Origin of the sequence: Tritonibacter horizontis, assembly GCF_001518015.1 — a bacterium.
In the GTDB taxonomy this organism is placed as follows: domain Bacteria; phylum Pseudomonadota; class Alphaproteobacteria; order Rhodobacterales; family Rhodobacteraceae; genus Epibacterium; species Epibacterium horizontis.
Map to the genome: position 1 here is coordinate 1 of NZ_LPUY01000138.1, position 57,144 is coordinate 57,144.

General features: G+C 61.5%; 53 protein-coding genes, 1 tRNA gene and 1 pseudogene (1 of these 55 only partly in view). 36 read left to right on the forward strand and 19 right to left on the reverse strand.

Features of this window, described 5'->3' with window-relative positions:
* Positions 1-42: 42 nt before the first annotated feature.
* Positions 43-846, reverse strand: a complete 804-nt coding sequence (locus tag TRIHO_RS21965; RefSeq protein ID WP_082705279.1) for a DeoR/GlpR family DNA-binding transcription regulator — start codon at positions 844-846, stop codon at positions 43-45.
* Between the two features lie 108 nt (positions 847-954).
* On the opposite strand from TRIHO_RS21965, the gene TRIHO_RS21970 reads away from it, so the two are divergent.
* The 7 genes from TRIHO_RS21970 to TRIHO_RS22000 all read left to right on the forward strand — a co-directional run bounded on the left by TRIHO_RS21970 (position 955) and on the right by TRIHO_RS22000 (position 9,927).
* Positions 955-2,490 (forward strand): sulfatase-like hydrolase/transferase, encoded by a 1,536-nt coding sequence (locus TRIHO_RS21970; protein ID WP_068248829.1) that lies wholly within the window; start codon positions 955-957, stop codon positions 2,488-2,490.
* Positions 2,491-2,711: 221 nt separating this feature from the next.
* Positions 2,712-3,515, forward strand: a complete 804-nt coding sequence (locus TRIHO_RS21975) for a DeoR/GlpR family DNA-binding transcription regulator (RefSeq protein WP_068248831.1) — start codon at positions 2,712-2,714, stop codon at positions 3,513-3,515.
* Positions 3,516-3,584: 69 nt separating this feature from the next.
* Positions 3,585-5,624, forward strand: a complete 2,040-nt coding sequence (locus tag TRIHO_RS21980; protein ID WP_068248833.1) for an ABC transporter substrate-binding protein — start codon at positions 3,585-3,587, stop codon at positions 5,622-5,624.
* 107 nt (positions 5,625-5,731) lie between these two features.
* Entirely contained in the window at positions 5,732-6,736 is a 1,005-nt protein-coding gene (locus TRIHO_RS21985; protein WP_068248835.1) for an ABC transporter permease, read from the forward strand.
* Positions 6,737-6,743: 7 nt separating this feature from the next.
* Entirely contained in the window at positions 6,744-7,904 is a 1,161-nt protein-coding gene (locus tag TRIHO_RS21990; protein ID WP_068248837.1) for an ABC transporter permease, read from the forward strand.
* Complete coding sequence (locus tag TRIHO_RS21995) at positions 7,901-8,896, forward strand: ABC transporter ATP-binding protein (protein ID WP_068248839.1); 996 nt, start codon at positions 7,901-7,903, stop codon at positions 8,894-8,896. Before TRIHO_RS21990 ends, TRIHO_RS21995 begins: the two co-directional genes overlap by 4 nt.
* A complete protein-coding gene (locus TRIHO_RS22000) occupies positions 8,893-9,927 on the forward strand; it encodes an ABC transporter ATP-binding protein (protein ID WP_068248841.1) in 1,035 nt (344 codons plus the stop codon). Before TRIHO_RS21995 ends, TRIHO_RS22000 begins: the two co-directional genes overlap by 4 nt.
* A gap of 91 nt (positions 9,928-10,018) precedes the next feature.
* Here TRIHO_RS22000 and TRIHO_RS22005 read toward each other — a convergent pair whose 3' ends face one another.
* From TRIHO_RS22005 to uxuA, 4 genes are all read right to left on the reverse strand, one after another.
* Positions 10,019-10,966, reverse strand: coding sequence for an aminotransferase class IV (locus TRIHO_RS22005; RefSeq protein WP_068248843.1), 948 nt, complete (start codon positions 10,964-10,966; stop codon positions 10,019-10,021).
* 123 nt (positions 10,967-11,089) lie between these two features.
* Positions 11,090-11,992 (reverse strand): sugar kinase, encoded by a 903-nt coding sequence (locus TRIHO_RS22010; protein WP_068248845.1) that lies wholly within the window; start codon positions 11,990-11,992, stop codon positions 11,090-11,092.
* Positions 11,989-13,443 carry a mannitol dehydrogenase family protein gene (locus TRIHO_RS22015; RefSeq protein WP_068248847.1) on the reverse strand — a complete coding sequence of 485 codons (1,455 nt, stop codon included), beginning with the start codon at positions 13,441-13,443 and terminating at the stop codon, positions 11,989-11,991. Before TRIHO_RS22015 ends, TRIHO_RS22010 begins: the two co-directional genes overlap by 4 nt.
* The gene (gene uxuA / locus TRIHO_RS22020) at positions 13,440-14,657 is read right to left on the reverse strand and encodes a mannonate dehydratase (RefSeq protein ID WP_068248848.1); all 1,218 of its coding nucleotides are present in this window, start codon (positions 14,655-14,657) and stop codon (positions 13,440-13,442) included. Before uxuA ends, TRIHO_RS22015 begins: the two co-directional genes overlap by 4 nt.
* A gap of 122 nt (positions 14,658-14,779) precedes the next feature.
* On the opposite strand from uxuA, the gene TRIHO_RS22025 reads away from it, so the two are divergent.
* The 11 genes from TRIHO_RS22025 (at position 14,780) to TRIHO_RS22075 (ending at position 25,738) form a co-directional block, all read left to right on the forward strand.
* A complete protein-coding gene (locus TRIHO_RS22025) occupies positions 14,780-15,484 on the forward strand; it encodes a GntR family transcriptional regulator (protein ID WP_068248849.1) in 705 nt (234 codons plus the stop codon).
* Between the two features lie 21 nt (positions 15,485-15,505).
* A complete protein-coding gene (locus TRIHO_RS22030) occupies positions 15,506-16,504 on the forward strand; it encodes a C4-dicarboxylate TRAP transporter substrate-binding protein (RefSeq protein ID WP_068248852.1) in 999 nt (332 codons plus the stop codon).
* A gap of 63 nt (positions 16,505-16,567) precedes the next feature.
* Positions 16,568-17,089, forward strand: coding sequence for a TRAP transporter small permease (locus TRIHO_RS22035; protein ID WP_068248854.1), 522 nt, complete (start codon positions 16,568-16,570; stop codon positions 17,087-17,089).
* 2 nt (positions 17,090-17,091) lie between these two features.
* On the forward strand, positions 17,092-18,372 hold the full coding sequence (locus TRIHO_RS22040) for a TRAP transporter large permease (RefSeq protein WP_068248856.1): 1,281 nt from the start codon (positions 17,092-17,094) through the stop codon (positions 18,370-18,372).
* Positions 18,373-18,381: 9 nt separating this feature from the next.
* The gene (gene uxaC / locus TRIHO_RS22045) at positions 18,382-19,788 is read left to right on the forward strand and encodes a glucuronate isomerase (RefSeq protein ID WP_068248858.1); all 1,407 of its coding nucleotides are present in this window, start codon (positions 18,382-18,384) and stop codon (positions 19,786-19,788) included.
* A 164-nt stretch (positions 19,789-19,952) separates the two neighbouring features.
* Positions 19,953-20,462 (forward strand): methanogen output domain 1-containing protein, encoded by a 510-nt coding sequence (locus tag TRIHO_RS22050; RefSeq protein ID WP_068248859.1) that lies wholly within the window; start codon positions 19,953-19,955, stop codon positions 20,460-20,462.
* A complete protein-coding gene (locus tag TRIHO_RS22055; protein WP_131811242.1) occupies positions 20,446-21,678 on the forward strand; it encodes a sensor histidine kinase in 1,233 nt (410 codons plus the stop codon). The genes TRIHO_RS22050 and TRIHO_RS22055 overlap by 17 nt, the downstream gene beginning before the upstream one ends.
* A 148-nt stretch (positions 21,679-21,826) precedes the next feature.
* Entirely contained in the window at positions 21,827-22,723 is an 897-nt protein-coding gene (locus TRIHO_RS22060) for a response regulator (protein WP_068248862.1), read from the forward strand.
* Positions 22,720-23,019 (forward strand): circadian clock KaiB family protein, encoded by a 300-nt coding sequence (locus TRIHO_RS22065; RefSeq protein ID WP_068248866.1) that lies wholly within the window; start codon positions 22,720-22,722, stop codon positions 23,017-23,019. Before TRIHO_RS22060 ends, TRIHO_RS22065 begins: the two co-directional genes overlap by 4 nt.
* Complete coding sequence (gene kaiC / locus TRIHO_RS22070; protein WP_068248868.1) at positions 23,016-24,539, forward strand: circadian clock protein KaiC; 1,524 nt, start codon at positions 23,016-23,018, stop codon at positions 24,537-24,539. Before TRIHO_RS22065 ends, kaiC begins: the two co-directional genes overlap by 4 nt.
* Before the next feature lie 20 nt (positions 24,540-24,559).
* Positions 24,560-25,738: a sensor histidine kinase gene (locus tag TRIHO_RS22075; RefSeq protein WP_068248870.1), complete on the forward strand. Its 1,179-nt coding sequence runs from the start codon at positions 24,560-24,562 to the stop codon at positions 25,736-25,738.
* A gap of 157 nt (positions 25,739-25,895) precedes the next feature.
* Here the strand turns inward: TRIHO_RS22075 and TRIHO_RS22080 are convergent, their stop codons facing one another.
* The gene (locus TRIHO_RS22080; RefSeq protein ID WP_068248873.1) at positions 25,896-26,240 is read right to left on the reverse strand and encodes a hypothetical protein; all 345 of its coding nucleotides are present in this window, start codon (positions 26,238-26,240) and stop codon (positions 25,896-25,898) included.
* Between the two features lie 171 nt (positions 26,241-26,411).
* On the opposite strand from TRIHO_RS22080, the gene TRIHO_RS22085 reads away from it, so the two are divergent.
* Positions 26,412-26,936, forward strand: coding sequence for a hypothetical protein (locus tag TRIHO_RS22085; RefSeq protein ID WP_068248874.1), 525 nt, complete (start codon positions 26,412-26,414; stop codon positions 26,934-26,936).
* Entirely contained in the window at positions 26,926-27,156 is a 231-nt protein-coding gene (locus TRIHO_RS22090) for a helix-turn-helix domain-containing protein (RefSeq protein ID WP_068248875.1), read from the forward strand. Before TRIHO_RS22085 ends, TRIHO_RS22090 begins: the two co-directional genes overlap by 11 nt.
* 234 nt (positions 27,157-27,390) lie before the next feature.
* On the opposite strand, the gene TRIHO_RS22095 is transcribed toward TRIHO_RS22090, so the two are convergent.
* Positions 27,391-30,420 carry a calcium-binding protein gene (locus TRIHO_RS22095; protein ID WP_068248876.1) on the reverse strand — a complete coding sequence of 1,010 codons (3,030 nt, stop codon included), beginning with the start codon at positions 30,418-30,420 and terminating at the stop codon, positions 27,391-27,393.
* A 1,316-nt stretch (positions 30,421-31,736) separates the two neighbouring features.
* On the opposite strand from TRIHO_RS22095, the gene TRIHO_RS22100 reads away from it, so the two are divergent.
* The 3 genes from TRIHO_RS22100 (at position 31,737) to TRIHO_RS24340 (ending at position 34,126) form a co-directional block, all read left to right on the forward strand.
* Entirely contained in the window at positions 31,737-31,937 is a 201-nt protein-coding gene (locus TRIHO_RS22100; RefSeq protein ID WP_068248877.1) for a helix-turn-helix transcriptional regulator, read from the forward strand.
* Between the two features lie 196 nt (positions 31,938-32,133).
* Positions 32,134-33,351 carry a DNA phosphorothioation-associated putative methyltransferase gene (locus TRIHO_RS24335; protein WP_131811243.1) on the forward strand — a complete coding sequence of 406 codons (1,218 nt, stop codon included), beginning with the start codon at positions 32,134-32,136 and terminating at the stop codon, positions 33,349-33,351.
* A complete protein-coding gene (locus TRIHO_RS24340; RefSeq protein WP_269745373.1) occupies positions 33,323-34,126 on the forward strand; it encodes a DNA phosphorothioation-associated putative methyltransferase in 804 nt (267 codons plus the stop codon). Before TRIHO_RS24335 ends, TRIHO_RS24340 begins: the two co-directional genes overlap by 29 nt.
* 248 nt (positions 34,127-34,374) lie before the next feature.
* On the opposite strand, the gene TRIHO_RS24265 is transcribed toward TRIHO_RS24340, so the two are convergent.
* From TRIHO_RS24265 to TRIHO_RS22135, 5 genes and pseudogenes are all read right to left on the reverse strand, one after another.
* Entirely contained in the window at positions 34,375-34,989 is a 615-nt protein-coding gene (locus TRIHO_RS24265) for a DUF2793 domain-containing protein (RefSeq protein ID WP_232367861.1), read from the reverse strand.
* Positions 34,990-34,999: 10 nt separating this feature from the next.
* A pseudogene (locus tag TRIHO_RS22120) lies at positions 35,000-38,299 on the reverse strand (baseplate multidomain protein megatron); the annotation flags it as partial.
* A 179-nt stretch (positions 38,300-38,478) separates the two neighbouring features.
* A complete protein-coding gene (locus TRIHO_RS22125) occupies positions 38,479-38,835 on the reverse strand; it encodes a hypothetical protein (protein ID WP_068248882.1) in 357 nt (118 codons plus the stop codon).
* Positions 38,835-39,044, reverse strand: coding sequence for a helix-turn-helix transcriptional regulator (locus tag TRIHO_RS22130; protein WP_068248884.1), 210 nt, complete (start codon positions 39,042-39,044; stop codon positions 38,835-38,837). Before TRIHO_RS22130 ends, TRIHO_RS22125 begins: the two co-directional genes overlap by 1 nt.
* 149 nt (positions 39,045-39,193) lie before the next feature.
* Positions 39,194-39,943: a hypothetical protein gene (locus tag TRIHO_RS22135; protein ID WP_131811244.1), complete on the reverse strand. Its 750-nt coding sequence runs from the start codon at positions 39,941-39,943 to the stop codon at positions 39,194-39,196.
* A 108-nt stretch (positions 39,944-40,051) separates the two neighbouring features.
* On the opposite strand from TRIHO_RS22135, the gene TRIHO_RS22140 reads away from it, so the two are divergent.
* Both TRIHO_RS22140 and TRIHO_RS22145 read left to right on the forward strand, forming a co-directional pair.
* Positions 40,052-40,729 carry a LexA family transcriptional regulator gene (locus tag TRIHO_RS22140; protein WP_068248887.1) on the forward strand — a complete coding sequence of 226 codons (678 nt, stop codon included), beginning with the start codon at positions 40,052-40,054 and terminating at the stop codon, positions 40,727-40,729.
* 1 nt (position 40,730) lies between these two features.
* On the forward strand, positions 40,731-41,456 hold the full coding sequence (locus TRIHO_RS22145; protein WP_068248889.1) for a hypothetical protein: 726 nt from the start codon (positions 40,731-40,733) through the stop codon (positions 41,454-41,456).
* A gap of 56 nt (positions 41,457-41,512) precedes the next feature.
* Here TRIHO_RS22145 and TRIHO_RS22150 read toward each other — a convergent pair whose 3' ends face one another.
* Positions 41,513-42,565 (reverse strand): AbiV family abortive infection protein, encoded by a 1,053-nt coding sequence (locus tag TRIHO_RS22150; protein ID WP_082705281.1) that lies wholly within the window; start codon positions 42,563-42,565, stop codon positions 41,513-41,515.
* A gap of 190 nt (positions 42,566-42,755) precedes the next feature.
* On the opposite strand from TRIHO_RS22150, the gene TRIHO_RS22155 reads away from it, so the two are divergent.
* The 4 genes from TRIHO_RS22155 to TRIHO_RS22170 are packed head-to-tail and all read left to right on the forward strand — an operon-like array spanning position 42,756 to position 45,176.
* Positions 42,756-42,977 (forward strand): hypothetical protein, encoded by a 222-nt coding sequence (locus tag TRIHO_RS22155; protein ID WP_068248892.1) that lies wholly within the window; start codon positions 42,756-42,758, stop codon positions 42,975-42,977.
* On the forward strand, positions 42,974-43,474 hold the full coding sequence (locus TRIHO_RS22160) for a DUF2924 domain-containing protein (protein ID WP_082705282.1): 501 nt from the start codon (positions 42,974-42,976) through the stop codon (positions 43,472-43,474). The genes TRIHO_RS22155 and TRIHO_RS22160 overlap by 4 nt, the downstream gene beginning before the upstream one ends.
* The gene (locus TRIHO_RS22165; RefSeq protein WP_068248894.1) at positions 43,471-44,796 is read left to right on the forward strand and encodes a recombinase family protein; all 1,326 of its coding nucleotides are present in this window, start codon (positions 43,471-43,473) and stop codon (positions 44,794-44,796) included. The genes TRIHO_RS22160 and TRIHO_RS22165 overlap by 4 nt, the downstream gene beginning before the upstream one ends.
* On the forward strand, positions 44,796-45,176 hold the full coding sequence (locus tag TRIHO_RS22170) for a hypothetical protein (protein ID WP_068248895.1): 381 nt from the start codon (positions 44,796-44,798) through the stop codon (positions 45,174-45,176). Before TRIHO_RS22165 ends, TRIHO_RS22170 begins: the two co-directional genes overlap by 1 nt.
* Positions 45,177-45,179: 3 nt before the next feature.
* Here TRIHO_RS22170 and TRIHO_RS22175 read toward each other — a convergent pair whose 3' ends face one another.
* Both TRIHO_RS22175 and TRIHO_RS22180 read right to left on the reverse strand, forming a co-directional pair.
* Positions 45,180-46,010, reverse strand: a complete 831-nt coding sequence (locus tag TRIHO_RS22175) for a DUF3883 domain-containing protein (RefSeq protein ID WP_068248896.1) — start codon at positions 46,008-46,010, stop codon at positions 45,180-45,182.
* A gap of 390 nt (positions 46,011-46,400) precedes the next feature.
* Positions 46,401-46,490, reverse strand: a tRNA-Ser gene (locus TRIHO_RS22180).
* 340 nt (positions 46,491-46,830) lie between these two features.
* Here TRIHO_RS22180 and TRIHO_RS22185 point away from each other — a divergent pair.
* From TRIHO_RS22185 to TRIHO_RS22215, 7 genes are all read left to right on the forward strand, one after another.
* Positions 46,831-47,769, forward strand: a complete 939-nt coding sequence (locus tag TRIHO_RS22185; RefSeq protein ID WP_068248900.1) for an SPOR domain-containing protein — start codon at positions 46,831-46,833, stop codon at positions 47,767-47,769.
* 97 nt (positions 47,770-47,866) lie between these two features.
* A complete protein-coding gene (locus tag TRIHO_RS22190; protein ID WP_068248901.1) occupies positions 47,867-49,018 on the forward strand; it encodes a D-alanyl-D-alanine carboxypeptidase family protein in 1,152 nt (383 codons plus the stop codon).
* Positions 49,015-49,689, forward strand: coding sequence for a dTMP kinase (tmk, locus tag TRIHO_RS22195; protein ID WP_068248902.1), 675 nt, complete (start codon positions 49,015-49,017; stop codon positions 49,687-49,689). The genes TRIHO_RS22190 and tmk overlap by 4 nt, the downstream gene beginning before the upstream one ends.
* Positions 49,686-50,807 carry a DNA polymerase III subunit delta' gene (locus TRIHO_RS22200; RefSeq protein WP_068248903.1) on the forward strand — a complete coding sequence of 374 codons (1,122 nt, stop codon included), beginning with the start codon at positions 49,686-49,688 and terminating at the stop codon, positions 50,805-50,807. Before tmk ends, TRIHO_RS22200 begins: the two co-directional genes overlap by 4 nt.
* A 94-nt stretch (positions 50,808-50,901) precedes the next feature.
* The gene (locus TRIHO_RS22205) at positions 50,902-51,705 is read left to right on the forward strand and encodes a TatD family hydrolase (RefSeq protein WP_068248905.1); all 804 of its coding nucleotides are present in this window, start codon (positions 50,902-50,904) and stop codon (positions 51,703-51,705) included.
* Positions 51,705-52,502, forward strand: a complete 798-nt coding sequence (locus TRIHO_RS22210; protein WP_068248907.1) for an MBL fold metallo-hydrolase — start codon at positions 51,705-51,707, stop codon at positions 52,500-52,502. Before TRIHO_RS22205 ends, TRIHO_RS22210 begins: the two co-directional genes overlap by 1 nt.
* 53 nt (positions 52,503-52,555) lie before the next feature.
* Positions 52,556-53,488 carry an AEC family transporter gene (locus TRIHO_RS22215; protein WP_068248908.1) on the forward strand — a complete coding sequence of 311 codons (933 nt, stop codon included), beginning with the start codon at positions 52,556-52,558 and terminating at the stop codon, positions 53,486-53,488.
* A gap of 87 nt (positions 53,489-53,575) precedes the next feature.
* On the opposite strand, the gene TRIHO_RS22220 is transcribed toward TRIHO_RS22215, so the two are convergent.
* From TRIHO_RS22220 to TRIHO_RS22235, 4 genes are all read right to left on the reverse strand, one after another.
* Positions 53,576-54,502 carry an MYG1 family protein gene (locus tag TRIHO_RS22220; protein ID WP_068248909.1) on the reverse strand — a complete coding sequence of 309 codons (927 nt, stop codon included), beginning with the start codon at positions 54,500-54,502 and terminating at the stop codon, positions 53,576-53,578.
* A 281-nt stretch (positions 54,503-54,783) separates the two neighbouring features.
* Complete coding sequence (gene cobA, locus TRIHO_RS22225; protein WP_082705284.1) at positions 54,784-55,671, reverse strand: uroporphyrinogen-III C-methyltransferase; 888 nt, start codon at positions 55,669-55,671, stop codon at positions 54,784-54,786.
* Positions 55,672-55,682: 11 nt separating this feature from the next.
* Complete coding sequence (locus tag TRIHO_RS22230; protein WP_068248911.1) at positions 55,683-56,633, reverse strand: glycosyl transferase family protein; 951 nt, start codon at positions 56,631-56,633, stop codon at positions 55,683-55,685.
* Positions 56,630-57,144, reverse strand: the 3' end of a protein-coding gene (locus tag TRIHO_RS22235; protein WP_068248913.1) for a nitrate reductase. Its footprint extends 2,119 nt past the window's final position; 515 of the gene's 2,634 nt are visible here — the last part of the coding sequence; its start codon lies off the right edge, out of view; its stop codon occupies positions 56,630-56,632. Before TRIHO_RS22235 ends, TRIHO_RS22230 begins: the two co-directional genes overlap by 4 nt.

The following is a 57,144-nucleotide window of genomic DNA, read 5'->3' on the forward strand; positions in this document are numbered from 1 at the left end:
CCGTCCATGTCTGTCATGGGCGGCGCGCGCCGTCTTGAGCGGTCACGTCGCCGGTTGCGGCTCTGGCGCGGGATCAACCACCACCAGCCGGGTCCCCGCCGCCGCAAGCGCCGTTGCCAGATCCGGAGGCAGCGTACTATCGCAAACCAGCATGTCGACCTGCCCGGGCAGCAACCCCTTGTGCGGCGCGGTAGAGTGGAGTTTTTCACCGGTCGCGCCGACCACGATGCGCGCCGCACCGCGCGCCACCACCCCAGCAAGCGCCGCCTCGGGCGGACTGTGGTAGAGATAGCCCTGCGAGACCGAAATCGCATCGACGCCAAAAATCGCCAGGTCATAGGCGAACCGCGCGGCCTGCGTTTCGGTCAATGTGCCAAACGTGCCATTGTCGCGATTTGACATTTCACCGCCCAGCAGATGGAGGCTGGTCCGGTTGCGATCAGACAGCGCCTGTCCAACGCTGACCCCATTGGTGACAATCGTCAAACCGCTGCGCCGGGTCAGACATTCCGCCACAAAACTCGTGGTGGTGGAGACATCGAGAAAGACGGTCATGCCATCGGTGATCTCTGTCGCAATACGTCGGGCAATCGCGCGCTTTTCCCGCGCGCGTTGCCCCATCCGGGCGACAAAATCGCTGCCACCGGTGTCCTGTCCTGACAGCAAGACGCCACCATGCACCCGCTGGACATGCCCTGCCTCTGCGAGGCCGGCTATGGTGCGGCGCACGGTCTCGCCGGAGACATCCAGCGCCTCTGCCAGATCTGCCGAGCGGGCCGAGCCGCCGAACCGCTCCAGCGCCTGCAAGAGCTCGACCCCACGATGGTTGAGCTTTTCCGCACTCACGGGGCGATCACCTTGGGTGAAAATTCCACAAAACTACCCATCGTCGCTTTCATTCCTGTGTTATGGATCCGCGAGATGACGCGCTTGCCCGGACAATGAGGATACCGAATGCCCCGCCCACGCAACATCCTGTTTGTGATCTTTGACCAACTCCGCGCAGATTGTGTTTCAGGTGCACTGGCGGCAAGTGTCGATCTGCCCAACATCCGCCAGTTCCGCCAGGACTCGGTGTCGTTTGATCGCCATGTTTCGGTAGTGAACCCCTGCGGGCCGTCCCGGACCTCGATTCTGACTGGCCAATACGCCATGAACCACCGCAGCGTGCGCAATGGTACGCCGCTGCGCCATGACACGCCGAACCTGGCGCGGGAGCTGCGCAAGGGCGGCCGGACGCCGCTGCTGTTCGGCTATACCGACACCACGCAGGATCCCCGCCAGTTTCCGCCGGGCGACCCGGCGATGCACAGCTATGAACAACCCATGGATGGATTTTCCGAAGCTCTGGAAATGCGGTTCGAGGAATCCTTTCCCTGGCGGGCACATCTGAAATCCAAAGGCTATTCCTTCGCCAGCTACGCAGATCTGTATCGACCTCTGGCGCCGCAGGGACGCACCGCAGGTCCCCGCGATCCGGCGCTGTACCGGGCCGAGGACAGCGACACCGCGTTTCTGACCGACCGGGTTCTGGCGCATCTGCCCGGGCTCGAGGATCAGGGCTGGTGCGCCCATGTCACTTACATTCGTCCGCATCCGCCGCTGGTTGCCCCGGCCCCCTACAACACCATGTATGACCCCGCGCAGCTGCCGCTTCCGGTCGCCCATTCGGCACCTTCGGATGAGGCGGCGATCCACCCGTTCTGCGGCCCGGCGATGGCCGCGACCAAGGCCGGCGATATGGTGGTCGGTCAGCCAGGGCTGCACCCCGACACCAAGACGATCCAGCAGCTGCGCGCTGTCTACCTTGGCCTTGCGACGGAGGTCGACCATCATTTCGGACGCTTGATCGGGTATCTGAAGCAAAGCGGTCAATACGAGGATACGCTGGTGGTGATGACTGCCGATCATGGCGAGATGCTCGGCGATCACCACATGTGGGGCAAACAGAGCTTTTACGACGCGGCCTATCACACGCCGCTGAGCATCCGCCTGCCGGGAAACCAGTCCCAGGCCGGTGTGGTGCGTCACGAACGGACGGAATCGGTCGACCTGATGCCGACCATACTGGAATTTTGCGAGCAAACGGTCCCCAATGCGGTCGACGGACGGTCGTTGATGCCGCTGCTGCACGGCACCTGCCCCGCGGATTGGCGGCGCTACAGCTTCTCTGAACTCGACTATGGCGATCCGATCACCCCCACCGCCTGGCAAACGGCGCTGGGCAGCGGCGCCAGCGACAGCAATCTGGCGATCCTGCGCGACGACAGGTTTACGCTGGTGGTCTTTGCCGCGGATCTGCCACCGGTGCTGTTTGATCATCACGGTGCAGGCGAAATGGTCAATGTCGCGGCGGCGGCGGAACACGCCGAGGACCTGAGCCGGATGATGCAGGCCATGCTGCGCCACCGGATGCGCAACATGAATCACCTGCTGTCCCTGGACGCGATCACGCCAGAGGGCGCCAAACAGGCCCGCCGCTTTGCCTAGCGGGCCGAGGGTCGCCAAAGTTTTGTGCTGTTCTGTGGGTTTGACGCGGAATTTATTTTTTCAATCATAGCAGCAAGTTACGCCCCGACACCGGGGCGCAACAGGTCGCTCCGCAACCAAAATCGGTCGAAAACGGTCAACTTACGCAAATTAATACACAAATCTGTCACGTCCTCGTGCACTTTTGTGGAGCAAGTCGAATCGCGAAAAGGCCGCGCCCCATGGAAGACAGCGACAAGATCCCGCATCGCGGACATGAGGTCCTTGAGGTGCTGGCGCGCTTTGGCGGGTCGGCACGCAATGTTCAGATCGCCCATGCACTCGGCGTTTCCGAAGAAACCGTGCGGCGGCTTGTGCGCAACCTGGCCCAGGCAGGCAAGGTCGAGCGGGTGCACGGCGGCACCTACCTCAGCCATCCGCAGGATGCGCCGATCTACTCCAGCGCGCTGGAAAAGAACGCCGGAGCCAAATCCGACATTGCCCGCAAGGCGGCAGAGCTGATTTCGGACGAGATGACCATCTTTCTGAATGTCGGCTCCACCACCACCTATGTTGCCGAACACCTGCGTCGCCACAGCGGTCTGACGGTGGTGACCAACTCGATCTCCGCGATTGCATCGCTGGCCGGCAACAACGGCAGCCGGGTCTTTTTGACCGGCGGCGAAGTCATGCGCGCCGAACGGGGCAGTTTTGGCCGCGCCGCCGAGGCGCTGGCGCAGCAGTTTTCCTATGACGCGCTGATCCTTGGCGCCGACGGTGTTTCACCACGGCATGGATTTGTCACAGGCAACGCGCTGGAGGCCGATATCACCCGCGCTATCGCAGGTCAGGCCGACCGCATCATCGTGGTTGCGGATCTGTCGAAACGCGAAAAGCGGGCGCCTTTTGTCGCCTGCCCACCCGAACAGGTGACCGATTTTGTCACGGAAAAGAAACCCGATCCCGCACTGGCCGAAGCTTTGGCCCGCTGGGGGATCACAACCCATACAGCCCCTCCGTCAGAAAAAATGACCAAAGCAAAATAGCGGGACGGGCCTGTGAAGCCGGGCGACATCGCCCAAATCAGTCTGATAGGTTCTGGAGGAACGGAAACTATGAAAAAACTACTTTTGACGACAGCCGCAGCGATGGTCCTGCCCAGTCTTGCACTTGCGGCCTGCCCGGCCGTGACCGTGGCCGATGCACAGGGCGTTGCTGCAGGGGCCTACCCACAGCAATACGACCTGAGCGAATTTCAGACCGCAGCGTCCTGCGAATTGGGTTTTGCGGAAAACCCCGCCCTCGCGGAGTTGAACGCCCGCATCAAGGGCAACCCTGACCTGCCGCCACTGGCAGAGCGCCTGCCGGCGGAACCGCTGGTCGTCGCCCCCTATGAGGCGGTCGGCAGCTATGGCGGCACGTTTGAGGCGCTGTCAAATGCGACCGAAAGCGGCACCTCCGATTTCCTGTCGGTGCGTCACGTGAACCTGGTGCGCTATTCGGATGACCTGCAGACCATCGTGCCCAACGTCGCCAAATCCTGGGAATGGAACGCGGATTTCACCCAGCTCACTGTGCATCTGCGCAAGGGTCACAAATGGTCCGACGGCGCCCCCTTTACCGCCGAAGATGTGGTGTTCTGGTACGACAACCTGATGATGGATACCAATGTCATCGCCGAAGCCAAGGGCTATGCGCTGGCCGGGGACGAACCGATGGAGGTCGTGGCCCTGGACGACACCACGGTTCAGTTCAACCTGAAAGCGCCAAAACCGGGTCTGCTGGAAACCTTCGCAGCCACCTATGTGCAGCCCTTCCTGCCCAAGCATTTCTTTGGCCAGTTCCACCCGGCGATCACCGCTGACGCGGATCAAAAAGCCAAGGATCTGGGCTATGAAGGCGGCTATGACCTGATCAAGGCCTATTACGGCAACTCCGACTGGATGGACACGCCCTCGCCAATGCTGACTGCCGGCGACAAGCTGGCGGGCCTGCCCAAGAACACCACCCCGACGCTGGAAAGCCATATCCTCGTCGAGGAAACCGCCGAAGGCCGCCAGTATGTGGCGAACCCCTACTTCTTCATGGTGGACACCGCCGGCAACCAGCTGCCCTATATCAACGAGCTGAACGAGAACTACATCGGCGATGCCGAAGTCCGGAACCTGAAGCTGATCAACGGTGAGGTGACCTATAAATCACAGGCCGTCTCTCTCGACAGTGCACCGCTGTTGCTGGAAAATCAGGAAAAGGGCGGCTACAAGATTGATATCAAGCCGACCATCGCGATGACCACATTGGCCTTCAACGTCACCCATGAGGACGAAGCCCAGCGCGCGGTTTTCAACGACCTGAAGTTCCGCACCGCCATGTCCGTCGCCATCGACCGCAACGAGCTGAACGAGACCGTCTATTTCGGCATGGGCCAGCCCCAGCAACACGTCGGGTTTTCACCGCTGCCGGAGTTCATCGACGGCAAGTGGAAGGGCCACGAGATCGGATTTGACCCCGAGCGCGCAAAGGCGTTGCTGGACGAGATCGGTCTGGTTGATCAGGACGGCGACGGCATGCGCGATCTGCCCGGCGGCGGTCGTTTCCTGCTGAACTGGCAGTTCGCGACCCAGGCCACCCCGGCAGCAGCGGCAGAGCTGATCGCGCGCAACTGGTCGGACGTGGGTGTCGAGACCCAGATCAAGGAAGTCACCTCGGACGAGTATCGCTCGGCACAATCCGCCAACCAGCTGCAGGTTCTGTCCTGGGTTGCGGGCCAGCCGGCGGGCACCTCGCTCGGCGACAACCAGCTGTGGGTGCCGCCCTACTCCGACTATTTCGGCATCCGTCCCGCGATGGGCTGGGCTGAATATCTGTCCTCGGACGGCGCGGCCGGCATTGAACCCCCGGTCTGGGCCAAGGATCTGATGGCGGATCTGGCCACCTATCAATCCTCGGTTCCGGGTTCGGATGCCTCCAAGGCCGCCGCGGCAAGCATGGTCGAGACAATGACCGGCAACCTGCTGATCCTCGGCACCGTGCTGGCACCGGCCCCGATCTACCGCGATGCGGCGCTGAAGAACGTACCGGAGTTCAAGACCTCCTCCTACGAGTACTACCGCACCTACCCCTACCGTCCGCAGCAATGGTTCCTGGCGGAGTAATCCGCCCCGGTAGACAGAACGACAATGACGGCGGGCACTTCGGTGCCCGCATGTCGCGCTGCACTCGCCAGACCTGCGCCCGCCCGTGACAGAGAGACCCAGACCCGATGCTTCAGTTTGCCCGATTTGCCGTCACACGCGCCATTATGGCGTTTGTCACGCTGTTGATCGTCTCATTTGTCGTGTTCTCGCTGATGGAGCTGGTGCCCGGCGATTGTGCCGAACGCTATATGGCCTACAAAAACACCCAAGGCGAAGCGATCACGCTGGAGGCAATTGACGCCGAGCGTACGCGGTTGGGTCTGGACCGTCCCTATATCACCCGTTGGGCCAGCTGGCTTGGCGGGGCCTTTCGCGGCGATTTTGGCGACAGCTGCATTCTGCGGGTCAATATCGCGGACCTTCTGGGCGACAAGTTCTGGTTCTCGCTGGCGATCTGTTTCGGCTCGCTCCTGCTGGCCTATGCAATCGCGGTGCCGGTTGGCATTCTCTCAGCGGCCTCCAACAACGCCTTTGCCAACAACAGCCTGCGCATCGTCAGCTATCTGGGTCTGGCGCTGCCGAATTTTCTGCTCGCACTCATCATCATGCTGGTCTCCACCGTCTATTTTGGCGAAACACTGACCGGGTTGCTGTCGCCCGAATACAAGAACGCCGACTGGAGCTGGACCAAGCTGCTGGATCTGCTGAGCCACATCTGGTTGCCGATTTTCATCCTCGGCTGGTCTGCGACCGCCTTTGCCTTGCAAACGGTACGGGCGCTGATGTCCGACGAGCTGGGCAAATTGTATGTCACCGCCGCCGCCGCGCGTGGGGTGACGGGCCGCCGTCTGCTCTGGCGCTATCCGGCGCGCCATGCGCTGGGGCCGATCGTCAATTCGGTGGGCTTTGACCTCAACCGGATCTTTAACGAGCTGCCGATTGTGGCGGTCATTCTGACACTGACCGATGCCGGGTCTTTGCTGCTCGATGCGCTTGCGCGCTCGAACGATCAGCAGTTGGCCGGCGCCATCATCTTTTTGCTGACGGCCACCATTGTCGCCCTGAATTTCGTCACCGATATCCTGCTCGCGGTGCTTGACCCGCGGGTCCGCAAGTCGATCCTGAAGTGAGCCCCCAATGACCGATCTGTCCCAGGACCCGCAGACCGCCGCCGAGGAAACCGCGCTGGATGCCCGAAAACAGGCCTATTTCACCGCCTCACAGGGCCAGCTGATCTGGGCCCGCTTTAGGAAGCAACGCGCTGCGATGATCGCTGCTTGTGTGCTTTTGGTGCTGATCCTGTCGGGCCTTTTTGCGCCCTTCCTGTCGCCCTATGACCCAACGGCAAAGGGGCGCAATGCGGACTATCTGAACGGCGCGCCGCAGGTGCCGCAGTTCTGTGACAAATCCGGCTGCAGCCTGCGCCCCTTCCTGCACCCGGTGACCCGCGAACGCTCGCTTGCGACCAATTTTCGTTGGGTCGAAAAGGTCAACGAGGACGAGCGGATCTATATGCAGTTCTTTGTGACCGGCGACGACTACAGGCTTTTCGGCGTTGTCCCCTCCCGCCTGCACCTCTTTGGCATGGAAGAGGGCTACATCCATATTTTCGGAACCGATGCGGCGGGCAAGGATATTTTCTCGCGCACCTTGCACGCGGTCTGGACCTCGTTGCAGGTCGGCGCGATGGGGGTGGTGATTTCCTTTGTGCTGGCGCTGATTATCGGCGGTGTTTCCGGCTATTACGGCGGCTGGCTGGACAGTGTGATCCAGATGATCACGGATGCCATCCGCACCGTGCCGGCGATCCCGCTGTTCATGGCCATCGCCGCCTTCATCCCCGCCGAATGGTCGGCAGAGATGCGGTTTTTCTTCATCTCGATGATCCTCGGTCTGATCGGCTGGCCGACCCTGGCGCGGCGCATTCGCACCCATCTTCTGACCGAACGCAATCAAGACTACGTGCTGGCGGCACAACTTTCGGGGGCCTCGCCCTCCCATGTGATCCGCCGCCATCTGCTGCCCAGTTTCACCAGCTACATCATCGTCGATCTGGTGATCTCCTTTCCCTATATGGTGCTGTCGGAAACCGCGTTGAGCTTTATCGGGCTGGGGCTGAAGGACCCGGTGAATTCGCTCGGTGTGATGTTGCAGAACGTCACCAAGTCGGACGTCTTGCTGAACTATCAGTGGTATTTCATCCCGGTGATCTTTTTCATCACGCTGGTGATGGCCTTTGTCTTTGTCGGCGACGGGCTGCGCGATGCGGCCGATCCCTATTCGGAAGTGAAGAAATGAGCCTGTTGACCGTCGAAAACCTCACCCTGCAGTTTCGCACCGACGAAGGGCTGATCACCGCCGTCGACGATATCTCCTTCACCCTCGACCGGGGCGAGGTGATGGGGTTGGTGGGCGAAAGCGGTTCTGGCAAGTCGGTGACCGCCAAGGCGCTGATGATGCTGAACGCGGGCAATGCCATCTACGGCCCCGAAAGCCGGATCACCCTGCACCTGGAAGACGGTGATGTGGATGTGCTGGCCTGCAAACGCCCGCGCGAGATGCGGGTGGTTCGCGGCGGCGCCATTTCGATGATCTTTCAGGAACCGATGGCGAGCTTTGCGCCCGCCATGACCATCGGCAGCCAGATGGTCGAACAGCTCCTGATCCACACCGATCTGTCCAGGGCACAGGCTAAGGCGCTGTCGGTCGAGATGCTGGACCGGGTCGGCATTTCCGATGCCTCTGCGCGGTTCAACCAATATGCGTTCGAACTGTCCGGCGGCATGCGCCAGCGGGCGATGATCGCCATGGCGCTGTCGACCAAGCCGCGCCTGCTGATCGCGGACGAGCCGACCACCGCGCTGGATGTGACCATTCAGGCGCAGGTGATCCAGCTGATGCAGGAACTGGTCAAGGATTTCGGCATGGGGATCATCTTCATCACCCATGACCTCGGCGTGGTGGCGCAGACCGCAGACAAGGTCGCGGTCATGTATCTTGGGCGCATGGTCGAAAAAGGCCCGGTGCGGGCGGTGCTGCGGGGCCCTGCGCATCCCTATACCCAAGGGTTGATCGACGCCTTGCCCAAGCTCGATGACCTTGACGCGCCATTGCGACCGGTGCCCGGCGACATTCCCTCGCCGCTGGAACGTCCGTCGGGCTGCGTCTTTCATACCCGCTGCGCCCGGGCCCTGGTTGACACTTGCCGCACGGCGGTGCCGCAATGGTCAAACGCGGGTCCAGACCATCGCGTTGCCTGCCATCTGAACACGGGAGAGACCTGCGCATGACCTCGCCCCCAAACACATTGATCTCTACCCGCGATCTGCAGGTGGGGTTTGCCATTCGCAAAGGTCCCTTTAGCAAGGGGCTGCTGAAGGCCGTCGACGGGATCTCTATCGACATTCCCAAGGGCGCGTTTTTGGGCGTCGTCGGCGAGAGCGGTTCGGGCAAGACCACACTGGGCCGCGCCCTGTTGCAGGCGGTGCCGGTGACAGGCGGCAGCGCCACCTATGACGATGGCGAGGTACGCTACGACCTGGGCCAGCTGAAGGGGGCGGCGCTCAAGGAATACCGCAGCCGCGCCCAGCTTATTTTCCAGGATCCCTATGCGGCACTGTCCCCGCGCATGACCGTGCGCGACATTATCGCCGAACCGCTGGAGGTCATGGGGCTGACCAAATCACGCGCCGAAACCGACGCCCGCGTGCGCGAGGTGGCGGCAACCTGTCGTCTGAACCTCGAACACCTGCGCCGCTTTCCACATGCGTTTTCCGGTGGACAACGCCAGCGGATCTCTATCGCGCGGGCGCTGGTCTGTGGTCCGCGCTTTGTCATCGCGGATGAGGCGGTCGCGGCGCTGGATGTGTCGATCCAGGCGGATATCCTGAACCTGCTGAAACAGCTCCAGCGCGACCTTGGCATCACCTTCCTGTTCATCTCCCACGATCTGAGCGTGGTGGCCCATACCTGCGACCATGTGGCGGTGATGTATCTGGGCCGCATTGTCGAAAGCGCGCCGACGCGGGCGCTGTTTCGCGCGCCCCGGCACCCCTACACACGGGCGCTGTTCTCGGCCATTCCCTCGCTCGACCCGGATGACAGGGGCCGCGCGCAGGTGCTGTCGGGCGAAATCCCCTCCCCTACCAACCAGCCTTCGGGCTGTACCTTCCACCCCCGTTGCCCCTTTGCCACCGAGCGGTGCAAACGCGAGGCGCCACAGGCGGAAAAGGGCGCGGACGGCCATATGGTGAGCTGCCATCACTGGCGGGAATTGGCGGCGGCGCCTGACGCCATAAGGCAGGCAGAACCGGCAGAGTGATCCACGACGCCCAGCGCCCGACCGAGGGGACGGCGCAGCCCACGCCCGGGACGCCGGCGGGGCTGCCCCGCCTCACGGCCGGAGGAAGCCCCTAGCCCCGCGCGGTTTTCTGCTCTGCCACGGTCCGTGCCACCAACTCCTTGTAAAGCGCGCGGATACGGGTGGTGACCGGACGCTCCCCTGTGCCGATCTCCTTGCCGTCGATCGAGGCCACCGGGGTCTGCGCGCCAAAGGTGCCGGTCAGAAAGGCCTCGTCGGCGCCATAGGCCTCGTAGAGCGAGAAGTTCTTTTCAAACACCGGAATATCATTGGCACGGCAGAGGTCGATCACGTTCTGTCGCGTCACCCCGTTCATGCAATAATCCCCGGTCGACGTCCAAACCTCGCCCCGCCGCACGATGAAAAAATTGCAGGCGTTGGTGGTGTTCACAAACCCATGTGGGTCCAGCATCAACCCTTCGTCGGCCCCGGCCTGTTCGGCCTGCAGGCAGGCAATGACGCAGTTCAGCTTGGAATGGCTGTTGTATTTGGCGTCCTGGCTCATCGGCAGGCCCCGGACCTGCGGCACGGTGGCCAGGCGGATCCCCTTGGCAGACAGGCTTTGGGCCGGTTTCGAGTGTTCGACGATGGCCACGATTGTCGGCCCCCAGCGCGACAGGCTGGGATGCTGAAACGGTTTGGCCTTGCGACCGCGTGTGATCATCAACCGGCAATGGGCATCGCCGGTCATCCCGTTGGCGGCGGCCGTATCGTCGAGGATCTTGCGAATGTCGTCCGGTCCCAGACCAATTTCCAGCGAGACCGATTTCAGCGAATTGAACAGCCGGTCCATATGGGCATCGAAAAAGGCCCACTCGCCATCGTACAGCCGCATCCCTTCCCACATGCCATCGCCCAGCATGAAGCCGGAATCATAGACCGACACCACCGCCTGGTCCTTTGGAACGATGTCACCGTTCACGTAGATCTTGATGTGATCGTTGCGGTCGTCCGCTTCGGCGTCGTGGGTCGTGTGGGCGGGGGAGGTGTCTGGTGTCATGGGGCTCTCGTCCGAAATGGCGTTCGCCCGAGACAGACCATGCGACCCGGCCGCTTGGCAAGGGGCCTCTCAGGATCAGAGCGGATCGACAGACGCGCCAGATGGCGCGTCTGTACGGGCCCGTCAGGCATCAAGCGGGGCGATGGCTCCGGGATGTCCAACGACCATCTTGGCGCAGTCGTGACCGGCCTTCAGACAGTCCAGCTCCTCACGCTCCTGCAAGAAGGCCGCCAGGTAGGCACCGTTAAAGCTGTCGCCAGCGGCGGTTGTATCCACCACCCGCTGCGCCGCCTCAAAGGCCGGAACATCCAGCTGCGGATTGGCGAGCGGCACCGGGCCGAGCGGACCCCGTTTGAGCGCCCCCGCCACCCATGTTTTTTGGGCAAAACGTGCCAGCACCGACGCCTCATCAGCATCCCCGAACAGCGCCATTTCATCGTCGATGCTGGGCAGGGCGATATCCGCCATGGCCCAGGCCTGGGCTGTGATCTCCTGGGCGGTTGCAACATCTTCCCAGAGTTTCGGGCGGTAATTGGAATCAAAGGCGATCAGGCAGCCCGCATCCGATTTCAACTCTTCCAGCCGGGCGAACAACCGCGCGCGGGCGTCTGGCGCCAGGATGGCCAGGGTGATTGCCGAATAATAGACGATTTTCGCTGCCGGAATTTCGGTGGTCGCGGCCTCCGCAAACATGCTGCGCGCAGCAGAGGCCGAGCGCCAGTAGTGAAAACTACGTTCGCCGTCCTTATCGGTTTTGACCGAGTAGAGGCCGATATTCCGATTGGCGTCGGCGCGGATTTCATCGGTTACGATGCCCTGTTCGGCGGCCAGTTGGCAAAACCCCTCGGAGAGAGGGTCTTCGCCAACGCGGGTGACATAGGCCACCGCCCCCGGCGCCAGCGCGCGGGCGCTGTAAACGGCGGTGTTGAAGGTGTCGCCGGCGAACCCGACAGACCACCCGGCTTTGGTGTCCTGGCGCAGTTCCGCCATGGCTTCGCCAATCGCGACAAGTTGGTATTTCATCATTTTTCGACTTTCGCAGCTGCAACACCCCCCTGTTGCAACATGACGTCGAGTTTTTCAACAACTGCCTTGCGCCAGACCTGGCTGTCACGCAGTTTGCCCGGAAACACGGCGTGCAGATCATGCAGCGCCGCGCTGATCTGCACTGCGGTCTGCGCCGGTGCAAGGGCGGCGCGAATTTCTGCCGCGCGGGGATCGTCCAGCCCAGGACCCGCCTGCACACAAAAGGCCATCCACCCCGCCACCGCAAAAGCAAAGGGCGCGACATCACCCTGCAGCTGCAGCGTTTCCAATGCAGGTGCCAGAATGCGCTGAGGCAGTTTTTCGCTGCCATCCATGGCGATCTGGTCGGTGCGATGTGCAATGGCGGTATTGGCAAACCGCGCCAGAAGTTCGGCCCGATAGTGATCAAGATCCACGGCAGGCAAATGCGGCAAGGTGGCCTGAGCCGCCCGCATGTGCCGATCCACCAGCGCCGCCAGCGCCGGATCCGCCATCACGTCCCGCACATAGGTGCAGCCCGCCAGCCCCCCGACATAGGCCAACATCGAATGCGCCCCGTTGAGCATTCTGAGTTTCATCAGCTCGTAGGGTTGCACATCCGCCACGAAGATCGCCCCCGCCCGCTCCCAGGCGGGGCGCCCCGTCGGGAACCGGTCCTCGATCACCCATTGGCTGAAGGGTTCGGTTTCAACCGCGCCAAGGTCCTGATGGCCCGTCAGGGCAGTGACATCCGCATAGGTTCGCGCGGTTGCGGCGGGCGTGATGCGATCGACCATGGTGGAGGGAAAACTGACAGTTTGCCCAATCCAGTCGGCAAGATCAGGATCAAACTGGCGGGCGAAATCGACAACCCCGTTGTGCAGGAGCACGCCGTTTTCCGGCAGGTTATCGCAGCACAGCACGGTAAAGGGCGCAAGACCGGCGGCGCGGCGGCGGCGCAGGGCCTCGACCAGCAGCCCGAGAACCCCTGTTGGCGCCTCGGGGGCGGCAAGATCAGCCCGAACCGCCGGGTGCGACAGGTCAACCCCCTGCGTCGCCCGGTCAATCCCATAGGCTTTTTCCGTCACGGTCAACGATACGATGCGCGTGCCGACGGCCGTCATCACCTTCAGAACCTCTGCCGGGCTCTGCGGTGCGGTCAGGACGCGGTCGATGGCTGCAATCACGCGGGCGGTGGTGCCCGCCGTGCTGCGCACCATCACCGTATAGCGTCCCTGTTGCGGGTTCAGCTGCTCGGCGGCCGTCGCGCTGCGCAGGCTGACCCCGACGATCCGCCAGTCGCCCCCAGCGGCAGCCAGGGCGGCGTCGGTATAGACGGCCTGATGCGCCCGGTGAAACGCCCCCAGTCCGAGATGAACGATCCCGACGCCATGCCGGACCGGATCATAGGCCGGCACTTGCACATCGGCGTTCATCTGGCTGTGGCTGGACAGTCTGGGCGCAAGGGTCATGACCGCACCCCGTGCTGCGGGTGCGCCAGGGCGGTGGCGACGCCCCGCAGCTCCGCAAGCCCCTTGAGCCGCCCGATTGCCGGATATCCCGGCTGGCCGTTGCGATCCAGATCATCCAGGATATCTTGCCCGTGGTCGGGCCGCATCGGGATCTGCCAATCGCCACGCCCTGCCGCCTTGCGCCGGTTTTCTTCTGCCAACACCGCCGCAATGACGGCGACAAGATCGACATCCCCATCCAGGTGGCGGGATTCAAAAAACGACCCGCGCAGATCTGTGGTCTCACGGGTGACATTGCGCAGATGCAGGAAATGCACCTTGTCGCCCAGATGCTGCATCATTCTGGCAAGATCGTTGTCAGGGCGCGCGCCCAGAGACCCCGTGCACAGGGTGATGCCATTGGCCGGGCTGTCGACCGCTTCGGTGATATGCCGATAGTCGGCTTCGGTGGACATGATCCGCGGCAATCCAAGGAGATCAAAGGGCGGATCGTCGGGATGGCAACACAACCGCAACCCCAATCGCTCTGCCACCGGGACGACCTCTGACAGGAAATCAATGAAGTTGCGGCGCAGCTGATCCGCGGAAATACCATCATATTCCGCCAGATGCTGCCGGATGTCATCCATCGTATAGCTGCCGCTGGCGCCGGGCAGACCGCAAACGATATTGTCCGCCAGCGCGTGGCAGCGCGCGCCATCGAATGTGGCAAACCGCGCGGCCGCCTTGGCAACGATATCCGCGGGGAACGCGACATCGGCCCCGGTCCGTTTCAGGATGAAGACATCAAAGGCAACAAAATCGAGCAAGTCGAAACGCATGCAGCGCGCCCCGTCCGGGCGCTCCCACCGCAGGTCGGTCCGCGCCCAGTCCAGCACCGGCATAAAGTTGTAACAGACGACGTTTATCCCCGCCTGGGCTATGTGCTCCAGGCTGGTTTTGTAGGCCTCGATATGCGCCCGCCACTCGCCGGATTGTTTTTTGATGTCCTCGGACACCGGCAGGCTTTCGACCACTTCCCAGGCCAGGCCGGAGGGGGTCCCGTTCGACCGGGTTGCGATTTCGGCCTGTCGCTGGGCGATCACGGCCGGGGTCCAGATGTGGCCCACCGGCACATGGTGCAGGGCGCTGACGACGCCCTCCACGCCCGCCTGCAACATGGTTTCAATCCGCACGGTGTCATGTGGCCCGAACCACCGCCAAGTTTCTCGCATATGTCTCAACCTTTATTCCGGCGACAACCGGCCGCCTGTGTCTGCGATAGCGATACCACGCAGGAAACTGATTGACTAGTATGGAAGTATGGCGATACAACCCAACAAGGGAGAACACGCAGATGCAGTCAGGACAAGGCCAACAACTGATCGATTTGAGCAGCGCCGCCGCGCCCCAGCTTTATCGGCTGCTGCGGCAGCGGATCATTCGATGTGAATTGCAACCGGGGGCCCGGATTTCGGAATCCGAAGTCGCGATGTCCTATGGTGTCAGCCGCCAGCCCGCCCGCGAGGCCTTTATCAAGCTGGCCGACGAAGGTCTGGTCGAAATCCGTCCCCAGCGCGGCACATTCGTGCGCAAGATCTCGGTCGATGCGGTGATGAACGCCCGGTTCGTGCGAGAGGCCATCGAGGCGGATATCGTCAAATTGCTTGCCGCGGCCCCGGACAGCGCGCTGGTGACGGACCTGCGATTGCAGATCAAGGAACAGCGCCGGGCCGCCAAGACGGACTCGGTCCGTTTCATCGAATTGGACGAGGCATTTCACAACACGCTCGCCCTTGCTGCGGACAAAAGCCACGCCTGGTCCGTTGTTGAGACCAACAAGGCGCAGATGGATCGGGTCCGCCATCTGGCGACGCAAAAGTTTCCCATGCTGACCCTGACGGATCAACACGAACAGATCGTCGACACCATCGAACGCGGCAATGTGGCCGCCGCCGAGGCGGCGATCCGCACCCATCTTCAGGCGATCCTGAAAGACCTTCCGGAAGTGGCCAGCGACTGGCCGACTTACTTCGAAGGCGGCGAAACCGCCGCAACGTAAACTCAGCAGTAGGAGGAGACAATGCTGAAACTTTTCAAAACCCGCCGGTCCGTATTGGGCCAGGGCATCGCGACGATTGCGACCGCTTTGGCACTGGTCAGCCCGGCTGTTGCAGCGGATTACACGCTGTCGGTGAACACCGCCCTGTCCACGACCGACCCACTCTATAAAGGGCTGGAGGCACTGCAGGCCAATATCTCCGAGGCCTCTGACGGCCGCCTTGAGGTCAAGCTGTTTCCAAACTCGCAGCTCGGCCCGGACGAGGACGTGCTGGAACAAGCCCGTGCAGGCGCCCCGGTTGCCGTGGTCGTCGATGGCGGTCGTCTGGCCGTGTTCCAGAACGAATTCGGCGTCCTGGGCGCGCCCTTTCTGGCCTCTGGCTATGATGGCATTCGCAAGGTTGTGACGTCTGACATGTTCGAAGGCTGGGCCAAGGACCTGAACGAAGGATCCGGCCTGCAGGTGCTCAGCTTCAACTGGTGGCAGGGCGAGCGGCATCTGTTGACCAACAAGGAGATCACCGGGCCGGCGGACCTGAAAGGGGTGCGTATGCGGACACCGGGTGCACCGGTCTGGATGGGCACCATCAACGCGATGGGCGCAACAGCGACGCCGCTGCCCTGGGCCGAAGTCTACTCTGCCTTGTCGTCCAACGTCATCGACGCGGCCGAAGCGCAAATGCCGGCCATCACCGGTGCCAAGCTGAACGAGGTCATTACCCATGTCACCAAGACCGGGCATATCAACTTGATCACCGGCGTCGTGACCTCTGGCCCATGGTTCAACGCCCTGCCGGCCGATCTTCAGTCAATCCTGCGCGAAGAGACGCTGAAGGCCGGTGACATTGCCTCCTACGGGACCCAAGACGCCCTAGCCGGCATCGAAGAACAGCTGATCGCCGGAGGCGTGACCGTTTCCGAGATCGACACGGCCCCGTTCAAGGAGGCCACCGCAGCCGTCTATGACGAGCTGGGCTATGGCGAATTGCGCGATGTTCTGCGCGCAATGGCCGCCAAATAAACCCAAGTCTTTGCCCGCGCGCAGACCTTGCGCGCGGGCAAGAATACATAAAGGGACGGAACTGTGCACACCCTCTATAGTAAGGTCGAATTTGCGGTAGGTTTTGCGTTGCTGGCCGTGATTTCCGGTCTGGTCTTTGTCGCCGCCGTCATGCGTTTTCTGGGCAGTCCCATCATCTGGTCGGTGGATATGGCGCAGCTGCTGTTCATCTGGCTCTGCTTCATCGGGGCCACCCGCGCGATGCGCCAGAAGTCCCATCTCGGTGTGGACTACCTTGTCAGGCTGTTTCCATATCGCGCCCGGTTGAGGGTCGAAACCCTTCTGACACTACTCTTCATCGCGTTTTTACTGACCCTGGCTGTGGTCGGCTATGACCTGACGATGCTGAACTGGGAACGGGTGTTTGGTGACAGTGGCCTGTCTTATGCCTGGGTCACCATCGCGGTTCCCGTCGGTGCGGTCCTGCTCAGCCTGACGCTGTCTTTCAACCTGGTCGAGGCCTGGCGATCCTCAGACCGGCTCGTTTACACGCGCACAACCGACAGCGAGGGCACCGACGCCCTGCCCCCCGCAGGAATGAACTGATCATGGGCCTTATTGCACTCGTTTTCCTGGTTCTGTTGGTCCTGGGCGCGCCGGTCGCCTTTGCCATCGGCATCTCCGGTTTCACCTTCTTCTGGACCTCCGACATCATGCCGCTGTCAATCGGCGTGCAGAAGATCGCCACCGTCAGCCAGAGCTTTCCCCTGCTTGCGGTGCCCTTTTTCGTGCTCGCCGGCCATTTGATGAATGAAAGCGACATCACGGATCGCTTGTTCCGGTTCTCGCGGGTGGCGGTGGCCTGGATGGCTGGCGGGCTGGCGCAGGTCTCCATCATTCTGTCCACCCTGATGGGCGGTGTATCCGGATCTGCCGTGGCTGATGCTGCCATGCAGTCCCGCGTGGTCGGCCCACAGATGCTGGGCCAGGGTTACTCAAAAGGCTACACCGCCGCTGTGATCGCCCTGTCGTCCCTCATCACCGCGACCATCCCCCCCTCAATCGGGCTGATCCTCTATGGGTTTGTCGGTCAGGTTTCCATTGGACGCCTGTTCCTGGCGGGGATCGTGCCGGGCGTCCTGATGATGCTGTTCCTGATGGCCGCCGCCTGGTTCGTGGCCCGCAGGCGCGGCTACAAGGTCGCCGGTGCCACAGTTCCGACCCCCGGCGAACTCGGCCATGCGGCATGGGATGCCAAATGGGCGATCTTGTTTCCCGTGCTCCTGGTCCTGTCCATTCGCGGCGGCATATTTGTTCCGTCAGAGGTCGGCGCCTTCGCGGTGGTCTACGCGCTGCTGGTGGGCACCCTGGCGCATCGGGTAATGACCTGGCAGCGGATCAAACTGGCCTTTGAACGGGCGCTCAGCGATATCGGTCTGATCATGCTGATCATCCTGATGTCCGGCATGATCGGCTTTGCAATCATCTTTTTGCAGGTGCCGCAGAGCATCGCAACGATGATGCTGAGCAACCTGTCCGATCCGGTCGTGATCGTTGCGGTGATCCTGTTGAGCCTGTTCATTGCCGGGTTGTTCTTTGAAAGCACCATTCTGGTCCTGCTTTTGACCCCGATCTTTGTGCCGATCATCGAAAAAGCGGGCGTCGATCCGGTGCATTTCGGCATCTTGATGATGACAATTGTGACGCTGGGGTCGATGACACCGCCGGTCGGGGTGGCCATGTATACCGTTTGCAGCCTACTGGAAACGCCGATCGAGGACTACGTGCGCGAAAGCATTCCCTTCTTTGCCGCCATTCTTGCCCTCGTGATTGTCTTGACCCTGTTTCCGGGCCTCGTACTCTTCCTGCCAAACCTTGCCTTCGGATAAATGACGCCAATGCCCCTCCTCGACCCAGACCGCCTGCTGCCTGCAGACCCGACGACCCGCGCCATCGCCCGGGAAATCTACGATGCAGTCAGCGATCTTGCCATCATCTCGCCCCATGGGCACACCGATCCGCATTGGTTCGCCGAGGACGCCTGTTTCGAGGATGCGGCATCGCTGTTTCTGACACCGGACCACTACGTCCTGCGGATGCTGCGTTCGCATGGATTGTCCTACGACGCCCTGGGGGTGCCCCGGCGGGATGGCGGCGCGGTCGCCGATGGACGCCATGCCTGGCGGACCTTTGCCGGGCAGTATCATCTCTTTGCCGGCACCCCCTCGCAGCTCTGGATCGACCACGCGATGAACTGGGGGTTCGGCATCGACGAACGTCTAAGCGCCGCCAACGCGGACCGGATCTATGACCAGATCACCGAGCGGCTGCAGCAGGACGACATGCGCCCCTGCGCCATCCTCGACAAGGCAAAGGTAGAGGTGATCGCAACCACAGAATTCGCGCTGGACCCGCTGGCGGCACAGGGCAAACTGGCGGACAAGGGGCTGGTGGGACGTATTCGCACCACCTACCGACCGGACGATGTGACCGACCCCGATATGCCCGGGTTCCTGGCGAACCTCAAACGCCTCGGCGACCTTACCAACTGTGACACCCAAAGCTGGGAGGGCATGATCGAGGCCCATCGCATCCGCCGGGCTGCGTTTCGCAGTTTTGGCGCAACCGCGACGGATCATGGCGTGCCCGACCTGGTGACAGCCGACCTCGCCCCGCGCGAAAAACAGGCGTTGCTGAACCGCGTCCTGTCTGGCACGGCGGCAGCCGCCGACGCGGCAACATTCCGGGCGCAAATGCTGACGGAAATGGCCGCCTTGTCGGTCGAGGACGGGATGGTGATGCAGATCCATGCGGGCATCGACCGCAACACCGATCCGCAATTGTTCGCCGAACGCGGTCCCAACCTTGGCGCTGACATCCCGCGGGCAGTTTCGCCGCGGGCGGGACTTGCCCCGATGCTGCAGCGGTTTGGCAATCACCCTGACTTCAGCCTGATCGTTTTTTGTCTCGATGAAAGCACCTATGCCCGCGAACTGGCCCCGATGGCGGGCTATTGGCCGGCCCTGAAGGTCGGGCCACCCTGGTGGTTCCACGACAGTCCGCGCGGCATCGCGCGCTACCTGGACGCGTTGGTCGAAACCGCCGGGTTCTACAACCTGGCCGGGTTCAACGACGACACCCGGGCGCTGCTGTCGATCCCGGCCCGGCATGATGTCTGGCGTCGTTCGGTTGCCACATTTCTGTCGGATATGGTTGCCCGAAGGCTGCTGAACCTGACCGAAGCGCGCGAAATCGCGGTTTGGCTGGTCTATGGCGCCGCAAAACAGGCCTACAAGTTCGACTGAAACCGGAGCTGCCGGTCGGCCTGCCCCACCGGCAGCTCTCGTTTTCCGAGTAAAACACTGGACATGCTGACGTGACGTCACTACCGTTTGCGCAGGCTGCGGTGGGTGTGGCCAATGTAACTTGTACCATTCCTGTAGCGTCAGCAGGACCGGAGGCCTCTCAAATGACCGTTATTCCGGATCGCTTTCAGGATGCCCCCATCACGAGAGACCGCGACCAGTTCCTGCGTGAATTGCTGCGGGAATTGTCTGGTGTCCTCGAAGATATGGTGGGTCTGGAAGAAGCCGAAGGTTTCATTGCCAAGGTCGGCAACAGGGTCGGCCTGATGATGGATACCGAATATCGCCAGATCGCAAACGTCGACCGGCTCGACAAGGACGCCGTGGCCGATGCGATGGTCGATCTCAAACGCCGCATCAAGGGCGGTTTCAGTGTCGAGAGCCTTGAAGAAGACCGGATCGTCCTGACCAACACCCATTGCCCGTTTGGAAAATTCGTCGCGGGGCGCAAGTCGCTTTGCATGATGACGTCGAATGTCTTTGGGCGCATCGCCGCCAACAACCTTGAATACGCTCGGGTCGAGCTTGCCGAAACAATTGCCGAAGGCGGATCGCGCTGCCGTGTCATCGTTCACCTGACCGAGGGCGACGCGGGTCGTGAATATTTCAGTTGAGCCGATGACACCGTCCTCCGTTGTTGAAACGGCTTTTGATGTGCTCCCCCGGGCCGCCCTCGTCGTGGACCGTGAGGCGCAGATCGTCTATCGCAACAGCCTGGCAAAACACGAGTGGCACTGGCCCGGCGAGGCCCCGCCCCCCAATCTGGATGATCTGTTCGTCGGCAACCGCAAGGAGCTGCGCACCGAAATCATCGCCTGCGCCTCTGGCGGCATCATCGTGCTGCGCAAGCGCGGTGACGACACTGCCGAGGCGCTTCGGTTCGAGGTTGCAGCGCTGCGACAACAAGACGGGCGACCGAAGCATTTCGTGTTGCTGCAAGACCTCTCGCAACGCGGCAAGCGCGCCTTTGCGCATATGAACGCCGAACTGAAAGCCGCCAACGCAGAAGGCGCCGAGGTGCGACGCCACAACCTGAAACTTCGCCAGCAGCAGGACGCCCTGGCAGAGGCCAATCGTCAGCTGGCCGACCTGAACGCCGCCCTGCAGCGCAGCAACCGAGAGCTGGACGATTTTGCGCATATCACGTCGCATGACCTGCGCGAGCCGATCCGCGGCGTGGCCATCAACGCCAAATTACTGCTCAAAGAACACCTGAGCCCGGCGGTCGAAAAGAGGCTCAACCGGATCCTCGTCCTGTGTGACCGTATGGACCGATTGAACGTCGACCTGCTGCAATATGCCAAATTGACCACCCAAACCAACGTCGCCGCCGTGACCGATCCCGGTCCCGTGCTGCGCGACATCCGCCAGTCCCTGACCGAAATGCTGACAGACCGATCTGCAACTCTGGAGGTCGCGACCGAGTTGCCAACCGTTGCCCTCGCCGTGCCACAAACCAAGACCGTGTTTCAGAACCTCATCGTCAATGGCTTGAAATACAACAGGTCGCTTCGTAAAATCGTGCGGGTCGGATTTGCCAAAACAGCCATGCTGCGCGGCACCCCGGTAAATGATGTATTTTTTGTCGAAGACAACGGAACGGGGATTGAAGATCGGAACCGGGAAAGCGTTTTTAAAATGTTCAACCGCTTGCACAGTGACGCGGCCTTTGGCGAAGGCACGGGTGCGGGTCTGGCCTTTGTGAAGAAAATTGCCGAAACCAGCGGTGGCTGGGTCGATTTCCAAAGCCCCCCTGACGGCGGTACTATTTTTTACGTGGCCCTGCCCCTGGCCTCGCCCGAGGCGACCAGCGAAGCCAACCCGCCATGAGGCCGCGCCCCGTCCGATTGCCACAGATCGCCGCCAGGGGCGACCGCTATACCAAGCGACCGGTCTGGCAGCATCCGCATCCCTTTGCGTGGCTGGACTCTGGGCCTGATGGCCGCCTTCACGTTCAGACAGATATCGGAGAAGGCTGATGCGTATTCTGGCGATTGACGACTCTCCGGATGACCTGGACCTGATCACCGCGCTGCTGGACGAGGCGGACGGCGACTATACGCTTTTGGCGGTGCAGAACAGCTCCGAGGCCTACGCCAGCCTCGACGACGGACCGGTTGATTGTGTTCTGCTGGACTATCGGCTCAGCGGCGAGAGTGGGCTGGCGATCCTCAGCACGTTGAAAGAGCGCGATGCCGATTGCCCGGTGATCCTGATGTCGGGGATCGGGTCGGTCGATGTCGCGGTCGATGCGGTGCGCCTCGGTGCAAGCGATTTCTTGTACAAGGACGAGCTATCGGCTGCAACGCTCAAGACCAAGATCGCAATGGCGCTTCAGCGCGCCGCTCTCAGCAAGGAGCTGGAGCAAACGTTGCAGACCGTCAAATCCCTGCCACCAACCAGCGATCCGGAATTTGCCAAGGTCGTCAAAGAAGCCAATCTGGAAAGCGTGATGGCGCGATCTCTGGGTGTGCTGCGCAACATGTCGATGGCCGGCAGCAGCACCCCGGTGACCCGCGCCGTCACCGGGGTCAGCGGCCTGCGCGATCGAAATCCGCACCTGTTTCACGAATTGGTCAACCGCTACCTTGGCGTGCTGGATCCCTACCTGCGCCAACTCACCGCGAAATCCGACAAACCCTTGTCAGAAATGCGCGCCATCGCTCATGCTGTTGGTTCTTATGCCGGCGGGCCGCGTGACCTGCTGGATATTCACGTCGCGGCGACGGAAATCGGGGCCAGACAGGTGGCTCCGTCGCGTGCCGAAGCCGTCTTGATCGAAGGGCGCCTGCTGGCGCTTGAACTGATGGGGTTACTTGTTGACTACTATCGTTATCGGCGCATCGAGCCCAACCCGGAAAGGGACCAGAATTGAAGTATATCCTCAGACTGTACATCGCGGGCTCCTCGCACAGCTCTTCGGCGGCCATCGCCCAGCTCGAAGAAATCTGCAAGAACCACCTGAGCGAAAGTTACCAGCTCGAAGTGATCGACGTGCTCGAAAATCCGGAAATGGCGGAAAAAGACAAAGTCATCGCCACACCGACGCTGATACGCGAATTGCCACCACCGCTGCGGAAAATCATCGGCAGCCTGACAGAACGACAAAAATTGCTGATCGGTCTTGATCTGATTGAGGCAGATCGGCTGACGCAGGGAGAAAATAAATGAAACGTGCGGCACTGCACCCGATGACCACTGGCGTGCCAGGTCTTGATGAAATCACCGACGGCGGCTTGCCACGGGGGCGCACGACCCTGGTGGCCGGCACCGCAGGCAGCGGTAAGACGGTTCTGGCCCTGCAGTTCATCTATACCGGCATCCAGGAATTCAACGAACCCGGTGTCGTCGTGACCTTTGAAGAATCCCCCGACGAGCTGAAGCGGAACGTTTTCTCGCTCGGCTGGGATCTGGATGCGCTGGAGGATGCAGGCACGCTGGCCTTTGTCGATGCGTCGCCCGAACCTGGTGAAGAAATCGTCGAAAGCGGCAGCTATGACCTGACGGCCCTGCTGGCCCGTATCGAATATGCTGTCACGCGAACCGGTGCCAAACGTGTGGTGCTGGATGCCATCGGGTCAATCTTTCCACAGTTCAAGGACCCGACCGTGGTCCGGCGGGAGCTGCACCGGATTGCGGGCGGCCTGCGCATACTGGGCGTCACTGCCCTGATGACCATCGAGCGTAGCGACGAATACGGCCCGATTGCCCGGTTCAGCGTCGAAGAATTTGTCGCCGACAATGTGATCATCCTGCGCAATCAGCTGGAACAGGAGAAACGCCGCCGCACCATCGAGGTCCTCAAGATCCGCGGGGCGTCACATCGCAAGGGCGAGTTCCCCTTCACGATCAACCGCCCCACCGGGCTGACCATCGTCCCGCTGACCTCCATCATGCTGACCCAGCCCTCCACCGACATCCGGATTTCGTCGGGCAATGCAGAGCTGGACGAGATGTGCGGCGGCGGCATGATGCAGAACTCGATCATCCTGATCAGCGGCGCCACCGGGACCGGCAAGACACTGATGTCGACCGAATTCACCAAGGCCGCAATCACGAACGGCCAAAGGGCGCTTGTTTTTGCCTATGAAGAAAGTCGCGAACAGCTGTTCCGCAATGCGCTGTCCTGGGGTGTGGACTACCAGGCCGCCGAAGACGCAGGCCTGTTGAAGGTGATCTGCCGGTACCCGGAAACCATGGGACTGGAAGAACATCTGATCGTGATGCAGGAAGCCATCGAAGAATTCCAGCCAGACCGGATTGCGGTGGACAGCATGTCGGCGCTGGAACGCGGCGCCACTGTGAAATCCTTCCGTGAGTTCGTCATCGGCATCACGGGGCACATCAAGGCAAAGGGCATGGCGGGGCTGTTCACCAACACCACCTCCATGCTGGTCGGCGGCGAGTCGATCACGGAAACCCATATTTCAACCATCACGGACAGCATCATCCTGCTGCGCTACGTCGAACTCTTTGGCGAGATGCGCCGGGGGCTTGCGGTTCTGAAAATGCGGGGTTCACAACATGATAAGGAAATTCGCGAATATACTATCGGTAACGATGGTATGACGATCCTGGGTCAGTTTCTCGGTGTGAACGGGATTCTGAGTGGCGTCCCTGTTGTGTCCGTCGTGGGCGAAAAGGACCGGTTAACAAGTATGTTCAGCGATGCCAATGGCGCTGGAGAGTAAGTCAAGAGGGTAGGTTCTATATGACAACTCAAGACTCCGACTCCGCGCAAGATCCGCGACCGGAATGGCAGTTTGAATTCTATCACTCGAATTCCGTCATAGAGCTGGACGCCGCTCTGACGCGGTTGAAACGTCTGCTGGATACCCATCTCATCGGGCGATATGCGCTGGATGTGGTGGATGTCACCGATCATCCCGACCGCGCGGAGCGGGAAAAGATTACCGCGACGCCGACCTTCCTGCTGCGCGGGCCGAGGGAGACACGCAAATTGCTGGGCGTGCCATCCACGGTCGAGGATATCCACTTTCTGGCCGGGCATACCGCGACCCAGAAACAGACCCCGATGAACAGGAACGGGCGGCCCACCGGGCCGCCTTCCCCCTCCGCCGCCGGTTCCACCGCCGCAAATGACCAAGAACTACAACTGGCCCGGGCAAAGGCGCAGCTGTCCCAAGCCAGACAGGAAATCGACGAGCAGGAAGCCACCATTGAACGGCTGCAATCGGTCAATGCCGAGCTCAAGGATTTTGCCTATCGCTTTGCCCATGACGCAAAAGGCCCGCTGAGGACCGTGCGTCAGATGATTGCCTTTGTCGAAGAAGACAGCGGCGACGCGCTGACAGAGGAATCGCGCGGCGATCTGCAGCGCGCCGTCGACATCGCGGCCCGGCTTTCCACCCTGATGGACAATACGCTGACCTATGCCCGCGCGGGCGCTGCACCGCTCACCATGAAATCCGTCGATCTCGGCAAGCTGCTGAACTGGGTCTCGACCGACCTGCGCGCAGCGCTGATAGAAAGCGGCGGCAGTGTGGACATCGGGCCCATGCCGAAGGTGGCCGGCGAAGAAAGCGAACTTTATCGCTTGTTTCTCAACCTGTTGGGCAACGCCATCAAATACCGACGGCCCGATGTAGCGCCTTTTGTCAAAATCTGGTCGGAGCCGGTCAAGAATAGCAAACAGGTCCGCGTGCATATCAGTGACAATGGAATTGGATTTGACGATTCCTACGGCCGCCGGATTTTTGAACCGTTTACGCGGCTTGTCGACAACAGCAAATATGAGGGATCCGGCCTCGGCCTCGCCATCGTCAACAGAACGGTGGAACGCCATGGCGGGTCGATCTCTGCCAAGGCAAAATTGGGCGAAGGCAGCACCTTTTCCATCACCTTGCCCGCAGCCCCCCGACAAGCGTAATTGAATCTGTCCGCCTCCCTGCCCTGTCTGGTAGGTTTCAGCAAACAACGCCCTGTTCGCAAACCTTGCCTGTCGTGACGCGGCTGCAGGGCTTTCGGCCAGGGGCAGCCTCGCACGGCGGCTTGCCAATGGCCGAAAATCCCGGTCTTGCCCTTGATCAGAGAATAACGCGATGTCCGCGGCCGATCAGGCAGTTGCGGACCACATCCTCCTGTTCGTCCATGGTGCCAGAGGAGGCAGCAGCTGCGCCGCTGGCTGCCCCCAGAAGAGTAGCACCCGCAGCATTGGCCAGCCGATCATCGCCCGGATCTGGCTTCACCGCCGCACCAATAACGCCCAAAAGCGCCGCCCCGGCAAGGGCGCCCCCCAGCGTATTGCCCGCTCCGTGAGACCGGGCCGTTTGTTGGCACTCCGTCAGATCGGCGCGGAAATGCGCGTTCTCCGGCCCATCCAGCGTCGGGCGATAGTCAGCCCCCGTCCCTTCGCAACCTGCAAGCAACATAAGCCCGCCAGCTACGCACAACATAGGTTGTCGCATCGTTTTCTCTCCAGTTACTGAACCCCGGACGGGACCACTGCACCGCCCTGCGCGAGTCGTATAACAGATATTTTTTATTGATAAACAGCAATTTTTCGCCTAAGAACAAAATGTCAAAGCCTGTAGGAGAAAAGCATGCGGTATCTTGCACTCGGTCTAAGGGTCGTGTTCGTCGTCTATCTTGTCGTTGATCTGGTATTGCTGTTTTTGATCCTGCTTGCCGCTGCAAATGGCGAAACGGAGGGCGTGATCCTCTTTGCCGGGATGGAACATCAGGTCCCCCTCGGAACCCAGGTCCCGCTTTGGGGGCTTGCTGTGACGGCGCTTGTCGCGGCCGGTTATCTTGGCAGCGTCGCTGTTTTGTTCTATGCCATTCATTTGCTGTTGGGATTTGCTCAACAGCAGGATCTGCACAACCCGCGCACCGGCCTCCTGCTACGCCGGATGGGGAAATCCCTGGTGGCGCTCTGGGCTGTGTTGATCCTGATTGAAACCGTTGTGCCGGTCGCGCTTTTTGCCAGTGGTGTCGAAATCGAGGTCGATCTTGCGCCACTGGATGTAAAGGTCGTACTGGCGATCGTCGGCGCTGCCCTTTGGCTAGTGGCGCGCCTGGCAGACGATGCGCAAAGAATGCGAGAGGAATTGGATCATGTCGTCTGACCCAGGAGAGATAATCGTTCGACTGGATGTGATGCTGGCCCTGCGCAAAATGAAATCGCGCGAATTGGCGCAACGGGTTGGTATCACCGAGGCCAATATTTCGTTACTGAAGTCTGGAAACGTCCGCGCCGTACGCTTCAGCACCCTTGCGGCAATCTGCGCGGCGCTGGACTGTCAACCCGGAGACCTTCTGGAGTTTCAAGCGTCCTCAAACGACTAACCCAGCTCGCCGTAATCCCGGGCCCGGCCGCGCGGCCACGGCGTGTCTTCGACGGCGCCCGCTGCCCCGACAAAGCAACAGATAAAACCAGTCGGACGCTGACTTTGAGCAAGCAACTGGACGCGCCGAACGGAAGCGCGACCGATCAAGGCAGGAGCCCGACCGATCCGCGTGCCTCCTGTGCCATGCCTGTGGGCCGGGCGAACCCGACCCACAGATGATACTCAAAGACGATCAAAGGATGAAGTCACTGGCGAGATAGTCTGCCGCCACAGTTCCAGCACCGTCATTCACCCGGATGGAGAGGTCGATGACGCCATCATTATCCACACTTGCAAAAATGCGAGTCTGGGTTCCCGAGTCCACGACCCACAAGCTGCCTGGCCCCGCCGCAAGGCCGTCAGCGTTGGTCACGTTGCCGAGGAAGGTAAAGGTCTGGTTGCCCGCAACAGTGGTGTCTGCATCAATGCCGGACAAATCGATCCGGTCCCCCCCGCCAACACCAATGCCGGACATATCCTGAATGACATCTTCGGCACCAACTGCGGAGTCCGATGTGAAGTTGAAATCGAAAATGTCGTCCCCGGTGCCACCGAGCAGATTGTCCGCGCCAGCGCCGCCCAGCAGGGTATCACTGCCGTTGCCGCCTACCAGCGTGTCATTCCCAGAGCCACCCTCCAACAGGTCAAACCCGTCATCACCACGCAGGACATCGTCGCCAGCTTGTCCGAACAGCAGGTCATTCTGCTGATCCCCATTCAGGGTATCATTGCCGTTGCCGCCGTACATCGTGTCTTCACCGGCATTCCCCAACATGAGGTCGTCGTCATTTTCACCGAACATTTGGTCATTACCATTGCCACCGCGCAAGACGTCATTGCCATCCCCGCCCAGCATGATGTCATTGCCGTTTTCGCCAACAACCGTGTCGGCGCCGTCTTCACCATCAATGAAGTCGTTCCCGCCGCTACCGCTCAGGCTGTCATTACCGATGCCACCACGGACACTGTCATTGTCGTTACCTGCAAATACCGTATCATTGCCGGCCCCGCCATTGATCACATCGATGCCATCGTTGCCGCGCAGCGTGTCATCGCCATCCCCACCGTCCAGGCTGTCATTTCCGGCCCCACCTTCAAGCAGGTCACTGCCGACGCCGCCATTGGCGGAGTCATCGCCTTGACTGGCAAAGATCGTGTCGCTGCCCTCACCACCGTTCAGGGTGTCGTTTCCTTCACCACCGGTCAGCGTGTCGTTGCCAATGCCACCACTCAGCATATCGTCCCCGGAAAACCCGAGGATCCGGTCATTGCCGCCGTTGCCGACCATGATGTTCGCACCACTGGTGCCGCGCAGATCATCACTACCATCACCTGATGTGATATTCTCAAAATTGATGAAGGATTCTCCGGCGAAATTGGTGTTCCCGGATATCAGGTTAACCACATAGTCGCCGTTGAAAAGCGTCGTATCCAAGGTGTCGATATCGGCACCACCGTCGAGCAGTTCGGCAGTCCCCAGACCGGCAAAGATCGTGTCGTCGCCTTCCTCACCAAAAATCGTCGATTCCCCGGAGGAGGTCAGATTATCATTGCCGGTCCCGCCAAAGATCGTATCGAAGCCGCCAGCGTTGGTATTGGTCACGGTATCATTGCCGGCGCCAGCAATGACGATGTCATCCCCCAGACCAGAATCGATCGAGTCATCGCCCGATCCGGTGGTGATGCTGTTGGCCGTGCTGGTCCCGACGACGGTGGTGTTGCCATTGCCAGTGACGATGTTTTCGAAGTTGATAAAGGATTCACCGAAGTTAGTCACTCCGGTCACCAGATTGACCTCGTAAAGACCATTGTACAGGGTCGTGTTCAACGTGTCGTTTCCGGCACCGCCATCAAGCGTTTCAAACGATGTGTTGCTTGCGAAAATCACGTCATTTCCACCGCCGCCGAAATATTCACCCCCTCCGGTAGAGGCATGGATGACATCATCACCAGCCTGACCATACACGGTCTTGGTGCCAGTGCCTGCCAGAACGGTCGATCCGCCAATTCCGGTGGTGATGACATCGGAATTCAGAACGTTCGCCACTTCGTTGTCATAATCATCCGGGTCGATGGTCGACCCCCGCGGATCCCAGACAGAAGCAAAGATTTCGCCCGAGGTCTGATCGGTCCAGGCAAAGAGGATACGTCCGTCACCGGTGACGCTCATATCAATGTTGGTGGTGCCGACATTCTCCACCACGAACTCAGCGCCATCGGTTGTACCATCCGCGTTGAACCGCTGGGCCCGCAGGGATTGGTTGGTGTCGTCATCCCAGGCGATGACAAAATCGCCATCGGGCAAGGCCTGGATGACCGGTTCGTTTTGAAAGTTGGTGCCACCGGCGACGAGCGTCGTAGCAAAGGTTTGAACACCGGTGTTGGAAAAGGCCCGCATGTAGATATCGTTGTTCTCGACCCAGGTCGCAACAAAACCGCCCCCTTCGAGGCTTGTCACGCGCGGATCAGATGCGGGTCCGCCAACAAGGGCGAAGGCGCTAGCGCCGACGGTGGTACCGGACGCCGTGCGGATGGTGAATTCAAGGCTGGTGGTCCCGGAGTCATCTTCCTCGTACACAGTCACGAAGTCGCCATTGCTCAATACGGCCACATCGCCGAGCCGATCAAAGTCAGCGCTGTTCTGCGCTGCCCCGAATTCAGTTCCCAGTACCCCCGCCTGGTCAATGACCTTCGCGTTGATATCGACATCGGCCCCGACGTCGTCGTCATAGGCGATAAAGATATCGTCGTTGCTGGCGATCAGGTTGGCCGCAATTTGCGGATTTCTCAGGAAATCCGCGGCAACGTTTTCCGTTTCAATGGTGAAGGCGGTCCCTGTCCCGAACTGTCGGTCACCATCGAAATCAAACCGTTCGTAGACAACACCGGTCTGGTTCGTATTTCCAATATCATCATCGATGGCCGTCAATGCGAAACCATCGTGGGTCGCCGCCAGTTCGAAATCACGCTCGTCGTCCGCATTGGCAAACTGGTTCAAACGGAAGCTGTCGCGGACCACGTTGCCTTCGGCGTCATAGATCTTGGCGATGATGTCAGTCCCGGCTGGGCTCGCGCCTGCAATGTCGCCGTTGGTCGCTTCGACCCAGGCAACGATAAAATATCCGTTGTTCAGCCCGAGGATCTTGGGATCCGACTGACTGCCAGTCGCAGCTGTGCCGGTGTTAACCTGAAATTCATTGAGCCATTCTGTTGGGGTTGCCATTTTAAAAATCCTTAAAAACACTGGTAAAGCCCAAGAGTGCAGGCAACGCTCCGATTCGATCAACACCCCCACTGGCAACTGGCGATCAGGTTAAATGCTGAACATGTTGCCTAAGTACTCCCCCTCGCGAACGGACAGCAGTCGGGCCAACCGATCCAGCGCAGACAATAGTCGTTTATATGCAAGTTCTTCCCGGCATTCCGACTGTGCCGCGCGCCGCTGTTTTGTGCGCTCTCATCCGAGTGATCATGATACCTCGCATCCCCAACGGACCGTTCATTCCATGCCGTTTCTTCGGCGAATTTCCGCCACCGCTGGTAATTGGATCCAAAAGCATCGCTCCAGACGGCTCGGACCACGGTGAATTGATCGTCAAACACGCTTTGTATTTGCAGCCGCGGAGCAGCGTTTCGCGCGTTTCTCGGCCGCTGAACGACCACCCCGTCGATCTCCATCCGCGGACCCGAATGGAGTTGCTCGGCAATTGCGTCGGCAATCACCAGCCAGGCCCCATCGGCGCAAAGGTGTCGTAGCAGGCAAGCTTGTGCTTGCCGTAGAAATCCACAACTCCCAGTCAGGGGCGATCTGGTCACGCAGGGCCTTGCCCCCATCCTTCGGGAAGAGCATCATGGCAGCATCCGTCATCTTTGCCGCCGAAGCTGGACGGCGATCATGCCAAACGTGCTTTCGATCACCACTCGCAACCTGGTTCAGTGATCCACCCACCACACTTGCCATGAATGCCGCGCTTTGAACACGCTTCAGAAGCACGTGACAGGCATAGCCTGTCGAGGTCTGCCTTCGGTATTTGGCAGCATAGATCACCAGATCACGGCCTTCACAGGCCACAAGATCCTCTCTATGGTTCAGAACCGCTCCAAGAGTGCCAGCCCAGAAAGTCTCGCAAAAGGGGCGTAAGACCTGCGAAAACAAAAAGTGACAGAACGTGAAAGTGGAAAAGAGCGTAGGAAGCCGAAAAACGCTCCGCCAAGATCCCTCGGCTTCGAGTGGCGCAACGATATGACTTAATGGCGGAGGGAATGACTCGCTCCGCAATTCGGCTGTTTTGGCGTTTCGGATCGTGTCTAGACGCCACGAAAATCCCTGAAACTTGAGAAATCTGTCCGACCCCATGCCAATGGGCATCGCGCCACCGCGAAGGATACGACATGTTTTCGATGCTGAGCGCCAATTTACGCTCTATCCGCCTGTTTCGGACATAGCCTCTGAGTACTCAACATACCGACTTGAATAGGTTTTCTTCTTACGGCTTCGTTCTGCTGCGACCATAGTGAGTTGCGCAAAAGGAGACGAAAATGAGCGAAGTATGTCTGAGTCAGATCGAACTGGCGGCCCGTTGGAAGATCAGCCACCGAACACTTGAGCGCTGGCGTTGGGCTCAAGAGGGTCCGCGATACCTCAAGCTGGGCGGACGGGTAATCTACAGGCTGTCCGATGTCGAGGCATTCGAGAGGGAGGTTCAAAGCTTTCCAGACAAGCTATCGATCGAAGATTGACGCCGCTGGCTCGACGCTTGTCTTGCATGAAGAGGCTTCGCAGAGATACAAAATCCAATCCAGATCGGTCGAGTTTTCACCGATTGCGTGACCACGTTTGTCGTCTCCTGAGCAATCAAGGCGGAGCAAACCGACAAGCAACGGCCACCTACCCCCACACGGGCATTCTACTATGGATAAGTAGCAAGGCCGCTTATTGAAAGGTACAGCAATGCCTGCGGAAGATCCTGGGAAGCTAGTCGCGGGTAACCGCTACCTGCATCGAGACGCGGTCGCCCATCTGGAGCAAGCCTTGCAGTCAGAAGTCTGGGAGGCAGAAGCGATAGCGAATGCATCGCACTGGAACGTCGTCAAGATTAACACGATTGGACTAAAGCGAATTTCGCTCCTAACTTACGAGGATTTTGAACGGCCGTTTCCGGCCTTGCTCGAGAGCATCACCGTGAACCTAGAGAACCAGACTGCGGTTCGGCGTTCTTACCGTGCACGCGTCAACCCACCAGTACTTCATCGCAAAGAACTTCTCCTGCCAGCTGATCACCCAAGGTGCGAGGAGTTTAGCGAACTGACGATGGGCCTCGAACGCATAGGGCTTCTCAGAGAGACGAGTTCCATTGGGACACGGCGTGCATGGGACGAACGTATGCGGGAAGCGGGCGTCAAAATTGTCGGGCATACAATTGAGCTGCTTGACGAGCCCCTTTCAAAGCCAGATGCCACCATCCAACGACATCTCGCGGCCATCCGGAGAGACGGGCTATCGTCACCAATTCAGTCACTGATCCGTTATGGCTTAATCAACGAAGAGAGCACCGTATTCGACTACGGGTGCGGATTCGGATCGGATATCGAAGGGCTTCAGGCGGCTGGCATTTCGGCCGCCGGGTGGGATCCATACTACGCTCCGGATCAGCCACGCGAGCCAGCTCACGTGGTAAACCTCGGCTTTGTTCTGAATGTGATCGAGACCCCCGCTGAGCGGCAGGATGTCCTGCGTTCGGCCTTTGCCCTCGCGCAACGCTGCCTTGCGGTCGCCGTCATCACCTCCAGCCGCGCGCGAACAGAGACGTGCCGACCCTATGGTGACGGGCACGTCACACGCCGTGGTACGTTTCAGAAATTCTATCGCCCGGTCGAACTCAAGGAAGTTATTGAATCCACGCTGGGCAGAGAGGCATTTCCAGCAGGACCAGGTCTCTTCTTCATTTTTGCAGATCCGTTGTCCGAGCAATCCTACATGCTGTCTCGACAAACTCGCCGGTCCGTCCCGTCCGTGAGCGCCGCCGCAAGGCGAAAGGAGGCGCGAGAAGCGGCCTTCGAGGCCCTCCGACCTGACCCTCGAAGCCATTGCGGCAGTAGCGACAGAACTTGGAAGGTGGCCAGCGGTGGTCGAACTTCCGCAAGAAATACTTAACCGGCTCGAGGCGGCAAATACCTCGGCCGCGAAGGCAATCAGTTTGGCGAGTAGCCTGTCCGACCCCGAAATTCTCGACGAAGTAGCCCAGCAGAGGCAGGACGATATCGCTGTCTATTTAGCGCTCAATCAATTCAATCGGCGCAAGAATTACAGGGACTTGCCAGAGCGTCTCCAAAGGGATGTCCGCGCGCTGTTCCAGAATTTCACCATGGCGCAAGCGACAGCGCGTGATCTGCTTTTCTCTCTCGCTGACTCTGAGCGTCTCTGCGCCGCGGCCGAGGCTACCGCCAGCGAAGGTCTGGGTTATTTGGACGAAGACCATAACTACTGGGTTAGCACCGAACTGACACCGCGACTCCCCGCAGTGCTGCGTTGTTTTGCAGGCTGTGCTGAAAAGTACGCCGGTGGCTTCGACGAGATGCAACTTATTAAATTTCATCTTCGAACCGGCAAGTTGACGGGTTTCCGCTATGCAGACTTTGAACTGTCCCCTCTTCCGCGTCTAGAGGTTCGAACTAAGGTCGATCTGAGGCGGCAGCGAATTTCGGACTTCGACCACCACGGTGAGGATCAGCGCCTGCTCTTGAAGTCTCGATTCATGGCATCTGATCAAACTGGGTTTGAGCGTCAGAAAAGGTTCGATGCGCAAGCGGCTGAAATCGGATTGGATGGGTTCGGGATCCGCGCCACCGGAACGGAGATAGCGTTGGCCGCCGAAACTGCGGGCCTTGTTCTTAGCGGGTGGAGTTGGGCGCCTGTTGCTTTCCGATAGCAAAAGCACTTTTATTCATGGCTGCCAGGACTGGCTGATAAGCTTGGGGAGTTGCTTTGCGCCGCTACGAAGAACTAGATTAGGCAAAAAAACCGATGCGTTGCCAAGTGCATTACTTCAACCAGTAGGCAGGCGATACTCAGCGTGAAACCAGGCATTTTCCTCACCAAGCGCGCTCAGACCCGCCCGCCATCGACAAGTATGCGCAATTCAGTCCAGAGCAAAACCATCCGCAGCTTCCCCCAAGGTCATTCGGCTATGCTGATGATATGAGCAAAACTAAACTCCTTGAGTTCCTCAGAAATACCATGTCGATGACGGACGTCTACCAGCCGGTGGTCGTGAGGGAACTGCTCTTGCATGGTGGGCACCGCACAAAGACCGAACTGGCTGCCGCGCTCGCGGCCCATGACATCGCCGTTCAGGAATATTACGAACGCATCGTGATGCGCTGGCCGAAGATCAGCCGCCATACTCAGCTGAAGATTGCTTTGTCGGAACTTGTCGTCGTCAAGCGTCAGCAGCGCGAAGCCAATCCACCCTGCGCCATCGTAGACCAGCAGCAGGCCCTCATCCTCAACCCATGCGCGCCAGCCAGTCCGGGGCGGCAAGCGCAGCCATGCACCATCTGTGAATAGTGCAACGTTCAGGTCCCAGCCCGCCCAATCGCCCGTGCCGCCGCTGGCCACGATATAGCGGTCGCCATCGGCGGGGCTTCCGGGCGGCGCGGTCAGGTCCCGGTCGAGGACGGAGAGCTGCACGAGCCCGTCGAGGATGCGCAGCGCCTCGTTGTGGGTGACATGCTTCTGGCCCTGCGCCGCGAGGATGTACGGCAGCAGCAGGTTGGTCGTCGTATCAGACATGGGTTGGCCTTCAGAATGTGAGCGTGGCGGTTTTGGCCGCCCCCCGCCCGATCAGGGCGGAAAGCTGGTAGATACGGATTGTCAGCGTGTCGCCGGGCGCAAGCGGCGCGCCCCAATCGGCCGTTTGCTGGGCGGCGGTGTAGATCGCGCTGGTCGTGGAGGCGGTCAGCACCCGCTTCACGGTGGCGCCGTCTAGGATCTCCACCTCGTAGGCTTCGAGCTCCTCGGCCAGCGACACCTCCACCGCGCCCCAGCTGTCGGCCGCGAGGGCCCTGGACCGCCGCGTCCAGCGGGTCGTCAGATCGCCCGGCGTGCGCGGCCTGCGCCATGGCTGCTCCACATGGGCCACGGAGAACGGCCGCAGCCCGACGCCCACCGGCGTGAAAGCTTGCGCAACGTAGGTCTCGTCGCTGACAGACCGGCTTGCGGGACCGATGCGCCAGTTCCACGGCAGCCCGAGATCGGCTTCGGCGATTGGCAATGAGGCGAGAGCGTCGTCCAGCACCACAACCCGCGCGCCTGCCGGAGCCGGATTGGCCATGGCTGCCTCCGTGCCGCGCTGGCCGCGCAGCAACCGCGTGAGCCGATACCGGCCGGGGGCGACCAGTTCCGCCACGCCCGCCTGCACGACTTCCCAGACTCCCGATGCACTCTCTATCGCCAGCGCGTTTGCCCCACCGAACAGGGTTAGTTCGGTGACGCTTTCCAGCGTGCCGGTTAGCAGATCGACCACCAGAGCATTGCCGAGATCGAAGCGCGAGGTGGGGCCTGCGAAGAAATCCGAGACCAGAGTTCCAATCCGGGCCCGGCCGCCGAACGTCGTCAACAGTTCGAAGCCATCGGTCGATGGGCTGCGAAACACCGCCATCTCCCCCGGCCAGGGAACGGCATGAGCCGCGACGAACGGTCGATGCGCAGGCTGATCCTCAGTCAATTGCGGCAGATCCAGCAGCACCAACTCGGGTGCGCCGAACACCACGGCTTTTGACAGGGACGATGGGCGTGGTGCTCCGGGTGGCAGATCGTGGGCCGCGCGGTCTTGACGGACAGCTTCGATCCCACGTGCCTCCGCATCTGCGATTGAGACAAGCCGCAGCGGGATGTGCCGTCCGTCATGGATCAGAGTGACGACGTCCGCCGGATCCAGCGCCAGCCGTGAGGGCGGCAAGCGAAACGCTGCCGTCTCCCGCCCGGTCCATGCTTCCATCAGCGCGCGGCGGCAGCGGCGCTCGGCCTCCTCTGGCGGAACCGCCATGGGGAAGCTTTCTGAGGCGATGCGCGTGGTGTCGACGGTGATGCGCCGCGCCTCGACGAGGGCGGCGTCATAATCCTCATCGGCGCGGGCGACCTGCCATTTGAGCGCCTGTGGCAGTTCGGTCTCCTGCGCGCGGGTCAGTTCCAATAGGTCGCCCTCGCGGGCCGCCACCAGATCGTCATGTGCGATGCCGGTGATGGACGTCCGGCCGCGCATCACGAAACGGATCATGCCCTCGGTCTCCACCGCGTCGAACCCGAAATGCCGCGACAGCGTGGTGATCGAGGCGCGCGGGCTTTCCAGGGCGCCAATGGCGTAGCCTTCGACCGCGCCCCAGAGTCCGGTGACGTCGATCCGGGCCTCGGGCATTCCCGCACGCACGCAGAGATGGCGCACAAGGGCTGCGAGCGACACCGCCCCGAGCCGTCCCGTCAGCCAGTGGCCGAGCCGCCAGTTCGCTCCGTCCGTCCAAACGTCGGTGAGCGCCGGAAAGAACGGATAGGGCCGCGCGTCCCAGGTCCAGGCGGCGCATTCCGGAACGTGGACCATGCGCCCGCCATAGACGGACGACACCGGGTTGTTCGCGGCCTCACCCCACCAGAGATATGTCGCCTCGAGATAGGCGCGCTGGATCGCGTCGTCGCGCCAGCCCCGCGAGAAATGCGGCGTGAAACTCTCCGACGACTTCGGATCGAAGAAGACGTTCGGCTGGTTGGTGCCCCGGTCGATGGCCGGACAGCCGAGCTCGGTGAACCAGATCGGCTTGGACTCCGGCACCCACGCCGTCGGCGTCCCGCTCTCCACCCCGCCCGGGCGGTCGTAATGCGCGTTCGTCCACCAGGCGCGTAGATCCTTGTAGCGGAAGACCCACGGCTTGGCCGCCGCACCATCGGTGATCGCGGTCCGGACCTGCGCGGTGCGATCGGCAGCGCTGGCATAAAACCAGTCGAAGCCTTCCCCGCCTTCTATGTTCGCCTGCAGGTAGGCGCGGTCGTAGATCGCGGGCCAGCCCTCGGCCGCATCTGCATGCTCGAACCCGTCGCGCCAATCCGAGAGCGGCGTGTAGTTGTCGATCCCGATGAAATCGATCTCCGGATCGGCCCAGAGCGGATCGAGGTGTAAGAACACGTCGCCGCTACCGTCGCCCGGCTGGTGTCCAAAGTATTCCGACCAGTCGGCGGCATAGCCGATCCTGGTGCCGGACCCGAGGATCGAGCGGACGTCCGCAAGAAGGTCCCGATACGCCTGCACAGCCGGATAAGTGCTGGCTCCAGAGCGGATCGTCGTCAACCCCGGCATCTCGGTGCCGATCAGAAAGGCATCGACCCCGCCTGCCGCCGCGCAGAGATGGGCGTAGTGCAGCACCATCCGGCGCAGACCCCAGTCGCCGGACGCGCCGGTCCAAGAAACCGACTGACCCGAGACGTTGAAGCTGGCGGGCGTCGCCGCGCCGAACAGCGCCGCCACCTGGCTTGCGGCCGTGGCGGTCTTGTCCACGGTCCCAGCATAGCCCGCAGCCGGAGAACAGGTGATCCGCCCTCGCCAGGGGAATGCAGGTTGGCCCGTGCCGGCGGTGTCATCGGAATATGGGTTAGGCAGGGAGTTGCCCGGCGGCACATCCATCAGGATGAACGGATAGAAGGTGACGCGCAGGCCGCGCGCCTTCATCTCCCGGATTGCCTGCATCACCGCGAAATCGGCGGGCGTGCCACCATAAACCGGCCGATCCTGATCGTCGCGGCTGACCAGAAAGGCATTGGCCCGGCTGACGCCATTCACGGACCAGGCCGACGGCGTTGTGGTCTTGGCGGTTACCTCAACCCCGGGCCGCACCTTGCAATTACCTGCCCGCAGATCGTCGCCGAACCAGGCAACCACCAGCGACACGCTCTCGACCTTCGGCGCCATGGCCTGCAGCCGGTCCAGCGCCACCACCATGTCGGCGGTGTCGGTCAGCGCGTTCAGGTTCTCGGGAGTTTGCGATCCACTGCCGCCTTTGCGAATACCCTGCGTGGCATAGCGGACGGCAAGCCCGGCATTTAAGCGGGTCTTGGCGGCCTTGTCGCGCTTCAGGCGCTCGTCGATCTCGCGCTGCAAGATCGCCAGCAACTCGACCGGCAGGGCCGCGATTTCCGCTGCACTGAGGAACGGCAGATCGTCCGGCGTTGGGGTGTTCTCGGGGAATGGCATGAAATGGTCTCCGTGATCGGTGAAAAAGGATTGGAAGGCGGGCATCACGCGGCCTCGAGCAGGCGCACCGACAAGGCGGCTCCGCTGGACCGGGGTTTGGGCCGCGCGATGGCGATGTAGGCGAAGTGGTCGGGCCCAATCCGCGCCTGGACGAGATGGACAAGGTTCTGCTCGGCCGCGCGGAGGGCCGCGGCCGCGACCTGACGCAAGGCGCGCTGACGGTCTGCAGGCAGCTTCGACAGGACGGCGGTGGCATCGACCGCGAGAAACCTGCGGTGATAGATCAGCGTCTCGCCGGGCTCGGCCTGCGCGATCCAAGCGCAGAGCCCAACCTCGTCCAGGCCGCCTGCGGCGCAGAACGGCACGACTCGGTCGTCCGCAAAATCATCGAGGCGGACCATCACGCCGCACCCGCCTTCGCATCCCCGCCGGTGCTGTGGCGCAGCTGTTCCTGTTCGAACGCGATGATATCCTCCATGCGGTAAACCACACGGCCGCCCAGCTTCATGAACTGCGGGCCTTCTCCGGCCCACCGCCACCGCTCCAGCGTGCGGTGCGAGATGTTCCACCGCCGGCCCAGTTCTTTCTGATTGAGGTGTTTGAGCTGCATCTTTGTCTCCTGTCGCTCGCTGCGTTGGGAGGAAGATGCGAAATCCTGCTGTGGGATGTCGTCAGGATCGAAGTGGGATGCGGAGGGGGATCAGTTTGAGCCTTGCAACTCAGCGGCGACTGCCGTGGCGGGGGATGGTGATCCCACTCTCATCCCCCGGCGCATCCCACTGTGGAGCCGGAGGGACACGCGTGCCGGAACGGGATGGGTCGGAAGCAGCCGCAGTTCAGACGATAGTTGCCGCGACCGTTCGATTCGATCAGCGACCGCCACTGCTTCTGGGATTTGAACACGTCGGACATCTTCAGGCTCTTGGAGCCCGCAGCCGACAGGATCGCCTTGCCACTCTGCCAGGCCTCGCCACGGCGCGTAGCCTCATGCAGCGCACGGACAACCTGCGCCTGGATCGGGCCAAGGCGGAACTGGTGCCCGCCGCAACGCACTTCGTGATATTCAGGTGACGCGCTAAAGATTGGCAGTTGCGGTCCAGTGTCTGCGCCGGAGAACCCTGTCTCGGTTTCGAAACGGTCACGTTCCTCGAGCCTTAGCAGCAGATCTCCTATCATGACGAAGATCGGCTCAGCTTCGCCATAGAGCGCTGCATAGGACGCGCGCGGCGTCCGGAAATCGCTGATATGGATCTCGCTGCACCGGAAAAGCTGGAAGACGTCCTGAGCATAGAGATCCAGCAGGCCGCTATAGCGGCTGTGCTCCCACGGAACGCGGAACCGCTCCCCGTTGCCGGTATCCTCGTAATCACCCAGCTCAAGCGGGATGCCGAAGACGCGCACCGACAGCCGCAGCTTGTCGTTCTCCGCTAGATAGATCAGGTCGGCCTCGGAGATGGACCAGCGATCGAGGATCTCCGGCAGAGTAAAATACGCCTTCTCGATCTCCATCTGACCCCCGATCCCTGCCATTGAGTGTTTAGGGTTTGTTCTAAATCCTTGACGCGCTCCGATCAATCCTGTTTTATCCTATTTGATCCACAGCCCTTTGGGGAAAACATGACCGAGCATCACACGCTCTCAGACCGCCTCCGCGCCCGCGCCCAGCAACTGGGGCTCAGCCCGGCTCATGTCGCCGAGATGGCCGGGGTCAATCGCTCTTTCGTCTACGACATCCTGCGCGGTCGCTCTGCTCGCCCAGGCATCGACAAGCTGGCCGAGGTCGCGCGGGTTCTTAAGGTCGAGCGGGAATGGCTGATCCACGGCATCGGCGAGGTGGAGGGTGAGCCACCCTTTATCGAGAACCCGGACGAAACCTTCGTGGCGATCGCGCATGCCAGCCCGCGCCCATCAATGGGCGGCGGCGCTGTTGTGACCGAGGATCATGACACGCCCGGCCGCGCCTATCACTTCCGTCGGTCCTGGATAAAGGGCAGCCTCAAGGCCAGCCCGTCACAGCTACGCATCATGCATGTGGAAGGCGACAGCATGGCGCCGACGCTGCTGGATGGCGACACGGTGCTGGTCGACATGACCCGCCGCGCGCCGAACCCGCCCGGGATCTTCGTGCTGGACGACGGAATGGGGCTTGTCGCCAAGCGGCTCGAGCATGTGCCCAACAGCGAACCGCCCGCAGTGCGGGTGATCTCGGACAATGGCTTCTATAGCCCCTATGAGCGCAGCGCCGAGGAGATCCACATCATCGGCCGCATCCGCTGGTTTGCGCGGGAGATTTGAGATGATCGAATTCCGTCAGATCGACGATGGGAACCCGGCGCTTGTGCACTCACCGATGGTGCGGGCGCTGGAAAAGACTTTCTCCTACATCGCCGAACATGGCGGGATCGGGCTGACGCCGTCGAAGGCCTTCAAGCGCGTGTTCTTGCATTGGGCAGCGCGGGAGTTCGACTGGCCCGGCTATTCCGAGGAAGACCTCTTCGCCATCAACAAGGTGCTGAACGAGATCGACTTTGGCCCGCTGATGGATTTGCATGACGTGATGATCGCGTTGAAGGTTGGGCGGCACTACAAGGGGCAGTTCAAGCTGACCAAGGCGGGTCAGGAACTGGTTGGCCAGCCGGGTCGGATCTTCGGCATCTTCACGCCTTTCTACCTGTTCGAGGTAAATCACGCCCGCTTCTCGCGCTTCGACGACGAGCCGGTGTTGGGCAACTGGGACGTGTTCCTGAACGTACTAAACGTCGAGACCGAGGACGGCGCGACCGGCGCTGACCTGCGACGGGTACTATTCGGCGAACCTGATCTTGCCGGTGGTTTCGACGATGTGCTGAGCAGCCTCTACATCCAGGTGCTTCGGCCTCTCTGCTGGACGGGATTGCTGCAAGAGAACAGAGACAAGGGGTTGCTTCAGACGCGGGAGAGCACTTTCACCAAGACGCCATTGTGGCGGGCGGCGCTGCGGCTGGAGACTGGCGGGGTGGTGCGAAGAGCGCCAAGACATTGACCCGCAAGTTCCAAATCTTTTTCACAACTTGAAGACTATTGCTGCTTTTCAAATATCTAGCTGCACTTAAGCGAAATTCTTGCTTTCAGTTCCCGATTGAAGGATGCGCTAAAAATATCCGAATTCTCAGAGACACCGTAAACAAGTTTGTAGGCCCCGATGTATCGAGCTTGGAAAATTGGCAATTTTTCGGATTCAATTATTCGAGTTCGCATTTCCGATGCCAGGTTAAGAAGCGCGTCTTTTACGCGGCGCTCTGCTACCTTCTTGTGCAAGTAGCTTTTTACAAAATCGTAGAACGTGATGTAATTAGGAACGTGAGAAGCGCTGAGCGCACTTGCTTGATAAAGGAGATCAGCCTCGACCTCATCTCCCCGATAACTGCGGGTCCATGCGCTCACTGCCCTCTTTCCGAGCGCTACCTGCAATTGCTCAATCGCGCGCTGTCGGGAAATATGCCAGGACATGTAACTGTCGGCCCTCTCCTGGGCAAATGCCAAAAGATAATCTGTTGCCTTTATGGAGTCTTCCGTACTGCCAGGTGCATGAATCCCATCATCTCGAATATCGACATAGAAACTTGCCTGTTTGAACCAATCAAGTTTCTCAAGCGCATCATTAGGCGCGTAATAGCGGTAAAGGTAGCGACTATGCATGGGGTCGCCTTCGTACGAGGCTCGAATGATCTTTCCGTATGAGAGTATCTCCTCCTGCTTAGTTTTATGACTTCCACCGGTCTTCCAGTGTTTCTTCCAAGCGTCGCGATCAACTCCGTGTTCGTACTTTAGAAACGTCTCGATAATGATCTTTATTTTTGCTAACTCTTCAAGGGCAAGAACCACAAGAGCTGAGCCACGCGCAGACCTTTCATTTGAAAGAAGGAACCGAGCGTCTGATAGCAGGTCGATTCCATTCTTCAGATACGCCACAGATGCATCAGCGACTTCAGTTTCGCTCAGTTCGCCTTTTCGTTTAATTGCAGATCCAGGTTTGGCGATCCACGCCGTAAGTTGATCATCTTCACACATTTTTTCATTTCCGGTTAGCCTGCGTGCTGGATGCAAATTCTTGATGCTTAAGCACTGCAGAGCGAGGTCGCCTTTAGTCATAGCTACCCGCTTGTCTTAAACGCTGCCAAGACTGCATTTGGGAAAAATCTGATTTCGTTGAGTTCCGCAGACCAGATCTCCGACACGCACGCCCTCCTACGCAGGAACACGATAAATCATTGTTTTAACTTGAAATCCCCTTCGCATCGCGGCCACCACAGGACAAAACAGTTCCTGAGGTTCGCCCGCCATGCCAGACATCAACGTCAATTTTGCCCCGCCGCCTGAAACGCTCACCACCGATGAGCGGCTGGCGGAACTCGCCCGGATCCTCGCCGCAGCCGTGGATCGCATCAACCCACCGGAATTTAACGAGAATTCTTTGAACGAAGCAGACAGTTCGCTGGACATCCTCGCCCTTGTTCGCCGTCGTCGTCACCAGTTGCGAACCCGAGTTGGAGATGACGAATGACGAAAACCAGAACTAAATCAGTAGGAAAGAGAACGGGCATCGGCTCTGCGCACGGCCACGCTGTCCTGGCAGACCTGGTCGCGCTGAAGGCCATGACCGTGCCGGAGCTGCGAGAGAAATGGGCGGCGATCTTTGACACGCCTGCGCCGAACACCAGCCGCCAGAATCTCGAGTTGCGGCTTGGGTACCGAATCCAGGAATTTGCCCTTGGCGGCATCGGCCGCGACACCCGACGAACGCTGGATGCGCTGACGGCGGAGGTCGCCTCAGGCGAGCCCGGTCAGATCATGTCCGATCCGCGCCGCCCGATGCCCGGCACCAAGCTGGTCCGTGAATGGAACGGTGTCGAGCACACCGTCACCGTTTTGCCGAAGGGCTTTGAGTGGCAGGGCCGCAGGTACAAGTCGCTCTCCGGCGCGGCGCGGGCCATCACCGGCGCGAACTGGAACGGCTGGAAATTCTTCGGCTTCACCCCACGCCCGAGGATCAGAAAATGACGCGCCAGACACAGCCACAACCGCCCCGTCGCCTGCGCTGCGCCATCTACACCCGCAAATCGAGCGAGGAAGGGCTCGACATGGAGTTCAACAGCCTCGACGCGCAACGGGAGGCGTGTGAGGCCTATATCGCCAGCCAGAAGGCAGAGGGTTGGGTATGCCTGCGCGACAAATACAATGACGGCGGCTTCTCCGGTGGCACGCTGGAACGCCCTGCGCTGAAGGACCTGATTGCCGACATCGAGGACGGATTGATCGACATCGTCATGGTCTACAAGATCGACCGTCTGTCGCGCGCTTTGATGGATTTCTCCAAACTGGTCGAGATCTTCGACAAGCACGGCGTCACCTTCGTGTCCGTCACGCAGTCCTTCAATACGACGACGTCGATGGGGCGGCTGACGCTGAACATCCTGCTCAGCTTCGCCCAGTTCGAGCGCGAAGTGATCGGCGAGCGGATCCGCGACAAGGTCGCCGCCTCGCGCAAGAAGGGCATCTGGATGGGTGGGCCTGTGCCGCTCGGCTATAACGTGAAGGACCGCAAGCTGATCGTGGACCCGGCCGAGGCCGAGACAGTGCGGACGATCTTCACGCTCTACGCCCGGTCCAGTTCCACGGCGCAGGTGATCCTAGAGTTGGACGCGCGCGCGATCCTGACCAAGACCGGCAGGCCATACGACAAGACCTCGCTGCTCAAGACCCTGCACAACAAGGTCTATCGTGGCCTCGCGGTCCACAAGGGCACCGCCTATCCCGGCGAACACGACGCGATCATCGACGAGACGCTCTGGGACGAGGTGCATGAGGTGATCGCGAACAACCGGTATCTTAGGAAGGCCGCGGCTCAGGAACCCTCACCGGCGCTGCTGCGCGGGCTGCTCTTCACCGAAACCGGCGTAGCCATGACTCCGCATCACACTAAGAAAGGCACTCGGCGCTATCGCTACTATGTCTCGATGGACGTGATCAAGAAACGGCCCAAGGCCGAGCTACGAGGGCCGCAGCGGTTGCCGGGTGGCATGGTTGAGGATGCCGTGGTCGGCGAAATCCGCCGCCTGCTGCGCACCCCGGAGGTCGCTGCGCGAGTGTCGCGGACCCTGCGCAAGGAACGGCCAGACCTTGGCGAGGCGGACATCAGCGCCTCGCTCACCCAGTTCGACGACATGTGGAGGGCGCTGATCCCGGCCGAACAGGCCCGAGTGGTCAGGCTTCTGGTGGCGCGGGTCACCGCCAGCGAGGCTGGGTTGGCTGTCGACCTCCGACACGAGGGTCTAGGCGCGATTGCCGCGCTGATGGCCCCGGCCAAGCCGGAGGTGGCGTGATGGCAGAGCCCGAGACCCTGCGTGTCCACATCCCACTCACTCTGCGCAATCGTGGCGGCCGCCCGCGCATCCTGCCGCCCAAAGAAATTGAGGTCGCCATGGATCGCGGCCAGGACGCCCGCCTCCTGCGCGCTATCGGCCGCGCGTGGGACTGGCGGCGCAGGCTCGAGCACGGCGACGTCAACACCATCGCCGATCTCGCCAGAGAGGAAGCCATCTCCGACCGCTATGTCAGCCGGGTGATCCGGCTGGCATGGCTCTCGCCATCGGTACTGGAACGGTTGGTCCTGCGGCGCGAGCCCACGGTTCTGTCGATCTTCGACCTCTGCGGCGTGGCCGAACTGCCATGGGTCGAGCAGCCGGGGCGCGTGTTTGATTGAGGGTCAGTGAAAGCTGGCCTGAAAGCTCGTGGCGGTCAGCGACACGTGGGCGTCCAGCGGCGGGCGCAGTTCGAACGCCTTCGGCTCGCGTGCAAAGTGATAGAGCCGCATGAGGCACCAGTCCGCCCGCCGTTCGTCGGCAACAGCCAGCTCGTTCCGCGAAATATGGAATGGTGTGCGTTCCCAGCCGTTGGTCGTCTTCACTTCGATCAGACGGGGCCGACCATCCGGCGCATAACTGGCGATATCATACCCCGCGCCATCGCCATCCTCCTCCGAGACCCATCGCACCTTTGACGCAAGATCAGAGCGCCCGGAGCCAGCCAGCACCGCTTTCTCATGCGCCAGCGCGCGTTCCTCTCCCGCCCGGCCAAGCGCGCGGTTGCGCTCGTCACGCTCCGCCACATCGAATTTGCGGGCGGTGGCGATGGTTTGCTCAAGTTCAGCCGGAGGCGGTTGGTTGCTGAGCGTCGGGGGCGGTCCAATCCAAAGTTGAGCCGCCTCGCGGAGGCCCATCGCGGGCCGGTCCGGAATGCGGGACAGCCAGCCGGGGTTGAGTTCCAGCCAACGCGCCACCGCCTCTTCTAGTGTGCCCTGGTAGTTTTGCGCGGGCTTGTAGCCGGGGATCCAGTCCTCTCCGAGTGCCCGGAGAACTGCGCTAATGTTCTGGTGCTTGAACTCAATCGAACTGCGGTTGCGGTCGATCTGGGCCTGAAGATCGCGATTGTGCGCGGCCTTGTTATAGGACTGACCAGCGAAGTCCGCAGCCAGCATCGCGAAGTAATCCGCGACGATCAGGTCATTCTCTGCATCTGTCCAAGGCCCGTTCGACATGCGGCCAGGCTAGACGCGGGAAAATCATTTGTCATCAGCGGTTTCGGTTGGGGAAATGGGATGCAAACCTACCCAAGAGATCCGTCGATTTACGCTAGCATCCCGAGCAACGCGCCTACCGCATGTTCTGGCTATGTTGCCATCGATGTCGTTCGGAACGCACGTTTGGGTTTTGGCGGAGTTCGGCAGCAGTGCATTGAAAGGTAACGAGAAAACGAGACCGAACCGAAACGGGTGAGGTTCGCCCAAACTGAGACTGAGGGTCATTTTGAGCCCACCTTCGGCTAGGCGGCGCGTCTATGAGGTTCGGTCGGTTTCCGCAAACCCCTTTGATAACACGGAAAAATCCGTGCCCGTCAGGGCGGTGTCACTGGTTCGAAATGGGGATAATGGCGGGGAGACAGGGATTCGAACCCTGGGAACGCTCTCACGTTCAACGGTTTTCAAGACCGCCGCATTCGACCACTCTGCCACCTCCCCGGTACCAGCTCGAATTGTCGTGCGGTGTAGGCTGCTCGTTCGCCAGTGGCAAGGGGAAATCGGGAAAATCCAAGGCGCCTGATGGATTGCTGCGGGCGGATACATCGCCTCGGGTTCCGGACAGGATCGGGATCACAAACGCGCAATCTGTCGCCCATTCCAGCCAATCCGGGAAACCGCAGGGTTTTCATAGCAAACGACTGCGTTTATGCTGCCGCCAAAAGGCGTGTCTGATCGAAAAACCGTCACCGGCCCCAGCCGAGAAACGAGGGCTATGGCACGCAGAGGCTAAGATCACGCCACCCACAGAAAACAGACCATGAGCAGGCAGGACCCCCGGATGAGCAAGCCACAGAATTCCAAAGCAGCCTCGCGCAAGGTCGCTCGACGGAGCGTCCGTCTGGCGCTGGTCGGCCTGCTGGCGATGGCCGCCTGCACAGACACGCCCTCCCCGGTGGGGGGCGCATCCTCGGGCGACAACAGCGACGGCAAGTCATTCTTTTCGTTTCTGAAACCAAAGGAAACCGTGGACCAGGGCACACCGACCAATTCGACCAAGCTGGTCGACCGCGATGTCGAGGCACCGGATGTATTTCAGGTCACCGAGGCCGGGCTTTGGGACGGTCGCCCCTCCATTGGCGGCGTCTGGGTGGCCCATCCGGATGTTGTCGACCCCGAACGCGTGATCATCCGAAACAATGCCAACGGCAAATTCGTGATCGGCGCCCTGTTCCGCCGCGAACGGGCCATTCCGGGACCACGCTTGCAGGTCTCCTCCGATGCGGCGGCGGCGCTGTCGATGCTGGCCGGCGCACCGGTCGAGCTGAACGTGACCGCCCTGCGTCGGGAAACGGTTGACACGGCGCCTCCTGCCGCGACCGATGGCCAGATCGAAACACTGGACGATGGCACCCCGATTGCCGCCTCGGCCGAGGTGGAAACCCAGACGCTGGACCCCATCGCCAGCGACGCGGCCTCGGCGATTGCCGCCGCCCCGGTGAGCCCGGAACCGGTCGCGCCGTCGGCGGCATCGCAACGGTCCGCCCTGTCCAAGCCCTATATTCAGATCGGTATCTTCAGCGTCGAAGCAAATGCCAACCGCACCGCGGACCAAATGCGCAACGCCGGGGTGATCCCGACCATTTACGAGCAATCCTCCAACGGCAAACCGTTCTGGCGGGTGGTCGTCGGCCCGGCACAGTCGCGCAGTGAACGCACGCAACTGCTCAAGAACGTCAAGAGCGCCGGCTTTGCGGACGCTTATGCCGTGACCAACTGACCCGGCCCGACCGGCGCGCGAACACAAGAGACCTGCGACATCAGGGAGGAGCTTTCCCGTGACCACCTGCTTCACTTCGACCTCCGCGACCGCTTGTATGGGCGTGCTGACAGGGCTTTGGCTGGTTCTGTCCGCGCCCACCGCGCAGGCTTTTGACACCAAGGCGCGCGCCGCTTACGTGATGGATCAGGGCACCGATACCGTGCTGCTCGACAAAAATGCCAATACGCCGCTGCCCCCGGCCTCAATGTCCAAACTGATGACGCTCTACGTGGCGTTCGAGGCCGTGCGCGACGGGCGATTGACCATGGATGAAGAGCTGCCGGTCAGCGCCCATGCCATGAGCTATCGCGGGTCGACCATGTTCCTGGACACCACCGACCGGGTGCGGGTCGAGGATCTGCTGCGCGGCATTATCGTGCTGTCCGGCAATGACGCCTGCGCCGTTATCGCCGAGGCCCTCAGCCCCGATGGCACCGAGGCGGGATTTGCCCGCTATATGACCCGTCGGGCGCGCGAAATGGGGATGACCGACAGCACCTTTACCAACTCCAACGGCTGGCCAGACCCGAACCATAGGATGTCTGTGCGCGACCTTGCGATTCTGGCGGACCGTCTGATCGAAGATTTCCCCGAGTTTTATCCGCTGTTCTCTGAAAAGGAATTCACGTTCGATGGTCGTGCGCCTTCGAACGTCAACAACCGCAACCCGCTGCTGGCGCTGGATATCGGGGCTGATGGGCTCAAGACCGGGCATACCGAGGAAGCCGGCTATGGGCTTGTGGGCTCCGCCAAACAGGGGGACCGGCGGGTGATTTTTGTCCTGTCCGGGCTGAACAGCACCCGCGAACGCGCCGAAGAAAGCGAGGCGGTCGTCAACTGGTCCTTTCGCCAGTTCATCAAGAAAACCCTAGCCCGCCAGGGCCAGCCGGTTGAACAGGCCGAGGTCTGGATGGGCGACAGTCCGACGGTCGGCCTGGTGCCGGCGCAGGATCTCGAAATCCTGCTCCCCGCCTTGTCGGACGGCGTCGTCAACGCAGAGGTGGTCTATACCGGCCCGGTCACCGCGCCAATCGTTGCTGGCGAACAGCTGGCCGAACTGGTGCTGCAACCCGAAGACCTGCCGGAAATGCGCCTGCCGCTGGTGGCGCAAAACGATGTCGGCACGGGTGGCTTTCCGGTCAAGATCGTGACCGCCGCGCGGATCCTTGTATCCCGCGTTCTGAACGGGCCAGAGGGCGAACTGTGACATCACCGCAAACCGACGGGCTGTTCCTGACCTTCGAGGGGATCGACGGGTCAGGCAAATCCACACAATGCCGCCTTCTGGCCGACCATCTGCGCCGCAGCGGGCGTGAGGTTGTCCTGACCCGAGAACCCGGTGGATCACCGGGGGCGGAGGAAATACGGCGTCTGGTCCTGGAAGGCGATCCGGACCGGTGGTCGGCAGAGACCGAGCTTTTGCTCTTCACCGCAGCCCGCCGCGACCATCTGGAACGGACGATCCTGCCCGCGCTGCGGGCAGGCAAGGTCGTCGTCTGCGACCGTTTTGCCGATTCCACCCGGATGTATCAGGGGCTGTCGCGCGGCGACCTGCGCACCACGGTGGATCGCCTGCACAGCCTGATGATCGGGCGCGACCCCGACCTGACCGTGCTGATAGATATGGACCCCGCTACCGGGCTCGCCCGTGCCAAGGGTCGACAGGGCAGCGAAGAACGGTTCGAGGATTTTGGACTGGACCTGCAGGAAAAGATGCGCGCCGGCTTCCTGTCGCTTGCAGAGGAATTCGCAGACCGGTTCCGTGTCATCGACGGAAACCGACCGGTGGATGACGTGGCCGCCGAGGTCGCAGCCACTGTTGCCGCCGCGCTGAGCGCGACACATCCGGCTCCGGCCTCAGAGGAGAGCGGCGGATGAGCGACGCAGAAGACGCGCCCCGCGCCGATCAAACCGAGGGCGCGCCGCACCCGCGCGAAACGGTGCAACTGTTTGGCCAGAGCAAGGCCGAAGCCGCCTTTCTGGAGGCCTACACCACCGATCGCCTGCATCACGCCTGGCTGATCATGGGGCCAAAGGGTGTCGGCAAGGCCACGCTGGCCTGGCGCATCGCCCGCTTCCTGCTGGCCAGCCCCCCGCTTGAGGACGATGGGCTGTTTGGCGCACCGCCGCCGCCAACCAGCCTCGACATTGCCGAGGATCACCCGGTCAGCCATAGCATTCAGGCGCTGGCCGAACCGGGGCTGGCCGCGATCACCCGCAGCTATAACGACAAGGGCCGCCTGCGCGATCAGATCGTTGTCGACGATATCCGGGTGCTCAACAAATTCTTCGGCCTGTCCTCGGCCGAAGGCGGGCGCCGTGTCGTGATCGTGGACAGCGCCGACGAAATGAACGCCAACGCCGCCAACGCCCTGTTGAAGATGCTCGAAGAGCCGCCCGCCCGGACCACGCTGCTGCTGATCTCGCACCAGCCCTCCAGGCTCCTGCCGACCATCCGGTCGCGCTGCCGGACCCTGCGATTGGGGCCGCTCGCACCAGACGACATGCAAAGAGCATTGGAGCAGGCAGGGGCCGAGCTGCCAGTCGATCCGTCCCATCTGTCGGCCCTTGCCGCCGGATCTGTGGGCGCGGCGATGCGGCTTTTGTCACTCGACGGGCCGAAACTTTATGGCGAGGTTCTGGCCCTTGCCGACAGCCTGCCGCGACTTGACCGGCAACGCGCGATGGCCCTCGCGGAAAAGGCCGCTGGGCGAAACGCCGGGGAGCGGTTCGAACTCCTTCTGACCCTGTTTGATCTGGCCTTGGTGCGTCTTGCCCTCACCGGCGCAACCGGGCAGCCCCCCGCCCCCGAAGCCGCTCCGAACGAGGCCGCGATCCTGTCCCGCCTGTCGCCCGATGCGCACAAAGCGCGGGCATGGGCGGATCTGGCCGCCATCGTGACCGAGCGGACACGGCATGGCCAGGCGGTGAACCTTGACCCTGCCGCGCTGGTCCTAGATACGGTGTTCAAGATGCAGGAAACCGCGTCGCGCTGAGGGTCGGCTCCGGCTCCGGGCGGCGCACCGGGCTGCGGCCAAGAACTGCACGACCAGCAAACGGCGACAGGTACAAGGCGACAGAGGCACTACTATGACGACCCCGCAGATTACAGACAGCCATTGCCACCTTGATTTTCCCGATTTTGACGGCGAGTTGCCCGATATCCTGTCCCGCGCTGCCGAGGCGGGGGTGACCCGGATGGTCACCATCTGCACCCGGTTGCGCAATGAACCCGCCGTCCGGGCCCTCGCCGAAGCTCATGCGCCGGTGTTCTACGCCGCAGGCACCCACCCGATGAGCGCCGCCGAAGAACCGCTGGCCACGGTCGATGACCTCGTCGCGCTGGCCCAGCATCCGAAATTCGTTGGCATCGGTGAAACCGGGCTGGACTACCACTACACCGGCGACAGCGCCGAGGTTCAGCAAGACAGCCTGCGCATCCATATCCGGGCGGCGCAGGAAACCGGATTGCCGTTGATCATCCATGCCCGCGCGGCAGATGATGACATGACCGCCATCCTGCGCGAAACCCACGCGGAAAAGGCCTTTTCCTGTGTGATGCACTGTTTTTCCTCCTCTGCCGAGCTGGGCCACGCGGCGCTTGATCTGGGATTCTACCTGTCGATGTCGGGCATCGCCGCCTTCCCCAAGAGCCAGGAGCTGCGCGATATTTTCGCCGAGGCCCCGATTGACCGCATTCTGGTGGAGACCGACAGCCCCTACCTCGCGCCGCCCCCCTATCGTGGCAAACGCAACGAACCCGCCTACACCGCCCATACGGCCAAGGTCGGCGCCGAGGTCTTTGGCCTCGACTATGTGGAATTCGCCGCGCGCACGCAGGAAAATTTCGACCGGCTGTTCTGGAAAGTCGCGCAATACGAGGCCGCCGCCTGATGCCGGAGCTGCGGTGTACGATCCTCGGCTGCGGGTCTTCGGGCGGTGTGCCCCGCCTTGGCGGGCTATGGGGCGACTGCGACCCGAACAATCCCAAGAACCGCCGCCGCCGCTGTTCGATGCTGGTCGAACGCGACGGGCCAGAAGGCACAACAACGGTGCTGATCGACACCAGCCCGGATATGCGGGATCAACTGCTCAGCGCTGGCGTCGGTCGATTGGATGCGGTGGTCTATACCCATTCCCATGCCGATCACGTCCACGGGCTGGATGATCTGCGGATGATCGTTTTCAACATGCGCGAACGCCTGCCCGTCTATGCCGACGCGCCGACCCGAACGGACCTCTTGGCGCGATTTGCCTATGCCTTTGTCCAGCCCGAAGGCTCCACCTACCCGCCAATCCTCGATATCTGCGACATCGACGGGGCCTTTGTGATCGAGGGCGCTGGCGGTGCGATCCCGTTTCTGCCGTTCCGGGTCAATCATGGCGCCGTGGACGCATTGGGGTTTCGGATCGGAGATCTGGCCTATCTGCCCGATGTCGCCGCGATCCCGGATCAGGTTGTTCCCGTGCTCGAAGGCCTCGATTGCTGGGTCCTTGATGCGCTGCGCTACACGCCCCATCCAACCCATTTTTGCTATCAGACCGCGCTGTCGTGGATTGACCGGATGCAACCCAACCGCGCCGTGCTGACCAACATGCATATCGACATGGATTACGCCACGGTCGAGGCCGCAACCCCCGACCACATTACACCCGCCTACGACGGCATGGTGATCCACACGGACTACTGACGGCGCACCACCGCAAGACACCGACACCGCCAACGGACAGGACCGGGCACATCATGATCTTCAGCCTTTTCAATGTCGTGCTACCCGTTTTTGTGGTGGTGGGTATCGGTTATGTCCTAACCCTGCGTGGCATGTTTCAGCAAAGCCAGATCGACGGGCTGATGAAATTTGCCCAAGGGGTCGCGATCCCGTTCCTGCTGTTTCGGGCGATGGCGGGGATCGACCTCAGCGCCGGGTTCGACCCGGACCTGTTGATCAGTTTCTACGTCAGCGCGGGCGCCTGTTTCTTTGCCGGCTTCGGCGGTGCCCGGCTCTTTTTCAAGCGGGACTGGGAGGATTGCGTCGCCATCGGGTTTTGCTGCCTTTTCAGCAACTCGGTCCTCTTGGGTCTGCCGATCACCGAACGCGCCTTTGGTCCGGACGCACTGGTCGGAAACTATGCGATCATTGCCTTCCATTCGCCCTTTTGCTACGGCCTTGGCATCACCGCGATGGAGATTTTTCGCAACCGCGGCAATGGCACGATGCGCACCGTGTCGGCGGTTTTGAAATCCATCTTCAACAACAATCTGATCCTGGCCATTCTCGCGGGGTTCGCTGTGAACCTCTCCGGGTTTTCCATTCCGGCCTCAGTGGATGACGCCTTGGCCGTTGTTGCTTCGGCGGGTCTGCCAACCGCGCTTTTTGCCCTTGGCGGCATCATGGTTCAGTACCGCCCCGAAGGCGATCTGCGCACCATTGCCATGGTGTGCTGCATTTCACTCCTGCTGCATCCGGCGCTCGTCTACGGGCTGGGCAGCGCGCTTGAGGTGCGGGAGGACCTTTTCAGATCCGGCGTCGTGAACGCCGCGATGGCACCTGGGATCAACGGCTACATCTTTGCCAATATGTACGGGCGGGCCAAACGCGTTGCAGCCTCTTCGGTGTTGATCGCCACCGCCTCCTGCGTTGTCACTGCCATGCTGTGGCTGACGCTGCTCAGCTAATCCCCCGGAGGGGCCGGGTTTTGCAAGGGCCTGAGAAGGCACCCGATCTGGCGTCTTGCTGAGGGAAAGGCGGGACGCTGGCCCGGATCAGCCCTGACGCAGGGCTTCGGCGACCGCCAGATCTGCCAGCTTCAGGATCGCCTCGCGACTGTCGGCAACGGCAATGAAGCGTCCGTTGTGGCAAAACTTCGCCCCCGCCACGCCCGAAACCTCTTCCAGCGCCGCATCTGTCAGCCCGGCCCAGGCCGCCGGCAGATCCGCGCGGTTGTCGAAGGTGTCATCCCCGACGCGGATGGTCGTCAGGGTCCAGTCGCTGCCGCGCGGGTGCACCACAAACAACAGATGATCCGCCCCTGCCTTTTCAACGGCAGAACGGAACGGCATGCCGCGTTCCAGTTCCAGCACCTGCGCCGCCCCCGCCTGAACGATGGAGGCCTGCACCATCGTCTCGGCGCGCCGCTTGGCGGTCTTGCGGCGCAGGCTGGCCTCGACAAATACGCGCGCCACCGACAAGGCCGCGTCAAAGGCACGGTCATCGGCCTCCGGCGCGTCGTCATCAAAGGATGGCTTCAGCGTTTCCAACAGCGACGGCAGCGTCAGATCGGCCAGCGGCCCGGCAACCGAAGGGTCAACCGCGCCGTTGTCCATCAGATCAATCGGCAGGACAAAGCTGCGATCGAACGACGCGTGGATGTCCTCAAGATCATCCTCCGGCACGCTGAGCGCGCGCAGGTACTCCAGCCCGAAGTGTTTCCAGATCAAACCAAACGAACTGTAGGGCTGGCCGTCGGGGCGCAATGGCGCGTCCTTCTGGTGATGGTCGAAAATTCCGGCCTGCGGGTCATAGGCGCGGCCGACATCATAGATAACGCGATCCGCCGCCGGTGTGATCCAGCTCTCCTCGCGGCTGCGGACAATCGCCGCCTTTGGGTTCAGACGGGTCAGCACCACAGAGGACAGCAGCTCGTCCGCGTGAAATCCACCTGAGTGGGTGACGAGATAAGACAGGCTCATGCGGAGGATCTCCTTCTGCGACGGGGCTGGGGCAGAACAATGGACCAGGCCAGTGCGACAGGACAGATACGCCTTGCCCTGCGGCGACCTGGGTTGCACTGCCGACACCAGAGGTCGCCAAATCAACATTGGTTGGTCAGCTTGTAGTTGCGCCCACGACCGAGGCCAAGCCGCATTTCACTGCGCCGTCACGTCGTTTCGATATATTTGTCTGGTTCAGGCGCTGATCTGCGCAGTACCGGCCCTGTCGGCGCAACCGGCAATGGCCGTGGGCCGGCCCGTCAGGCGACAACCTTTTGCGCCATCGCGCCCTCTTGCCCCGGGTCCTGCGACAGGTGCGGCGCAGATCCGCGCTCCTCGTCGATAGTGTCACCAGCCGTTGTCGCGGGCCTCTGGCTCGGCCAGGTCGCAAGGATCAGCGCGCAGCCCTTGACCCCGTTGCGCGCCAAGACTGTGGCCAGTTCACCAAGCGGACACCGCAACAATCGCTGCGATGATTTTTCCACCTCGACCGCAATCTGGACCTCCAGCCCCGGCGGCATTCCCCTGGCCAGAAGCCCGGCCGTGATCCGGGGGGCCTGCCCCACCGCCATGTAAAACGCAATCGTCGTACCCGGCGCGGCATGGCGGACGCAGTCAGGCAGCGGGTTATCGGCCGCACCGGTGCCCGTGGTCAAAACCAATGTATCGCTCTGGCCCCGCTCGGTCAGGCTGCGCCCCAGGGCGGCGGCGGCGGCGGATGCGGCGGTGATGCCCGGCACCAGCTCCACCGGAATTCCGGCGGCACGGGCAACCTCCAGCTCTTCGCCGGCACGCCCGAAAATGCCGGGATCGCCGGATTTCAACCGGACCACCCGCCGTCCCTTGCGGGCTTCGGCAACAATAATCGCGTTGATCTGCCCCTGCGGCCAGGCATGAGCACCCACGTGTTTGCCGACAAAAACCCGCTCGGCGCCGGGCCGTGCGAGGTCCAGAACATCTGCCTCCACAAGGCGATCATAAAAGATCACATCGGCCTCCTGCAGGTGCCGCAGGGCGCGCAGCGTCAGCAGATCGCGCGCGCCAGGGCCAGCGCCAACCAATACGATCCGTCCGCGCCCGGGCGTGCCGGCGCCAAGACCGGTCACTGGCAGGCCAAGATCTGTCGATAGTGTCGGAACCAGTGTCATCGCATATCCCCTTATGCTGCGCGTTGTCTCAGGCGGCTGGACCACAGGCACTGGGCCTCACCCGCCGCGTCGCCAACCCCCAGCGTGTCGAGCGCCAGTGCAGCCGTGCCAAGCACCATCTGTTCCGCCACAGGGGCCGCAGCCCCGGCCCATAGTCCGGCAAGGTCACAATCAGCCTCTGGCCCCTGACCGGTCGGCAGATCTTCCAGCAAGGCCGGCCAACTGTCCTGCCAGACCCGGCGATCCCGCAGGCCAAAAGCCTCGATCTGTTTCAGCGGCACCCGCTCGAACTCGCCACCACCGCCCTTGATGATCGTCAGCGCCTGCCACCCCAGCAGCGCGGCAGCATTGGCCTGCAGCTGCCGGTAGGAGGGATGGAACACCCCCTGCACGCTCGCGTCGGCCCGGCCGGGATTCAGCATCCGGCAGACCGTGTTGACACAGGATCTCAGCCCGAGCACGTCGCGCAGGTTCAGCAGATCAAACAGCGCCGGATGCAGGGTTTCAAGCGGCAAGTAGGCGATGCCCTCGCGCGCAACGAGGTCGGCCGCCTCTTGCGGGGTGCGCGCGACCGAAATCCCCGCCTGCGCCAACCCCGCGCGAACCTTCGGATCGCTGCCGTTCCAGCCATGCATCAGCACGCGACGCCCGGACCGCGCCACAAGCTGCGCCGACAACAAGAACCACGGCAACCCCCGTGTCCGCCCCGCCGCATAGCTCGGCCAGTCCAGATCAACACCCGGAATCGCCGGGATCTCCGCCTGGGCGGCCCGGGCAAAACCGGCGATTTCCTCGGGCACCTCACCTTTCATGCGCAACAACATCAACAGCGCGCCGATGGCTTCGGGTGCTGCCGTGCCGCGCAGCATCAGGGTCATCGCCTGCGCCGCCTCATCTTCGGTCATCGACCGCGACCGCCCGGGGCCACGGCCCAGAATTCTGACGTAGTCCGACAGGCTCATTCCGCCGCCTCCCGCACCTGTGCTGCGCTCAACAGCGCGGCGATCTCCGGCTGGCACGAACCACAATTGGTCCCTGCCTGAAGCGCCGCCCCCACCGCATCGACCGAGCTGAGACCGTCGTTTTCGATGCCGCGCAGGATGGTGTTGACCCCCACGCCAAAGCACGAACACAAGACCGGACCGGGATCCGGCATATCCGCCGACGGCCGCCCCGACAGGACATTGGGGGCATCCGTGCCCGGCAAGGTGGCAAGATAGTCCCGCATCACCGCCACTGGCGTTTTGGCCACAAACAGCGCCGCGGCCAGATGGCCATCCTGCATCAGGGCGATGCGCGCCAGCCCCCGGCCTGCATCCTGAAACGACACCGCGACGGCATCGGGCAGATCGAACAGACGCCGGGCCTCCTCTTCCCAGTTGTCTGCCGCGACCGCGCCGGCCAGCTCGGCCCGATAGCCGGTGCCGGTCCGCGCCCGCGCCCAATAGGCGCTGTCGGGTTTCATCTCGCCGC

Bases quoted from the DNA above. Each gene is read 5' to 3' on its own strand.
- TRIHO_RS21970 (WP_068248829.1), top strand. From the start codon at position 955: ATGCCCCGCCCACGCAACATCCTGTTTGTGATCTTTGACCAACTCCGC.
- TRIHO_RS21975 (WP_068248831.1), top strand. From the start codon at position 2,712: ATGGAAGACAGCGACAAGATCCCGCATCGCGGACATGAGGTCCTTGAG.
- TRIHO_RS21980 (WP_068248833.1), top strand. From the start codon at position 3,585: ATGAAAAAACTACTTTTGACGACAGCCGCAGCGATGGTCCTGCCCAGT.
- TRIHO_RS21985 (WP_068248835.1), top strand. From the start codon at position 5,732: ATGCTTCAGTTTGCCCGATTTGCCGTCACACGCGCCATTATGGCGTTT.
- TRIHO_RS21990 (WP_068248837.1), top strand. From the start codon at position 6,744: ATGACCGATCTGTCCCAGGACCCGCAGACCGCCGCCGAGGAAACCGCG.
- TRIHO_RS21995 (WP_068248839.1), top strand. From the start codon at position 7,901: ATGAGCCTGTTGACCGTCGAAAACCTCACCCTGCAGTTTCGCACCGAC.
- TRIHO_RS22000 (WP_068248841.1), top strand. From the start codon at position 8,893: ATGACCTCGCCCCCAAACACATTGATCTCTACCCGCGATCTGCAGGTG.
- TRIHO_RS22005 (WP_068248843.1), bottom strand. From the start codon at position 10,966: ATGACACCAGACACCTCCCCCGCCCACACGACCCACGACGCCGAAGCG.
- TRIHO_RS22010 (WP_068248845.1), bottom strand. From the start codon at position 11,992: ATGATGAAATACCAACTTGTCGCGATTGGCGAAGCCATGGCGGAACTG.
- TRIHO_RS22015 (WP_068248847.1), bottom strand. From the start codon at position 13,443: ATGACCCTTGCGCCCAGACTGTCCAGCCACAGCCAGATGAACGCCGAT.
- uxuA (WP_068248848.1), bottom strand. From the start codon at position 14,657: ATGCGAGAAACTTGGCGGTGGTTCGGGCCACATGACACCGTGCGGATT.
- TRIHO_RS22025 (WP_068248849.1), top strand. From the start codon at position 14,780: ATGCAGTCAGGACAAGGCCAACAACTGATCGATTTGAGCAGCGCCGCC.
- TRIHO_RS22030 (WP_068248852.1), top strand. From the start codon at position 15,506: ATGCTGAAACTTTTCAAAACCCGCCGGTCCGTATTGGGCCAGGGCATC.
- TRIHO_RS22040 (WP_068248856.1), top strand. From the start codon at position 17,092: ATGGGCCTTATTGCACTCGTTTTCCTGGTTCTGTTGGTCCTGGGCGCG.
- uxaC (WP_068248858.1), top strand. From the start codon at position 18,382: ATGCCCCTCCTCGACCCAGACCGCCTGCTGCCTGCAGACCCGACGACC.
- TRIHO_RS22050 (WP_068248859.1), top strand. From the start codon at position 19,953: ATGACCGTTATTCCGGATCGCTTTCAGGATGCCCCCATCACGAGAGAC.
- TRIHO_RS22060 (WP_068248862.1), top strand. From the start codon at position 21,827: ATGCGTATTCTGGCGATTGACGACTCTCCGGATGACCTGGACCTGATC.
- kaiC (WP_068248868.1), top strand. From the start codon at position 23,016: ATGAAACGTGCGGCACTGCACCCGATGACCACTGGCGTGCCAGGTCTT.
- TRIHO_RS22075 (WP_068248870.1), top strand. From the start codon at position 24,560: ATGACAACTCAAGACTCCGACTCCGCGCAAGATCCGCGACCGGAATGG.
- TRIHO_RS22080 (WP_068248873.1), bottom strand. From the start codon at position 26,240: ATGTTGCTTGCAGGTTGCGAAGGGACGGGGGCTGACTATCGCCCGACG.
- TRIHO_RS22085 (WP_068248874.1), top strand. From the start codon at position 26,412: ATGCGGTATCTTGCACTCGGTCTAAGGGTCGTGTTCGTCGTCTATCTT.
- TRIHO_RS22090 (WP_068248875.1), top strand. From the start codon at position 26,926: ATGTCGTCTGACCCAGGAGAGATAATCGTTCGACTGGATGTGATGCTG.
- TRIHO_RS22095 (WP_068248876.1), bottom strand. From the start codon at position 30,420: ATGGCAACCCCAACAGAATGGCTCAATGAATTTCAGGTTAACACCGGC.
- TRIHO_RS22100 (WP_068248877.1), top strand. From the start codon at position 31,737: ATGAGCGAAGTATGTCTGAGTCAGATCGAACTGGCGGCCCGTTGGAAG.
- TRIHO_RS24265 (WP_232367861.1), bottom strand. From the start codon at position 34,989: ATGTCTGATACGACGACCAACCTGCTGCTGCCGTACATCCTCGCGGCG.
- TRIHO_RS22125 (WP_068248882.1), bottom strand. From the start codon at position 38,835: ATGGTCCGCCTCGATGATTTTGCGGACGACCGAGTCGTGCCGTTCTGC.
- TRIHO_RS22130 (WP_068248884.1), bottom strand. From the start codon at position 39,044: ATGCAGCTCAAACACCTCAATCAGAAAGAACTGGGCCGGCGGTGGAAC.
- TRIHO_RS22135 (WP_131811244.1), bottom strand. From the start codon at position 39,943: ATGGAGATCGAGAAGGCGTATTTTACTCTGCCGGAGATCCTCGATCGC.
- TRIHO_RS22140 (WP_068248887.1), top strand. From the start codon at position 40,052: ATGACCGAGCATCACACGCTCTCAGACCGCCTCCGCGCCCGCGCCCAG.
- TRIHO_RS22145 (WP_068248889.1), top strand. From the start codon at position 40,731: ATGATCGAATTCCGTCAGATCGACGATGGGAACCCGGCGCTTGTGCAC.
- TRIHO_RS22150 (WP_082705281.1), bottom strand. From the start codon at position 42,565: ATGACTAAAGGCGACCTCGCTCTGCAGTGCTTAAGCATCAAGAATTTG.
- TRIHO_RS22155 (WP_068248892.1), top strand. From the start codon at position 42,756: ATGCCAGACATCAACGTCAATTTTGCCCCGCCGCCTGAAACGCTCACC.
- TRIHO_RS22160 (WP_082705282.1), top strand. From the start codon at position 42,974: ATGACGAAAACCAGAACTAAATCAGTAGGAAAGAGAACGGGCATCGGC.
- TRIHO_RS22165 (WP_068248894.1), top strand. From the start codon at position 43,471: ATGACGCGCCAGACACAGCCACAACCGCCCCGTCGCCTGCGCTGCGCC.
- TRIHO_RS22170 (WP_068248895.1), top strand. From the start codon at position 44,796: ATGGCAGAGCCCGAGACCCTGCGTGTCCACATCCCACTCACTCTGCGC.
- TRIHO_RS22175 (WP_068248896.1), bottom strand. From the start codon at position 46,010: ATGTCGAACGGGCCTTGGACAGATGCAGAGAATGACCTGATCGTCGCG.
- TRIHO_RS22185 (WP_068248900.1), top strand. From the start codon at position 46,831: ATGAGCAAGCCACAGAATTCCAAAGCAGCCTCGCGCAAGGTCGCTCGA.
- TRIHO_RS22190 (WP_068248901.1), top strand. From the start codon at position 47,867: ATGGGCGTGCTGACAGGGCTTTGGCTGGTTCTGTCCGCGCCCACCGCG.
- TRIHO_RS22200 (WP_068248903.1), top strand. From the start codon at position 49,686: ATGAGCGACGCAGAAGACGCGCCCCGCGCCGATCAAACCGAGGGCGCG.
- TRIHO_RS22205 (WP_068248905.1), top strand. From the start codon at position 50,902: ATGACGACCCCGCAGATTACAGACAGCCATTGCCACCTTGATTTTCCC.
- TRIHO_RS22210 (WP_068248907.1), top strand. From the start codon at position 51,705: ATGCCGGAGCTGCGGTGTACGATCCTCGGCTGCGGGTCTTCGGGCGGT.
- TRIHO_RS22215 (WP_068248908.1), top strand. From the start codon at position 52,556: ATGATCTTCAGCCTTTTCAATGTCGTGCTACCCGTTTTTGTGGTGGTG.
- TRIHO_RS22220 (WP_068248909.1), bottom strand. From the start codon at position 54,502: ATGAGCCTGTCTTATCTCGTCACCCACTCAGGTGGATTTCACGCGGAC.
- cobA (WP_082705284.1), bottom strand. From the start codon at position 55,671: ATGACACTGGTTCCGACACTATCGACAGATCTTGGCCTGCCAGTGACC.
- TRIHO_RS22230 (WP_068248911.1), bottom strand. From the start codon at position 56,633: ATGAGCCTGTCGGACTACGTCAGAATTCTGGGCCGTGGCCCCGGGCGG.